This is a genomic window from Streptomyces sp. NWU339 (assembly GCF_003143855.1).
In the GTDB taxonomy this organism is placed as follows: Bacteria; Actinomycetota; Actinomycetes; order Streptomycetales; family Streptomycetaceae; genus Streptomyces.
In genome coordinates this window covers 115,344-173,014 of record NZ_QFRK01000005.1, presented here as the reverse complement: position 1 = coordinate 173,014, position 57,671 = coordinate 115,344, and the positions used below count along the sequence as shown (strand labels likewise).

The following is a 57,671-nucleotide window of genomic DNA, read 5'->3' as shown; positions in this document are numbered from 1 at the left end:
GGTGGTGAGCCACTCCCAGGGGTACAGCTTGAAGATGCTGCGGATGAACCGGAGGCTCTTGTCCACGAAGCGGCCGGAGAGCCGGTCCCAGCCGATCTCCTCCATGGAGAGCCACTCGGTGTCGAGGCCCGCCTGTTCGGCGGTCTCCTTGAGGTAGGCGACGGTCATGAGGTCCTCGCCGATCTCGTCGGCCGAGGAGTGGGCGAAGTGCAGGGGGCTGCCCGGCGGGAGGAGGGCGGCCTGTTTCCTCCAGGCGTCGACGAGGCGTTCGTGCAGCGAGTTCCACTGGTCGGCGCCGGGGAAGCGCTCCTCCATCCAGAACCACTGCGGCGAGGCCGCCTCCACGAGGGAGGTGGGGGTGTCGGCGTTGTACTCGAGGAGCTTCGCGGGTCCGGTTCCGTCGTAGCGGAGGTCGAAGCGGCCGTAGACGGAGGGGAGTTCGGCGCGCCGGTGCCAGGCCTCGGTGACCGCTTCGACGACCCGCGGGTCGGTGATGCCGAGGTCGGCGAAGCGGTCGGCGGTGACGATGTGGTCGGCGGCCGCGAGGCACATGCGGTGCAGTTCCTCGACGACCTCCTCCAGCGCCTCGACCTCGTCCAGGCCGAAGACGTAGTAGGCGCTCTCGTCCCAGTAGGGCACCCAGGCGTCGTCGGGGACGGGCATCCCCGACGCCCGGGCGGACTCGAGGGCCTGGGGAAGGGTGAGGGGGTAGATGAGCCCTTGTTCCTCGACGGTCTGCTGCCAGCCGGGGCGGGGCTCGATGGTGCGGCGTTCCACGGGCGGGTCCTTCGTTCCTTCGCTCGCCGGGGTGTTCAGCCGCCGCCGCTGCCGGAGGAGCCGAAGCCGCCCCGGTCGACGGCCTCACTCCGGCTGAAGGTGCCGTCGTGGGCCCGGCCGCTGCTGACGTCCGCGTCGTAGTACCAGTCGGCGTCGACCCGCTTCGCCCCGGTGGACGTGCCCTTGCCCACGGAACCGGAGGTCGTGCAGTTCTTGTCGGCGACGATCTTGTAGCCGTTGGGGTAGTCGTAGCTGTTCCGGTCCACGCAGCGGCGGTCCGGATCCGAACTGCACGCGGACAGGGCGGCCGCGAGGAGACCCACGCCACCGAGCATCACCGTGCCGGACCGCAGCCGTCGCCTTGTCTCCGCCATGTCCCCGACTCCCCCTCGTACCGCGTGTACCAGCCGCCGGGTCCCTGCTCCCCGGCTCGCGGCGGACAGCCTAGGCGCCGCCCGCCCGATGTGTCCGCGAGACCCCCGAGGCCGGCCTCACTCCCCCGTTGTTTCACGGCTTTTGACCCCCTGTACGTGCTTGGTGCGACACCGGAAGACTCAGGGAAGGGCCCTGCACAACGCGTCCAGGGCGTGGCCCCGAGCCCACCGTGCCCGGTGGGTTCGGGGCCACGCGTCGCGCCCGGACCGGACCGGGCGTCAGGACAGCCACTTCTTCCAGGTGGACTCGTGGCCGTCCACCCACTTCTCCGCCGCCTCCTGAGGTGTCAGCTTCTGGTCGGCGATCATCAGGGAGACCTCGTTCTGGTCCTCCGTCGACCATTCGAACTTCTTCAGGAAGTCCGCCGCCTCGCCGCCGTCCCTCGCGAAGTCCGCGTTGAGGTACTTCTGCAGCGGGGCGGTCGGGTAGGCGCAGGCGACCTTCGCCGGGTCGGCGTCGCAGCCCTCCTCGTACGGGGGCAGCATCACCTCGGTCATCGGCACCTTCTCGAACAGCCAGTGGGGTGTGTTCCAGTAGGTGAGGAAGGGCTTCTTCTCCTTGGCGAACTGCTTGATCTGGATGAGCAGCGCGGCCTCGGAGCCGGCGAACACCACCTTGAAGTCCAGCTCCAGGTTCTTCACCAGCGCCTTGTCGTGGGTGAGGTAGGCCGGTGAGCCGTCCATCAGCTGGCCCTTGCCGCCGCTCTCCGCGGTGCGGAACCGGTCGGCGTACTTGTTGAGGTCCTTCCAGCTCTTCAGGTCGGGATGCTGCTCGGCGAAGTACGTCGGGATGAACCAGCCGATGTGCCCGGTGACCCCGAGGTCGCCACCGCGCGCGATCGTCTTCTTGTCCTCGACGTACAGCTGTTCCTGCTCGGGGTGGCCCCAGTCCTCCAGGATCGCGTCGACCCGGCCCTGGCTGAGCGCGTCCCAGGCAGGCACCTCGTCGACCTGGACGATGTCGACGCGGTAGCCGAGCTCGTTCTCCAGCAGGTGCTGGGCGACAGCCACGTTGGCCAGGGAACCCACCCAGGACTGCACCGCCAGGTTCACCGTCCGGGCGCCCTTGGCGTTGGCGTACGGCGAGGCCTGCTTGGTCATGTCGGCGGCACCGCAGCCGGTGAGCAGCGCGAGCGCGAAGGCTCCGGCCACCGCGGAGGTCGTACGGCGTCGCACGTCAGGCTCCCTTCTTCGCGCGGCGTTCGGTGGGCTGGGTCACCCGGTCGAGCATCAGGCCCAGGCAGACGATCGCGGCACCGGCGACCAGGCCGGTCGCCAGGTCACCCTGGGCGAGGCCGAAGACGACGTCGTAGCCGAGTGCGCCACCGCCGACCATGCCGCCGATGATGACGACGGCGAGCACCAGGACCACGCCCTGGTTGACGGCGAGGAGCAGCGCCGGGCGGGCCAGCGGGAGCTGGACCTGGCGCAGCTGCTGGGCGCTGGTCGCGCCGAGCGAGCGGGCCGACTCCAAAGCCGCCGGGTCGACCTGGCGCAGCCCTTGCGCGGTGATGCGGACGACGGCCGGCAGCGCGTAGACGACGGCCGCGGCGGCGGCGGGGGCGCGGCCGACGCCGAACAGGGCGACGACCGGGATCAGGTACACGAACTGCGGCATCGTCTGGAACACGTCCAGCACGGGCCGCAGCAGACGGTCGACGCGGTCGCTGCGTGCCGCGGCGATGCCCGTCGCGAAGCCGACGACCAGGGTGACGGCGACGGCCGCGAGGACCTGGGAGAGCGTGTCGAGGGACGGGTTCCACACGCCGAGCACCCCGATGGCGGCCATGGCGAGGACGGCGGTGAGCGCGGTGCGCCAGGTGCCGATCAGCCAGGCCAGGGTGGCGACGACGAGCAGCACCGACCACCAGGGCAGCCACTGCAGTCCGTCGCGGATCGGGTCGAGGACCCAGGTGGTGAAGCGTGCGGCCCAGTCGGCGGTGCCGCCGACGACGGGGACGCCCGAGTACAGGTGGTCGGTCATCCAGCCGACGGCCCGGTTGACCGGCTCGACGATGGACACGACCCATCCGTCGGGCCACTCCAGGCGTGCCGTCAGCCGTCCGGCGACGGCCACGACCGCGGCGCCGGCCACGACGTACAGCCAGTGCGTGCGGGGCCTGGGCGCCTGGCCGAGGTTCGCCCCGGCCGCCCCGGTCACTCGGTCGAGGACGACGGCGAGCAGCACGATCGGGATGCCGGCGGCGAGGGCCGCGCCCACGTCGACGGAGGCCAGCGCCTGGTAGACGCGGTCGCCGAGACCGCCCGCGCCGATCACCGAGGCGATGACGGCCATGGACAGCGCCATCATGATCGTCTGGTTGAGCCCCAGGAGGAGTTCCTTGCGGGCCAGCGGGATGCGGGCGGTCAGCAGACGCTGGCGGGAGGTGGTGCCGAGCGACTCGACCGCCTCCAGCACCTCCTTGTCGGCGCCCCGCAGACCGAGCGCGGTCAGCCGGGCCATGGGCGGCGCGGCGTAGACGACCGTGGCGAGGACGGCGGCCGGGACGCCGATGCCGAAGATCAGCACGACCGGCAGGAGGTAGGCGAAGGCGGGGAGCACCTGCATGGTGTCCAGGACCGGGCGCAGGACGCGGTCCATCCGGTCGGAGAGCCCGGCGGCGAGCCCGAGCAGCGCGCCGACGACGACGGACGCGGTGACCGCGACCACCATCAGGGCGAGCGTCTGCATGGTGGGCACCCACATGCCGAGCAGTCCGCAGGCGAGGAACGCGACGGCGGTGCCGAGTGCGAGGCGGATGCCCGCGACGCGCCAGGCGACGAGTCCGGCGAGGGCGGTCACCCCCGCCCATCCGACGGCGAGGAGGGCGAGGTAGACGGCCCGTACGGTGACGACGACGACGTTGCTGACGTGGCCGAAGAAGTACAGGAAGAGGGGGTGGGAGTCCCGGTTGTCGATGATCCAGTCACTGGCCCCGGCCAGCGGTCCGGAGACGTCCACGGTCAGCGCCTCGGGCCAGCTGCCGCCGGCCCAGCGCGCGACGGCGAACGGGACGAGGGCCGCGGCTGCCACGGTGAGCAGCAGGAGCTTGCGCACGGCGAGGTGTCCGAGCAGACCGGACCGGCCGGTCCGGGGGGCGACTGCGGTGACGGTCACCATCAGACGGCCTCCTCGGGCAGCTCCGTCCCGGCGGGCTGCTCCGTTCCCGCGATCACCGACAGCAGCGCGTCGGAGTCGACGATGCCCAGGCAACGGCCCTCGTCGAGGACCCGGGCCGGACCGCCCCCGCGGGCGACGGCCTCGATGGCCTCCGACACCGTGGCGTCCGGACGGACGGCGGGGCCGCCGCCGGCCGCTTCCGCCGAGGAGGCGGGGCGCATGGCCGTACGGACGGTGAGGACCTGTTCGCGCGGGACGTCCCGGACGAAGTCACGGACGTAGTCGTCGGCGGGCGAGCCCACGATCTCCTCGGGGGTGCCCAGCTGGACCACCTGTCCGTCGCGCATGAGGGCGATGCGGTCGCCCAGCTTCAGGGCCTCGCCGAGGTCGTGGGTGATGAAGACCATCGTGCGGCCCTCCTCGCGGTGCAGCCGGACCACCTCCTCCTGCATGTCGCGCCGGATGAGGGGGTCGAGCGCGCTGAACGGCTCGTCGAACAGCAGCACCTCGGGGTCGACGACGAGGGCGCGGGCGAGCCCGACGCGCTGGCGCTGGCCGCCGGAGAGCTGGGAGGGTCTGCGCTGCTCCATGCCCGCCAGGCCGACCTTGGCGACGACCTCGGCGGCCTTCTCGCGCCGCTGTGCCTTACCCATGCCCTGGATCTCCAGGCCGTAGGCCACGTTGTCGAGGACGGTGCGGTGCGGCAGCAGCCCGAAGTGCTGGAAGACCATGGCGGCGCGGTGCCGGCGCAGTTCGCGCAGCCGTGCCTTGTCCATGGCGCGGACGTCCTCGCCGTCGATGGCGATGGTGCCCGCGGTCGGCTCGATCAGCCGGGTCAGACAGCGCACCAGTGTGGACTTGCCGGAGCCGGACAGGCCCATGACGACGAAGACCTCGCCCTTACGGACGTCGAAGCCGACGTCCCGGACGGCGGCCGTGCACCCGGTGCGGGCGCGCAGTTCGGCCGGGTCGAGCGCGGCGAGTTCGGGGTCGCCGGGCACACGATCGGCCTTCGGGCCGAAGACCTTCCACAGTCCGTCGACGGAGAAGACGGGTGAGCCGGCCCCTGGATCGGCGGGCGCTGCGGCAGCGGTGGTGGTACTCATCACGCATCGCTCCCGATCAGGTCGACGGCCCGCTCGCCGACCATCAGCACGCCGATCATCGGGTTCACGGCGGTCATGGTCGGGAAGACGGAGGCGTCGGCGATCCGGATGCCCTGCAGGCCGCGAATCCTCAACTCGGGGTCGACGACGGCTGTTTCGTCGTCCGCCGCCCCCATCTTGCAGGTGCCCGCCGGGTGGTAGACGGTGTGGGCGACCTTGCGGGCGTACTCGCTGAGCTCCTCGTCACCCGTGATGTCCGGGCCGGGGGCCACCTCGCGCTTGAGCCAGCGGGCCAGCGGCTCGGTCTTCGCGATCTCGCGGGCGATGCGGATGCCGTCGACGAGGGTACGGCCGTCGTAGTCGTCCTCGTCGGTGAAGTAGCGGAAGTCCAGCGCGGGCTTGACCTCGGGGTCGGCGCTGGTCAGGTAGAGCCTGCCGCGGCTCTTCGGCTTGGGGATGTTCGGGGTCATGGAGACGCCGAACTCCGGCCGCTGGTAGCCCAGTCGCTCCGGATTGTCCGTGAACGGGATCTGGTAGAAGTGGAACATCAGGTCGGGACCCGCGTGTTCGGGGTCGCGGCGCACGAACAGGCCCGCGTCGGAGTCCATCGCGGAGTTGTCCGGGATGGGGCCGTCGGTCTCCCAGACGATCACCGACTCGGGGTGGTCGAGCAGGTTCTCGCCGACCCCGGGGAGGTCGTGCGCCACGGGTATGCCGAGCGCCTCCAGGTCGGCCTTCGGACCGATGCCGGAGTGCAGCAGCAGCCGGGGCGAGTCGACCGCGCCGGCGCACAGCAGGACTTCGTTGCGGGCCCGTACGAGGATCTCCTCGCCGTCCTTGGTGCGGACGTGGACCCCCTCGGCGCGCGTGCCGTTCAGCTCCAGCCGGTACGCCCAGGTCTCCAGCATGATCGTCAGGTTGGGGCGTTCGTCCATCACCGGGTGCAGATACGCGACCGACGCCGAGGAGCGCTTGTTGTTCTCCGGGTGGTAAGCGAGGTCGAAGAAGCCGACGCCGTCGTCGAACGGCTTCTTGTTGAAGCCCTCGACCCGCGGCACGCCCAGCGCGCCCTGGGCGGCGTCGACGAAGTCACGGGCGATGGCGTTCCGGTCCTTCTCGTCGACCGGGACGATGTTGTTCTTGAGCCGGGCGTAGTACGCCTCCATCTGCACCGCGCCCCAGCCCTTGGCACCGGCCTGCTCCCACTCGTCCCAGTCGGACGGGAGCGGCTTGAAGGCGATCAGGGTGTTGTGCGAGGAGCATCCGCCGAGGACCCGGGCCCGGCTGTGCCGGATGTGCGAATTACCGCGTGGCTGCTCGGTGGTGGGGTAGTCGTAGTCCAGCTCGCCACCGAGCAGGCCCATCCAGCGGCGCAGGGTCAGCACGTCGTCGCGGCCGACGTCGCTGGGGCCGCCCTCGATGACCGCGACGGTGACGTCCGGGTTCTCGGTCAGCCGGGAGGCGATGACGGACCCTGCGGTACCGCCGCCGATGACAACGTAGTCGTACGTGCGTTCGTGGGTGTGATCCGGCATGGAGGTTGCTCCTACGGGGACTCGAAGACGGGACAGGGGGACAAAGGGTGCCGAGCGATGTCGGCGGGCCTCGGGCGGAGCCCTGGCCGGGGGTGTCGTTCGAAGCGGTACGGCATCACGCGGTGCGTGCGGCCCGGGCCGCACGCACCGCGTTCACTCCGGGTGCCGCTCTGCGGTGGCGGCTCAGCCCGCGAACCAACGCACCGGCTTCGGCGCGAGGTTCTGGTAGACGTGCTTGGTCTCGCGGTACTCGGCGAGGCCGGCCGGGCCGAGTTCGCGGCCCACTCCGCTCTTGCCGAAGCCGCCCCACTCCGCCTGCGGGAGGTAGGGGTGGAAGTCGTTGATCCACACGGTGCCGTGGCGCAGCCGCCCGGCCACCCGCCGGGCGCGGCCCGCGTCGGCGGTCCAGACGGCGCCGGCCAGCCCGTACTCGGTGTCGTTGGCGAGGGCGACGGCCTCGTCCTCGGTGCGGAAGGTCTCGACGGTGAGGACCGGTCCGAACACCTCCTCGCGCACGACCCGCATCTCGCGGTGGCAGTGGTCGAGGACGGTCGGCTCGTAGAAGTAGCCGGCCTCGGGCCGGTCGGCGGACGGCTCCGGCCGCTTGCCGCCGGAGCGCAGCACCGCCCCCTCCTTCAGCGCGGAGGCGACATACGCCTCGATCTTGTCGCGCTGCTGTTCGGAGACCAGCGGTCCGCACTCGACGCCGTCCGCGGTGCCCCGGCCGAGCCTGATCTTCTCGGCGCGGCGGGCGAGTTCGTCGACGAAGCGGTCGCGGACCGACTCCTCGACGATGAGCCGGGCGCCCGCCGAGCAGACCTGGCCGCTGTGGATGAAGGCCGCGTTGAGGGCCTGGTCGACGGCGGTGTCGAAGCCGTCCCTGGTGGCGCAGGCGTCGGCGAAGACCACGTTGGGGTTCTTGCCGCCGAGTTCGAGGGCTACCTTCTTCACGCTCGGCGCGGCGGCCTGGGCGACCTTGGTGCCGCTGACCAGTCCGCCGGTGAAGGAGACCAGGTCGACGTCGGGGTGCTCGGCCAGCCGGGCGCCGACGGTGTGACCGGGCCCGGTGACGATGTTGGCGACCCCGGTGGGCAGCCCCGCCTCGATCAGCAGGTCGATGAGCGCCACGGTGGTCAGCGGGGTGATCTCGCTGGGCTTGACGACGAAGGTGTTGCCGGCCGCGAGGGCGGGGGCGATCTTCCAACTGGCCTGGAGCAGCGGATAGTTCCAGGGCGTGATCATCGCGCAGACACCGACGGGCTCATGCACGACGACGCTGTGGACGTCAGGGGAGCCCGCGTCGACGACCCGGCCGGGGGCCTCCCCGGCGACCAGGTCGGCGAAGTAGCGGAAGGCATCGGCGACACAGTCGATGTCGACGCGCCCCTCCTCGACGGTCTTGCCCGCGTCCCGGCTCTCCAGCAGGCCGAGCGCCTCCCTGTCCCGGACGAGGAGACCGGCGACGCGGCGCAGCAGCGCGGCCCGCTCGGCGACGGGGGTGTGCGGCCACGGGCCCTCGTCGAACGCCCGCCGGGCGGCGGCCACCGCCAGGTCGGCGTCCTTCTCGTCGCCCTCCGCGACCACGGCGAACGGCAGCGCGTCCGCGGGGTCGAGGATCTCGCGGGTGGCTCCCGAGAGGGCTGCTCGCCACTCGCCTCCCGCGTGGATCGAGGTACGCACCTGGAGCTCTGTACTGTCCGCCATGATCGCCTGCTGCCTTCCGTTCCTGTTCAGCGCCCATGAGTGACACAGGTCCAGTGACCAGGTCGAGTCACACGGGCGTCACCCACGGAACGGGAGGGCGCCTTCCCACAAGACCCGAATGCATGCGCGATTCATGCCCGGAGGTGTGCTACGTCACGGAAGATGCGGCCGAAAGGGTGGAAACCCATGCGCCCGCGACGCGAAAGGGCCCCGTACCGGTGGAGACCGGTACGGGGCCCTTGGCCAGGAGCCCGTCGGACGGATCCGACGGATCGGATGGAGTCGGCGGAGCCGACGGGATCAGATGAGGCCGAGGCCGCGGACCGCCTCCCGCTCCTCCTCGAGCTCCTTGACGGAGGCGTCGATGCGGGCGCGGGAGAAGTCGTTGATCTCCAGGCCCTGGACGATCTCGTACTTACCGTCCTTCACGGTGACCGGGAAGGAGGAGATCAGACCCTCGGGGACGCCGTAGGAGCCGTCCGACGGGATGCCCATGGAGACCCAGTCGCCGTCCGCGGTGCCGTTGACCCAGGTGTGGACGTGGTCGATGGCCGCGTTGGCGGCGGAGGCGGCCGACGAGGCGCCACGGGCCTCGATGATCGCGGCACCGCGCTTGGCGACGGTCGGGATGAAGTCCTCGGCCAGCCACTTCTCGTCGTTCACGACCTCGGCGGCGTTCTTGCCGGCGACGGTGGCGTGGAAGATGTCCGGGTACTGGGTGGCGGAGTGGTTGCCCCAGATGGTCAGGCGCTTGATGTCGGAGACCGTCGAACCCGTCTTCTTCGCCAGCTGGGTCAGCGCCCGGTTGTGGTCCAGACGGGTCATCGCGGTGAAGCGCTCGGCCGGTACGTCCGGGGCGGCGGCCTGGGCGATGAGCGCGTTGGTGTTGGCCGGGTTGCCCACCACCAGCACCCGGACGTCGTCCGCGGCGTGGGCGTTGATGGCCTGGCCCTGCGGCTTGAAGATGCCGCCGTTGGCCTCCAGGAGGTCACCGCGCTCCATGCCCTTGGTGCGCGGACGGGCACCCACGAGCAGGGCGACGTTGGCGCCGTCGAAGGCCACGTTCGGGTCGTCCGTGATGTCGATGCCCTGCAGGAGCGGGAACGCGCAGTCGTCCAGCTCCATGGCCGTGCCCTCGGCCGCCTTGAGCGCGGGGGTGATCTCCAGCAGGCGCAGCTTGACCGGCACGTCCGCGCCGAGCAGCTGGCCTGAGGCGATGCGGAAGAGCAGGGCGTAACCGATCTGGCCGGCCGCGCCGGTGACGGTGACGTTCACGGGAGTGCGGGTCATGGCGTTCTCCGTATGACAGCTGGCGGTGGGGCGTCCCGGCCCCGGGGTACGGATCCCGCTCCGGCGCGTGACCGGTGCCCGCCACGATGATCGATCACCGGTGCGGACGGGTCATCGTGGCGAGTACCGGTGATCGATCTCTTGGCGTCAAGAGAGATCCAGCGATCAGGCTATCGCGGCATCCACGATCGTGGACGTCCAGGCTCCATGTGGTCAGTCCCACAGAGTGACGAACGTGTACACGAGCGTGCCCGGGGAAGGCGGCCGCCTGTCCGGGAGAGGGGCGGAGGCGGCCGCCGATCGGGGGACCGATCGTGCCGGACTCCCGTGGGGGTGAGGTTCACGTGCCCCGGTTCCGCCGTCCCATGCGCACACCGCGCCACGAACTTCACGGGCGGCTGCACGGCGCGCCCGGCCCGCCGCCTCGGCACCGCCCTACTCCGTGCACCCCTCCTCACCGGAGGCCAGTACCACGCAGGCCTTGGCCTGTGCGGCGCTCTCGACCGCCATCATCGGGGTGTAGGCGACCGTGTCGCCGACCTCGGTGATGCTGTCGCTCTGCTTCGACTTCCCCCCGGCGATCTCGACCTCGTCACCCTGTGCGGCCTGGGTGATACGGCCCCATGCGGCGCCGCAGGTCTTGCTGTAGCGGACCTCGACCGTGGTGGCACCGACGGTCGCCGTCTGCGTGGTGGTCACGAGGTCTCCGCTGCACCCCATGTTCTCCGCGTCCTTGCCGTCGCAGCCGTCGCCGCTGCACTTCACTCCGGCGGGCAGGTCCACGGGTGCGGAGGCGGTGGGCGAGGGGGACTTCCCGGCTTCGCCCTTCTTGCCGTCGTCGCTCCCGATGACGTAGAACGCGGCGGCGATCACCACCAGCACTCCGACGGCGCCCGTGAGGAACATCCCCGTCCGCCGCTTGCCGTCCGGGCCACCGGAGCCGCCACGGCCTCCGCCGCCCCGGGGCGGCGCGGGAGGGGCGGCGCCGCGGCGGCCCGACGGGGCGGGCCCGGCGTACCCGGCCATGCCCCAGGAGTTCGCCCCGGAGGCGTCACGGACGTCCGAGGCGGTCGGCTGCGGCGGCACGGCCGGTGAGACGCCGGCCGGCCCGGCGACGCCCGGCCGGACCGGAGCACCGCCGCCTTTGCGGCCCCTGCCGCCCCCGCCGTTCGACGGCGGTCCGGCGAGCTCGCTCAGCGCGGAGCGCGCCTGCGAGATCCTGATCGCCTCCATCGTCATGTCGTGCCGCATCTCCGAGCGGCTCCAGGCCCGCTCGGCCAGCTCCCACATGGTGGTCAGGTGCACCGGATTGGTTCCGGTGACCTCGGCCAGGGCCACGATCGCGCCCTTGGGCGCGAGCAGCCGGCCGTTCAGATAACGCTCCCAGGACGTCTTGCTGTAGCCCGTGCGGTCGGAGACCGACGCGACGCTCAGGCCGCTGCGGTCCACGACGCGCCTGAGCTGGCTCGTGAACTCCCTGATCTGCGGATCGAGTTCATCCGGCAAGGCCTTCCAACGAGGCATTGCTTCCCCCCTCTTCCCCCGGTCGTACTGGTATGTCCCTCGCGCGTGGTGGCCCTCTGCCGAGTCGCCGTTCCGGCTACCCACATGGATGCCGCCAGTCAGGATCTCAGTTCCCGGGGTGGGGGCGCACAGGAGCGTCAGGGCCGCGGGCATGCGCCGTCGCGCGCTCGCTCGCTCGTGGCCCAGTCTCCCACCGGCAGCCCCCTCGACCGAACAGAACCGGGCACAACGCGGGAGGGCGGCGCGGATTGCCCGGGATCATCAGGATTGCCACGCCGGTCCCGCCGGTCCCGCCGGTCGTCCGAAGTGCCCGCCCTGCCGTGAACGGCGGCCCGTCCTCACCCCCGTGAAAGGACGGGCCGCCGCCGGAAACAACCTTCCTGCACGCCGAACCCCCTGTTCAACGGCTGTCCGGGCGCTGTGGCACGGAAGTGACCGTTCCGCTACGTCTCCCGGATTCCCCGGATCATCCCGGGACAGGCCCCGCTAACCGCTGACCGTGAAGTGCAGCAGGTCCTCCAGGAACGGGATCTTCAGCTTGGGATCCGGCTGCACCATCAGCGCCAGCAGCACGATCGCCAGCCCCAGCACGCCGTACGTGACGATGTCCGTGAAGCGGGAGCGCACGGCGAGCATGCCGACACCCGGCAGCGCCCAGCGGAGCACACCGCCCGCCAGCAGCGCCACGCCGATCAGCAGCGTGCCGATCCGGAACAGGTCGAACACGGTCAGCAGCAGGCCGAGCCCGGCCGTGAGCAGCACGGCGAGGATCGGCCACTGCCGGGCGGGCGCGGGGGCGTCACCGGCGGCGGCCCGGCCGCCGCCCTCCGGGCGGGCGGTGTCCCTGGTGAACCGCGGGAAGCGGCGGGTGGTGCGCCGCGGCTTCCCCTCGGCGTCGGGCGCGCTGACGGGGTCGGGGGCCTCGGCGAGGTCGGGGGCCTCGGCGTTCTCGGCCCGCGCCGAGGCCGACTCCTGCGCCTGAGGCTGCTCCGGCGCCGACCCGGGGGCCTGCCCCTCACGGGCGTCGCTGTCAGCCGACACTGCGCTCTGCCGCCTCCACCACGTTGACCAGCAGCTGGGCCCGGGTCATCGGGCCGACACCGCCGGGGTTCGGGGAGACCCAGCCGGCCACCTCGGCCACGTCCGGGTGAACGTCACCCACGATCTTGCCCTCGGCGTTGCGGGAGACCCCGACGTCCAGGACGGCCGCACCGGGCTTGACGTCCTCCGCGCGGACGAGATGGGCGGAGCCGGCGGCGGCGACGATGATGTCCGCGCGCTTCAGGTGCGCCGACAGGTCGCGGGTGCCGGTGTGGCACTGGGTCACGGTGGCGTTCTCGCTGCGCCGGGTCAGCAGCAGCGGCATCGGACGGCCGATGGTCACTCCGCGGCCGACGACCACGACCTCGGCGCCCTTGATCTCCACGCCGTAGCGGCGCAGCAGGGTGAGGACGCCGTTGGGGGTGCAGGGCAGCGGGGCCGGCTCGTTCAGGACGAGGCGGCCGAGGTTCATCGGGTGGAGGCCGTCGGCGTCCTTGTCCGGGTCCATGAGTTCGAGGATGCGGTTCTCGTCGATGCCCTTGGGCAGCGGCAGCTGGACGATGTATCCGGTGCAGGCCGGGTCCTCGTTCAGGTCGCGGACGACCGCCTCGATCTCCTCCTGCGTGGCCGTGTCGGGCAGCTCCCGCTGGATGGAGGCGATGCCGACCTGGGCGCAGTCGCGGTGCTTGCCGGCGACGTACTTCTGGCTGCCGGGATCGTCGCCGACGAGGATCGTGCCGAGGCCGGGCGCGACGCCCTTCTCCTTCAGCGCCGCCACGCGGGCGGTCAGATCGGACTTGATCGCTGCTGCGGTGGCCTTGCCATCGAGAATCTGGGCGGTCATGGACCCATCCTCGCGGATGACCGGGTCCCTGTTCCAATCCGCGCGCGTTCGACCCGTGCTCCGGACGCGTTCCGCCTGTGCTCCGGACGCGTTCCGGACGTGCTCCGGCCGCGTCCCCGGCTCGTCCCGGGCGACCGCGAGGTTCGCGATCCCATATTTCACCTTCAGTCCACCCTCGGACCGGCCATGTTTCACCCGTATCCGGCCAAGATCAGCAATGTTGCACTTGCACAACACATACCGACTGCGGCTGGACAATCGGCAGATCGGTCAAGAACGATGAACGGCACGGTGCCGCGGGCAAGAACCGGGGGGACGGACCGCGTCTGCAGAACTTCCTCCGAACCGCGCCCCGCGTCGTCCCCGCACCCGCAGCGAAAAACGGAGGAAGAAGCGCCATGAGTTTCGGCGACCCGAACAACCCCTACGGACAGCCGCAGCAGCAGCCCGGCCAGCCCGGCTACGGCTACCCCCAGCAGCCCCAGCAGGGGTACGGCTATCCGGCGGCGCCGCCGGTGGGTGCCTACCCCGGTGCCCCGGTGCCGACGTCCATGCCGGGAACGGTGAGCACGGCACGTGTGCTGCTGTGGGTCATTGTGGGCCTGCAGCTCATCGGCGTGGCGCTGTTCGCGATCAGTGCCGTGGGCGTGGAGGCCGCGAAGAGCGACCCGGCGCTGAGTGAGGAGCCCGCGTTCGAGCAGCTCGCCGACTACTCGTCCGGCCTGCTCTGGGGTCTGACCCTGTTCGCGCTGGTGTGGGGCGTGTTCGCGCTCGTGCTGGCCGTCAAGTTCGGCAAGGGCGGCAACGGTGTCCGCATCACCGCGCTGATCTTCGGCATCATCACCGCCATCCTCGGCATCTACCCCTTCGTCTTCGTGGGCCTGATCCACACGGTGCTGGCGATCCTGATCGCCGTGTTCGTCGGCAACGCCGCGGGCAGCGCCTGGTTCAACCGCCCGCGCTACTGAGGGCGACCGCCCCGAGCACACCGCCGCCGAGGGCCGTGTCTCCCCGAACGGGTGGGACACGGCCCTCGGCGCGTCCGGAGCGAGCGGATCCGGAAACTGCGAAAGCAGCAGGAGGCCGTCTCCGGCCCGGGCCGGCGCGCCCGTGGTGTCCCCGAGGTCGGCCGGTACGGGGTGGACAAGCAGGGGGTTCGCCCGCCCGGTCGCCCGTGTGAGCGGCCGGGCGGACGGTCCGTCAGTGGAAGAAGTGCCGCGTCCCGGTGAAGTACATCGTGACGCCGGCCTTCTTCGCCGCCTCGACGACCTGCTCGTCACGGACCGAACCGCCCGGCTGGACCACGGCCTTGACGCCCGCCTCGGTGAGGATCTCCAGGCCGTCCGGGAAGGGGAAGAAGGCGTCCGAGGCGGCATAGGCGCCCTGGGCGCGCTCGGAGCCGGCCCGTTCCACCGCCAGCTTCGCGGAGTCGACGCGGTTGACCTGGCCCATGCCTACGCCGACCGAGGCGCCGTCCTTGGCGAGCAGGATCGCGTTGGACTTCACGGCCCGGCAGGCCCGCCACGCGAAGGCCAGCTCGGCCAGCTCCGCCTCGGAGAGGGCCTCGCCGCTGGCCAGCGTCCAGGTGGCCGGGTCGTCGCCCTCGGCCTGGAGGCGATCGGTGACCTGGAGCAGGGCTCCGCCGTCGATCGGCTTCACCTCGACGGGGGCGGCCGGCGCCTCGGGGGCGCGCAGCACGCGGATGTTCTTCTTCTTGGTGAGGGCTTCGAGGGCGCCGTCCTCGTAGTCCGGCGCGACGATGACCTCGGTGAAGATCTCCGCGACCTGCTCGGCCATCTCCTTGGACACCGGCCGGTTGACGGCGATCACGCCGCCGAACGCGGATAGCGGGTCACAGGCGTGCGCCTTGCGGTGCGCCTCGGCGACGTCCGCGCCGGTCGCGATGCCGCACGGGTTGGCGTGCTTGATGATCGCGACGGCCGGCCCGGCGTGGTCGTACGCGGCACGCAGCGCGGCGTCGGTGTCCGTGTAGTTGTTGTACGACATCTCCTTGCCGTGCAGCTGCTCGGCCTCGGCGAGGCCGCCTGTGCCGGAGACGTACAAAGCGGCGGGCTGGTGCGGGTTCTCGCCGTAGCGCAGGGTGTTCTTGCGCTCCCAGGTGGCGCCGAGGAAGTCGGGGAACTCCGACTCGTCGACGGGGGCGTAGTCGGAGGCGAACCAGGAGGCGACCGCCACGTCGTACGCGGCCGTGTGCCGGAACGCCTCCGCGGCCAGACGTTTGCGGGTGGCAAGGTCGAAGCCGCCGTCGCGGACGGCGGACAGGACGTCGGCGTACCGGGCGGGGTCGGTCACCACGGCGACGGACGGGTGGTTCTTGGCGGCGGCGCGGACCATGGAGGGGCCGCCGATGTCGATCTGCTCCACGCACTCGTCGGGCGTCGCGCCCGAGGCGACGGTCTCGCGGAACGGGTAGAGGTTGACCACGACCAGGTCGAACGGCTGCACGCCCAGCTCGCCGAGCTGCTGCCGGTGGCTGTCGAGGCGCAGGTCGGCGAGGATGCCGGCGTGCACCTTCGGGTGCAGGGTCTTGACCCGGCCGTCCAGGCACTCGGGGAAGCCGGTCAGCTCCTCGACCTTGGTGACGGGGACGCCTGCGGCGGAGATGCGGCCGGCCGTGGACCCGGTGGAGACGAGTTCGACGCCCGCCTCGTGCAGGCCACGGGCGAGCTCCTCGAGCCCGGTCTTGTCGTAGACGCTGACGAGCGCCCGTCGGATGGCCCGCTTGTTGCTCTCGGCGGTCACTGGATAACTACCTTTCGTCCCTCGATGCGATAGCCGTTGCGGGCGAGCCGCCCCACGACCTCGACGAGCAGCCTTCGCTCGACTTCCTTGATGCGCTCGTGCAGGGCGCTCTCGTCGTCCTCGTCCCGGACCTCCACCACGCCCTGCGCGATGATCGGCCCGGTGTCGACACCGTCGTCGACGAAGTGGACGGTGCAGCCGGTGACCCTGGCGCCGTACGCGAGCGCGTCCCGTACGCCGTGGGCTCCGGGAAAACTGGGCAGCAGGGCGGGGTGGGTGTTGACGAACCGCCCGCCGAAGCGCGCGAGGAACTCCTTGCCCACGATCTTCATGAACCCGGCGGACACCACGAGGTCGGGTGCGTGGGCGGCGACCGCCTCGGCGAGCGCCGCGTCCCACTCCTGGCGGTCGGCGAAGTCCTTGACCCGGCACACGAAGGTCGGCAGCCCGGCGCGCTCGGCGCGGGCGAGCCCCTCGACGCCCTCACGGTCGGCGCCGACGGCCACGATCTCGGCTCCGTACGCCTCGGTGCCGGTGGCGGCGATCTCGTCGAGGAGCGCCTGCAGGTTGGTGCCGGATCCGGAGACCAGCACGACGAGGCGCCTGGGGCGCTCGGCCACGGGCTTGGCGGCCACGGTGGGGCCCTTTCTCGGGAGCGCTCGTGCGGCCGGAGGCACTGCGCTTTGTGTATTCGTACGAATGCTTCGCTCCCTCGGATACGGGGAAGCCTACGAAGCGGCCGACCGTCAGCAACGATACCGGCACACTGGGCGGCCCTCACGGGACGGGGGCGTGGCTGGAAGGTAGCGTCTGGGAAGAGCCGGTCCGGGAACGCCTCCTGTGCACCAAGCGTTCACAGGAAGGAGCCCGGGGCCGGAGAACGGACGGAACATTCCGGCTCAGCCGTGGAAGTCGTCCGTGGCCAGCCGTACTTGATCAGTCGCACTTCGTTGAAGTCGCACTTCGTTAAAAAGGGGAAGACGCTCACTTGATGCCGGACCGCAGCCTGCGATTCCTCACGTTCCCCCAGCCGTCGGCACAGGGAGGGGAGCGTGGCGCCGTGCTGCTGCGGGAGCGCCCCTCCTCGCCGCCCGAGACGCCCCGGGGCGAGGGCAGCGACGGCGAGCGGCGCCGTGGCTCCGAGGAGAACAACCCGTTCGCGCCGCCCCCGGAGGGGACCCCCGAGCAGCCCTGGCAGCCCCGGCACCCGTCCGGCGACGAGGGCGGTGACGGTGGCGGCCGGGGAGACGGCGGCCGCTCTCCGTGGGGCGGGCGGTGGAGTGACCGGCAACCCGGCCGTTCCTCGGGCGGCTTCGGCGATCGCCCGCGCAGCCCGGAGGGACAGGGCGGCGGAAACGGCGGGCCCCAGGGCCCCGGGCCGCGCTGGGACCCGACGGACCCGGTCCAGCGCCGGGCGCGTTACTCCCTGCTGTCCGGCATGTGGGCCTTCTTCTTCGCCCTGTTCAGCTGGCCCTACGTCGCACTGCTGCTGGGCGCGCTCGCCCTGTACTGGGCGATCAGCGCCCTGCGCGCCAAACCCCGCGCGGCCTCCGACCCCGACTCCCCGGCACCGGCGCAGAAGGGCCGTCCGCAGACCACGGCCGCGGTGAGCGGACTGGTCACGGCCTCCCTGGCACTCGCCCTGGTCGCCGCCAACTTCACGGCACAGCTGGTGTACCGGGACTACTACACCTGTACGCATGACGCCCTCACCCAGGAGGCCAGGCAGTCCTGCAACACCCTCCTGCCCGACGAACTCCGGAACTTCCTCGGGACGGCCGACTGAGAGACCTGCCGACAGCCGCTCCCGCATCCCGAGCCGCCCCTCACACCGCGGGGGGCGGCTCGGGTGTGTTCGGGGGCTCGGGGGCGCGGGGCGCGGGGGGAACCGCGGGAGCGCCGGGAGCCGGGAGAGCACCGGGTCCGGCCGGGGCGGGACCCGCGGGCAGGAAGTCGTAGGGGCTGGAGGCGCCCGGGGGCCGTCGCGCGCCCGTGGTGCGCGCCTCGCCCTCCGGGGGCCGCCTGCGCGGCCTGCCGATCCTCGGCACCCACGCCTGCGTCCCTGCCCCTGGTCCCGCCCCCGCCGGTGCCCGTTCCACCGGTTCGTCCCGAGGCGTGCGGCACCGCCGTGCCCGTACCGCCAGGGCCGTCGCCGTGGCAACCGGTCCGATCCACACCAGCGTCGCGCCTCCCGTCTGCCACCACACCGGCCCGAAGCGGGAGAGCGCCACGACCCCCATCGGCCCGCCCGCCAGCGCGGCGGACAGCGCCAGCAGGGTCGCGCACAACACCGCCGCCGCCCCGGCGGCGCCGGCCATCCGGCTCCGCGACCAGGCCGCGTCCGGCGCCCGCCCCGACCGTCGGCCCTCCCGTTCCGCCGGCGCCGGATGTCCGGTCGCCGTGGCGCCCTTCCCGACGAACCACCCCGTCACCACACCGGCCGCCAACGGCACCGCCCCGGCCGCCCAGTTCACCGGCGTCCCCGGCCCCGCGTCCGGCACCGCCGCCAGCAGGGGGAAGGCGGGCAGCAGCGGGGCCGGGGTGGAGGCGAACGGGGTCACGGCGGTGCCGGCCCCGAGGAGGAACCCGGGGCCGAGCGCGTAGGCCGCCGCCCACACCGCCGCGTTCGGCAGCAGCACGACGCCGAGCAGCAGCACCGCGGCCCGCCCCGACCATCCCTCCGTCAACCGCAGGAAGGCCGCCTGGGTTTCCCCGCCGTGCCACACCAGCGACACCGTCAGCAGCAGTGCCCCGCCGCCGACGAGCACCGCGGCCCCGGCCGTCGCCGCGCGTGCCGCGACCCCGAGGCGTCCGTCCGGGCCGAGGAGCAGATGACGCACCCCCCTCGGCAGCAGTGCCCCCACGGTCCGTTCCAGCGGCCCACTGGGGCAGCCGTACGCCCGCCACACCCCCGCCCCCGCGGCCAGCACGGCGACCAGCGGAACGCACACGCCGGCCGACGCCCACGCGGGCCGCAGCTCACCACCCGCGGCATAGAGCGCGGCGGGCACACCGACGGCCAGGTAGCCGAGGACGACGCCCGCCCATGCGGTCGGGCCGTCGACGAGCGGAGCCTCGTCCGAGGCGTCCCCGTCCGTGGCGTCGCGGGCCGCCCGGTGCAGCAGCCACACCGGGACCGTGAGCAGCAGCAGCGGCGGAACGCCCAGGGGCGCCGGCACACCGGAGAGCGTGTCGGTGCGGATCAGCTCGGTGCCGTGCGCCAGCAGCCACAGCGCCGCCGCGATGTGCAGCGCGCCGTCAGGTCCGCTGTCGGGGTAGGGCGAGCTGATCCACAGCAGGATCACGAGCGTGGCGAACGCGGCGAGTCCGAGTCCCGCGGCGAGAGCACCACCGAGGAGACCGGAGGTCAGTCCGGGCGGGCGGTCACGCATCCGGGTGAGCAGCAGGGCCGGCGTCAATCGGCGGGCAGTCGTCTGGATCACACCCGTCATGCTCCCAACGACACGCGCTTTCCCGTCGTAACGGGTGAAGCACCGCTGTGTCGCTCAATATAACTTTATGTACCTTCTCGCACGAAGAGGCGTCCTGTGACACGGAGCCCTGCCACCCCCCTCCCCTCGCCCGAGGAACGGCGACGCCTGCGTGAATCCCGCTCGCTGACGCAGGCTCAGCTCGCGAAGCGGATCGGCGTCAGCCGAGAGACGGTGCGTGCGTGGGAGTCCGGTCGCAGCACACCGCGCGGCCGGAAGCGGGAGATGTACGCGAAACTGCTGACGGCCACGACGGCACCCGCGCCCACGGGGCGGCCCAGGCGGTCCGAGCGGCCTGGGCGGCCCCTCGAACACCCTGATCGCTCCGCGTACTCCGAATACTCCGAGGCGGCACTCGCCCCGTCCGGCCAAGAGGGCGGCGATCCCTCCGCCCTGACACCCGCTCAGGCCTTCGACGCCCTGTACTCCTTCTGCGCCCCGGCGCTCGTACGGCAGGCGTATCTGCTGTCCGGCCGCCGCGGACTGGCGCGCGAATCGGTCGAGCGGGCCTTCCAACTGGCCTGGGACCGCTGGCCCGAAGTGGCCCGCGACCGCGACCCGGCCGGTTGGGTGCGTGCGGCGGCGTACGAGTGGGCGCTGTCCCCGTGGCACCGGTTCCGGCCCTGCCACCGGCGCCCGGAACCGCCGCCCGCGGAGCCGTCCGACCGGGAGTTGCTGGACGTCCTGCTGCACCTGCCACCGCCGTACCGCCGTACGCTCGTGCTCTACGACGGTGTCGGCCTCGGCCTGCCGGAGACCGCGGCGGAGACGGAGGCCAGCACGCGGGCGGCCGCGAGCCGGCTGCTGCACGCGCACGAGATCGTCGCGGCCCGACTGCCGGAGTTGTCGGACCCGCGGGTGCTGCACGAACGGCTGGCCGAGCTGGCCTCCTCCGAGCACCTGCGGTCCGCCAAGCCGCCGGAGGTGCGGGGCGGCGGCGAGCGCAGGGCCCGGTTCCGGACCCGGGCCGTCATCGCCTTCACGGTCGCCCTGATCGGCGCCACCGCGTTCACCCTGGCCACGGCGCCCACCCGCTACGACCCACCGCTGCCGCCCGGGGAGATCGTCCAGGGGGTGCCGCCGCAGATGGCCCCGGGCCCCCTTTCGGACACGGAACGGAAGCTGCGGAACAAGCTCCGGAAGGAGCTGCAGCACGGCCCGCAACGACTGGCACCGCAGCCGCGGTGACCGGTCGGCATGGCGACGGGTGGCGCGGCCGGAAACGACGGTGGGCCCGTCCCCCCTGAGGGAACGGGCCCACCCGTGTTCTGCGGTGGCTCAGCCCGCGAGGAGCTCGCGCGCCAGCTTGGCCGTCTCGGTCGGCGTCTTGCCCACCTTGACGCCCGCGGCCTCGAGGGCCTCCTTCTTCGCCTGGGCGGTGCCGGACGAACCGGAGACGATGGCGCCGGCGTGGCCCATGGTCTTGCCCTCGGGCGCGGTGAAGCCCGCGACGTAGCCGACGACCGGCTTCGTCACGTTCTCCGCGATGTAGGCCGCGGCCCGCTCCTCGGCGTCGCCGCCGATCTCACCGATCATCACGATCAGGTCGGTGTCGGGGTCGGCCTCGAACGCGGCCAGCGCGTCGATGTGCGTCGTGCCGATGACCGGGTCGCCACCGATGCCGACGGCCGAGGAGAAGCCGATGTCCCGCAGCTCGTACATCATCTGGTACGTCAGCGTGCCGGACTTCGAGACCAGGCCGATCCGGCCCGGCTTGGTGATGTCGCCCGGGATGATGCCGGCGTTCGACTGACCGGGGCTGATCAGGCCCGGGCAGTTGGGGCCGATGATCCGGGTCTTGTCGCCCTTCTCCACGGCGTACGCGTAGAACGCGGCCGAGTCGTGGACGGCGATGCCCTCGGTGATGACGACCGCGAGCGGGATCTCGGCGTCGATCGCCTCGACGACGGCGGACTTCGCGAAGGCCGGCGGTACGAAGAGGACGGATACGTTCGCGCCCGTCTTCTCCATCGCCTCGGCGACCGTGCCGAAGACCGGGATGTCGTTGCCGTCGATGTCGACGGAGGTGCCGGCCTTGCGCGGGTTCACACCGCCGACGATGTTCGTGCCGTCGGCCAGCATGAGCTTGGTGTGCTTCATGCCCGTGGCACCGGTCATGCCCTGGACGATGACCTTGGAGTCCTTGTTGAGGAAGATAGCCATGGCTGTGGTGTCCCTCGTCCCTTACTTCGCGGCCGCGAGCTCGGCGGCCTTGTCGGCCGCGCCGTCCATGGTGTCCACGCGCTGCACCAGCGGGTGGTTGGCGTCGGAGAGGATCTTGCGACCCAGTTCGGCGTTGTTGCCGTCCAGCCGTACGACCAGCGGCTTGGTGACTTCCTCGCCCCGGTCCGCGAGCAGCTGCAGCGCCTGCACGATGCCGTTGGCGACCTCGTCACAGGCGGTGATGCCACCGAAGACGTTGACGAAAACGGACTTGACGTCCGGGTCGCCGAGGATGATCTCCAGGCCGTTCGCCATGACGGCGGCGGAGGCGCCGCCACCGATGTCGAGGAAGTTGGCGGGCTTGACGCCACCGTGCGCCTCACCGGCGTAGGCGACGACGTCCAGGGTGCTCATCACGAGCCCCGCACCGTTGCCGATGATGCCGACCTCGCCGTCGAGCTTGACGTAGTTGAGGTTCTTCTCCTTGGCGGCGGCCTCGAGCGGGTTGGCCGCGGCCTTGTCGTGGAGCGCCTCGTGGTCGGGGTGACGGAACTCGGCGTTGTCGTCCAGGGTGACCTTGCCGTCGAGGGCGAGGACGTCACCGGAGGCGACCTTGGCCAGCGGGTTGACCTCGACGAGGAGCGCGTCCTCGGCGATGAAGGTCTTCCACAGGGTGACGAGGACGTCGGCGACCTTGTCGGCCACCTCGGCCGGGAAGTTCGCGGCCTCGACGATCTCGCGCGCCTTATCGGGGGTCACACCCTCGTTGGCGTCCACCGGCGTCTTGGCGACGGCCTCCGGACGGGTGGCCGCCACCTCCTCGATGTCCATGCCGCCCTCGACGGACGCGATGGAGAGGAACGTGCGGTTGGCACGGTCGAGGAGGAAGGAGACGTAGTACTCCTCGACGATCTCCGGAGCGGTCTCGGCGATCATCACCTTGTGGACCGTGTGGCCCTTGATGTCCATCCCGAGAATGTCCGTCGCACGGGCGACGGCCTCGTCCGGAGTGGCCGCCAGCTTCACGCCGCCGGCCTTGCCGCGTCCACCGACCTTCACCTGGGCCTTGACGACGGACTTGCCGCCCAGACGCTCGGTGATCTCGCGCGCCGCCTCAGGCGTGTCGATGACTTCACCGGCCAGCACCGGTACATCGTGCTTGGCGAAGAGGTCCCTCGCCTGGTACTCGAACAGGTCCACGCGCTTCCGTCCCTATCAGTGATTCGCGATTCGTTGGATGCGTGGGCGTGCCGCGAAGGGCAACGTGACTACGTCCGCAGTGTCACAGAGGGAGCGCACACGGTGTCCGAGCGCGCGGCATGTCCGTCTCGCAGGTTAGCCCCGGTTGCAAGGTGTCTCTAAATCGCGGGTCACACATGAGCGGTGATACCTGTCACATGATGCCGCAAACAGTGACACAGCGTGCCATCGATGTGGGGCCTCACCGGGCTGGGGTTGACCCGGTGAGGCCCGCCGTGCACCCGGAGCGGGAACGAGGTCCCTGCCCTCCGGGGTGCGGGGCGGCCGGCCCCCACCCCAATGGGGGCCGATCACCCCCTCCACGGGGTTGCGGCCGGACCAGCCGATGGCGTTCGGCCGTCCGGTTCCGGATACCCCCGTGAAGCTTTTCTTACTCGTGAGTCAGGTGCCGTACGCACGGGGTGTACGGGGTGTACGGGACGTGCGGATGCAGGGCACCCGTACGGGCGTGGGGGGGTGTGGGGTGCGCTCACGCCCGGGCATCCGGGTGAGGGCCCGCGCAGATGCGCGGGCTGCTCGCGGGAGCTCCGCCTAGGCGGGAGAGACCGGGACGTCCCGGTACCGGTCCCGGAGCTCGGCCGCCTCGGTGGACGCGGTGGCGCCGGGTACGAGCCGGACGCGGAGACGGTGACCCGGGGTGACGGCGTGCGCGTCGCCGTGGCGCGGTGTGGTGTGGTCCGCCGCGGAGCGGTGGCCCGTCGTGCCGTCCGGGCTCCCGCCGGGGGCGTGGGGCGTCGGGGCCGGGTCGGTGGGCGGTGCGGGGGGTGTGGCGCGGTGCTCGGTGTCGTCGTACGGCAGTGGGTCGACGGCGAGGCCTGTGCCGGTGCCTCCGGCGTCCGGGCCGTGCGTGGCGGTCTCCGGGACTTCGGGCCGCGTGGTGGGTCCGGAGGCGTCGGTCGCCGGTGGCGCGGGGGCTTCCGACTGAGTGAACGGCGCCGGGAGGGTGCCCGGCGTGTCCGGTGCGCCCTGCACGTTCGGTGCGTCCGGCGGCACGGCGGGCAGTCGCGGGAGCCGGGGCTCCACCGGGACCTCGGGCAGCCCCGGGGGCTCCGGAAGGGGCGCGGGCCGCGTCAGACCGGGCAAGGTCGGCAGGGCGGGAGCCTGCGGGCGTGAAGGCGGAGACGGTACCGGGAGCACCTTCGCGGGCACCTCGGTCAGGTCGGCGGCAACCCCACCCAGCCGATCGGCGACCGGGGTCACGACCCGCTCACCCACCGACCCCGAAACCGACACCACCGCACCGGCGACCGGAGAAGCGAAGGGGGTGCTCACCGGGCCGCCGCCGTCCGCCGCCTGGGCCCGCTCCCCGCACAGCACGCCGAGCACGAGCACCGCGCCCACCAGGAACGCCAGGTGCAGCGCACGCCTGCCGGCCGCCGTGCGCATCGCGCGCAGAGCGGCACCGGGCAGGAGGGCTGACCAGGTCAAGGGAGGAAGGTTTCTCGTGGACGGCGGTACATGAAGGAAACTCGATGCCTCAGGCGTCGAGCGTCGTCGATCCTCGCACGCGGCTCCCGAGAGTGCGCAAGTCCTCCCTCACCGATGGGGCGTCATGTCCGCCTTTGCCGAACCGAGTCGGACGACGACGGATCGGCAAATCGCCCCTGCCTCTCCCTTTCTTCCCTCTTCCCTCCTCACACCGGCTCCGGTATCGGCAGCGGCCGCTTCTCGATCGCCGCGGCCATCACCTCCGGGAACAGGTCGGGCGTGCAGGCGAACGCCGGCGCGCCCAGCGCGGCGAGGGCCGCCGCGTGCTCCCGGTCGTAGGCGGGCGCCCCCTCGTCGGACAGCGCCAGCAGCGTCACGAACTGCACCCCCGATGCCTTCATCGCCGCGACCCGCTTGAGCATCTCGTCGCGGATGCCCCCCTCGTAGAGGTCGCTGATCAGTACGATCACCGTCTCCGCGGGCCGGGTGATCTGCGACTGGCAGTACGCCAGCGCCCGGTTGATGTCCGTCCCCCCGCCGAGCCGGGTACCGAAGATCACGTCGACGGGGTCGTCGAGTTGGTCCGTGAGGTCGACCACCGCCGTGTCGAACACGACGAGCCGCGTGTCGACGGACCGCATGGACGCGAGCACCGCCCCGAACACCGAGGCGTAGACGACGGACGCCGCCATCGACCCGGACTGGTCGACACAGAGGACGACCTCCTTCTTCACGGACTGCGCGGCACGCCCGTAGCCGATGAGCCGCTCGGGCACGACCGTCCGGTACTCGGGGAGGTAGTGCTTGAGGTTGGCCGCGATCGTGCGGTTCCAGTCGATGTCGTGGTGGCGGGGCCGGCTGACGCGGGCGCTCCGGTCGAGGGCGCCGGTGAGGGTGGCCCGGGTGCGGGTGGCGAGCCGCTTCTCCAGTTCGTCGACCACCTTGCGGACGACGGCCCGTGCCGTCTCCTTCGTCGTGTCGGGCATCGCCTTGTTGAGTGACATCAGCGTGCCCACGAGATGGACGTCGGCCTCGACCGCCTCCAGCATCTCCGGTTCCAGCAGGAGGGTGGCGAGCCCCAGCCGGTCGATGGCGTCGCGCTGCATGACCTGGACGACGGAGGAGGGGAAGTAGGTCCGGATGTCCCCGAGCCAGCGCGCCACCGACGGCGCGGACGCCCCCAGCCCAGCCGAACGCTCCCGCTCCGTCTGCGGCTTGTCCCCCTTGCCGTAGAGCGCGGTGAGCGCTCCGTCCATGGCGGCGTCCTGACCGGACAGCGCGCGTCCGGTGCCGTCCGCCGCGTCCCCGCCGAGCACCAGCCGCCACCGTCGCAGCCGTTCCTGCGCCGGGTCCGTCACCGCTGCCGTCATACGTCCCCCTCCGTCCCTTGCTCCTTCGTCCGGTGGCCGGGTGGCCGTCATCGCGCCGCTCCCACCAGGCCGACGCCCGTGCCCTCGCCGTCCCCGCCATCCCCGGCCGCCTCCTCCGCTCCCGGTCCCAGCCCCAGCAGCAGCCGCACCACGGGCAGGACCGCGTCCGCCCGGCCGGTGTCGAGGCCGGCCGCGAAGCCGGGTGTCCCCCAACCGGCGCTCTCCGCACCGTCCCGCGCCCCCGGCCCACGCCGGACCAGCTCGCCGAGCGTGCGCCGCACCCCGGGCTCGTACGCCGAGAAGGTCCGCCGCAGCAGCGGAAGTACGTCCGTGAACGCCTCCGCCGGCACCCCCGTCAGCCACGCGTCGACCAGTCCGAGGAGCCGCTCGTCGTGGACGAGGAGCAGCCCGCCCCCCGAGCCGCCGACGAATCCCTCGATCCACGCCGCCGCGTCCGCCGGGGACGTACCCGGTGACGACAGCACCAGCCCCATCTGCCGGGCCGTCTCGTCCTGCGCCAACTCCCCGTCGTCCAGCAGCAGGCGGACGGACCGCCCCCGTACGACACCGGGCACGGTGTCCCGCGTCGCCAGCTTCCGCAGTGCCGACGTCCAGCGGGCGCGCAGGTTCCCGTGGCCCGGCGCGGGAACGTCGCCGAGGAGCCCCACCGCCCCGTGCACGGCGTCGAGATGGCGCCGCATCTCGTCGGCGGCGTCCGCGTCCAGTCCGGCGCAGGCCGGGGGCAGGCCGACCAGGACCCGCTCCGCCAGTCCGGCGGCGACCTCGGCCAGCGCCGCGGTGCCGGTGCCGCGCACATCGCCGTAGCGCAGCGAGCGGACCAGGGCGGGCAGGGCCTGGGCGAGATGGCCGACGTCCGTGTCGAGGGCCGCGCGGTCGGCGAGCATCCGCGTCACCGTGGGCAGCGCGTCGGGCAGTTCGGCCAGGAGGCAGTGCTCGGCGAGCCCGGTGACGGCGGCGAGGTCCCGCGCCGCGACGGCGTCCGCCTCGGCCCTGGCGGTCGCGGCGGCGAGTACGGTCGTCCCCCATATCCCGGCCTCGGCGACCCGCACGGACAGCTCCGGCTCCCAGCACAGCCGCCATGTCTCCCGGAACGTGCCCATGCTCCCGTACGAGGCCGCCAGTTCCCCCCAGCCGATGCCGAGCAACCGCAGCCGGTGCAGCAGCCTGCTGCGCTGCCCGTCGGTCTCCTTGCGCAGGTCGAGTTCCAGTTCCCGTTCCGCGGCCTCGGGTTTCAGCCGCAGTCGGCGCTGTGTCCGGGTGAGGTCCCGTTGCAGGGGCACCGCGGGGGCCGTCGCCGGCACCTCCCCGAGCACGTCACCGACGATCAGCCGGTCGTGCACCAGGGCCAGCGGCACGTCGGAGCCCTCGCACATCACCGCCCGCACCGCGTCCGTCGTCTCGCCCAGTCCGGGCAGGGGCCGGCCGCGCATCGCGGCGAGTGTCTCCGCCAGCCGTACCGCCTCGATGACGTGGGCGGAGGACACGATCCGGTCCTCGGCGCGCAGCAGCCCCGCCACCTTCGTCATCCACCGCTCGACCGGCCGGTCCTCCAAGCCGAACAGATGCCCGTACCAGCCGGGCGAGTCGATGCCCGCGCCGTATCCGCTGAACCGGGACAGCCTGCGGTTCGTCCACGGCACCCACGTCATGTCCGTCTTGACCTTCGGCAGGCCTCTGAGCAGGGCCCGGTCGGCGGTGACGGCGGCCCTCCGCCGCAACGCGGGCACGTGCCAGGCCCCGCAGACGACGGCCACGCCGCCCCCGGACTCCCGCTGCGCCGACCGGATCTGGAGCCGCATGTACGCCTCGCGCACGAGATCCCGGTCGTGTCCCCCGCTGCCGTACACCTCCCGCAGCGCCGTCATGGCCTCCTCCAGCGCGGTGAACGGGGCGAGCGCGTCGCCCTCCTCCCCCACTCCGCGGTGCTCGACGACGTCCTCCCACCACCGCTCGGCGTCGTCGTACCCGGCGGCCTCGGCCAGCACCCGGAGCGGATCGATCCGTACATCGGTCTGCTGCCCGGTGTCCGCCTGCTCTCCGTCATTCGCCTCGCTCCTGCCCCAGGCCAGGGTGTGGGTGGCCGGCAGGTCGATGAAGCGGGCCGGGGCGCCGTGCTCCAGCGCCCAGTGGATGGCGACCCACTCCGGGGAGAACGCGGCGAGCGGCCAGAACGCCGAGCGGCCGGGCTCGTCCACCGCATGGGCGAGCAGGGCGACCGGCGGACGCATGTCGTCGTCCGCGGCGAGCGGGATCAGGTCGTTCGCCTCGGGCGGACCCTCGATCAGGACGACTCCCGGACGGGCCTCCTCCAGGGCCGCCCGCACCGCCCGCGCCGACCCCGGTCCGTGGTGCCGTACTCCGAGCAGCAGCGGTCCCGCTCCCCGGTCACCGCCGGGCTGTTCCACCTCGCTCACGCGCCTGCCTCCCTGCAGGCCCGGTAGAAGTCCTTCCAGCCGTCGCGTTCGCGGACGACGGTCTCCAGGTACTCCTGCCAGACGACGCGGTCCGCCGCCGGGTCACGGACGACCGCGCCGAGCATGCCCGCCGCCACGTCCCCGGCCCGCAGCACGCCGTCCCCGAAGTGGGCCGCCAGCGCCAGCCCGCCCGTGACCACGGAGATCGCCTCGGCGGTCGACAGGGTGCCGCTGGGCGACTTCAGTTTCGTCCGGCCGTCGGCGGTGACCCCGTCGCGCAGCTCGCGGAAGACGGTGACGACACGGCGGATCTCGTCGATGCCGTCGGGCGCGGTCGGCAGGTCGAGGGAGCGGCCGATCTGGTCCACCCGGCGCGAGACGATGTCGACCTCCGCCTCGGGGGTCTCGGGCAGCGGCAGCACCACGGTGTTGAACCGGCGGCGCAGGGCGCTGGACAGGTCGTTGACCCCCCGGTCACGGTCGTTGGCGGTGGCGATCAGGTTGAAGCCGCGGACCGCCTGCACCTCCTGGCCCAGTTCCGGTATCGGCAGCGTCTTCTCCGACAGGATCGTGATCAGCGTGTCCTGCACATCGGCCGGGATCCGGGTCAGTTCCTCGACGCGGACCGTCGTCCCCTCCGTCATCGCGCGCATGACGGGGCTGGGCACGAGGGCGTCGCGGCTGGGGCCGTGGGCTAGCAGCCGGGCGTAGTTCCAGCCGTAGCGGATGGCCTCCTCGGGCGTGCCGGCGGTGCCCTGGACCAGCAGGGTGGAGTCGCCGCTGACCGCCGCGGCCAGGTGCTCGGACACCCAGGTCTTCGCGGTGCCGGGCACGCCGAGCAGAAGCAGGGCGCGATCGGTGGCCAGGGTGGTGACGGCGACCTCGACGATGCGGCGCGGGCCGACGTACTTCGGTGTGATCACGGTGCCGTCCGGCAGTGTGCCGCCGAGCAGATAGGTGGCGACGGCCCACGGGGACAGCTTCCAGCGGGCCGGCCGCGGACGGTCGTCCTGCGCGGCCAGCGCGGTGAGTTCGGCGGCGAAGGCGTCCTCGGCATGCGCCCGCAGCACCTCGGTCGCGGGCGCGGGCGGGGTGGCCCCCGCGCCCCCGTCCACGGGCGCGGAGCCGTTCCGGCTCGGGTCGACGGGTGTCGGTTCGACAGACGTCGGTTCGACAGGCACAGACATGGCTGAGTCCCCCTCCAGCTCGGCCGGTTCGGATCTGGTACCCACCGTGCACCACACCACTGACAATCGCTGTGACCTGGGCAAACGCTCATGCAAGGCCGATTGTCAGTGGGGGGATCTACCTTCGACGACATGACTCAGCAGGGGGTGCGCTGGACCGCGGACCAGGTGCTGGCCTTGGCGCCTGACGTCGCGTCGCGCACAGCGGGAAGCAGACTCGGCGCGGCCGGTCCGTGGTCCGAGGCCGGCAGTTCGGGCGAGGGGGTGGTGTGGGGGCTGTGCGAGGGCAGCGGCAGCAGGCCGTACCGGACGGTGGTCGACATCGCGGACGCCTCCGGGCCCGCGTACAAGTGCAGTTGCCTGAGTCGCAAGTTCCCGTGCAAGCACGCCCTGGGCCTGCTGCTGCTCTGGGCGGGCGACGAGGGGGCGGTGCCGCGGGCGGAGGTGCCGGAGTGGGCCGGGCAGTGGATCACGGGCAGGCGCGGGCGCGCGGAACGGAACGGGACCGCGGCCCCGTCGGGTCCCCCGTCCGGACCCGTCGATCCGGAGGCGGCCCGGCGCAGGGCGGAGCGCCGGGCCGAGCGGGTCACCGCGGGTGCGTCGGAGCTGGAGCAGCGGCTGACGGATCTGCTCCGCGGCGGACTGGCCACGGCGGAGCGGTCCGGGTACGGCCTGTGGGAGGAGACGGCGGCCCGCATGATCGACGCACAGGCGCAGGGACTGGCCACCAGGGTCCGGGAGTTGGGGGCGATTCCGGGCACGGGCCCGGGGTGGCCGGTGCGACTGCTGGAGGAGTGCGCACTGCTCCACCTCCTCGATCAGGGCTGGCTGCGCCGTGATCGGCTGCCGGAGGGGCTGGCCGCGACCGTCCGCTCCCGCATCGGTCTGCCGACCTCGGCGGAGGGCCCGCCGGTGCGGGACCGCTGGCTGGTCCTCGCCCAGTACGACTCGGCGGACGCGCGCCTGACGACCCGCCGGATCTGGCTGTACGGCACGGACTCGCGGCGCACCGCGCTGCTCCTCTCCTACGGGGCCGCGGGGCGCGCTCCGGAACTCGCGCTGCCGGTGGGGCTGGCCCTGGACGCGGAGTTGTCCGCCTACCCGGGCACCGGGCAGTCGCGGGCGGCGCTCGGTGAGCGGTTCGCGGCGCCCGCCCCCACGGCCGAGCGGCCCCCCGGGACGACGACGGCCCGGGCCACCGCCCGTTACGGCGACGCGCTGCGCGACGACCCCTGGCTGGACTCCGTTCCGGTGACCCTGGACCGGGTGATACCCGCCCCGGACGGCGACTCCTGGCAGCTCGCGGACGCCGACGAGGACGCCGCCCTGCCGCTCACCGCGGCCGCGTGTTCCCGTCCCGGCCTGTGGCGTCTCGTCGCCCTCTCGGGCGGTGCGCCGGTCACGGTCTTCGGCGAGTGCGGCCACCGGGGATTCACCCCGCTGGCGGCCTGGCCGGAGGGGCCCGGCGAGGTGGTGCCGCTGTGCTGAGCAGCCCGCACTTCGCCGACCCCACCCGCCTCCGGCCGCTTCCGGGCGCCCGACGGAAAGGAAGCTCATGAGCAGGACCTCCGTACCGGCCGCGTCGGCGCCGCACTCTGCGGACCCGTCCCTCTCGGGCGCCTGGGAGGACCTCGTCACCACGGCGCTGCTGGGGACGGACCGGCGTACTCCGGCCGGCGCCGCGCCCGGCGCGGACGCCCCGAAGGCGCTGCTGGACGCGGCGGCCGTGGCGACCGTGCGGCGCCGCGCCGGACTGCGCCCCGCCGGGGCGGCGGAGCGTCCGCGACCGGCGCCCCGGGACCCGCGCCCCGCGCTGCCACCCGCCGCCGCCCGCAGGCTCACGATGCTGCTGTCCGACCGCCCCGGCACCTCCGGCGGCGGCCGCCGGGGCACGGCACCGGACCTGATGGAGCTGCTGCCCCAGTGGCTGGCGGCGGCGAACGCCCACGGCTTCGCGGCGCCCGCCCCGGCACTGCCCGCGCTGCTCGACGCCGCGCGGGGGCGTACGGACCTGCGGCCGGCGGTCCTGCGGTTCGCGGGGCCGCGCGCTCTGTGGCTGGCCCGCCTCAACCCGGAGTGGCGGTTCGCCCTGCGCTCGACGCCGGGAGGGGGCGTGTCACTGCCGGGGACCATGAACGCCGTGAACCCCGAGGTTCCCGAGGACCCCGAGAACACGGATTCGTCCCTGCGGCTCTGGCAGGAGGGCCTCTTCGCGGAACGGGTCGCCCTGCTCGCCACCCTCCGTTCCCGTCGGCCCGCCGCCGCACGCGAACTCCTCGCGACGACCTGGGCGACGGAGCGGGCCGAGGACCGGCTGATGTTCCTCGACTCGTTGCGCACCCGTCTCGCCCCGGACGACGAGCCGTTCCTGGAGCTGGCGCTCGCCGACCGCAGTCGCAACGTACGGGCGACCGCCGCCGAGCTGCTGTCGGCGCTGCCCGGTTCGGCCCTCGCGGAGCGTATGGCGGTCCGGGCCGGGGTGTGCGTGGCCGTGGACCACACCCGGGACACGCCCACCCTCACCGTCGAGGCGCCGCACGAGTGCGACGCGGACATGGAGCGCGACGGGGTGACGGCCAAGGCTCCCGCGGGCCGGGGCGAACGGTCGTGGTGGCTGGGGCAGCTGGTGGAGGCGGCCCCCCTGGGCACCTGGTCGCGACGGCTCGGCGGACGTTCCCCCCGGCAGATCGTGGCCCTCCCCGTGGCGGACGACTGGCGGAGCGAACTGCACGCGGCATGGTGCCGCGCGGCGGTGCGCCAGCGGGACGCGGAGTGGTCGCGGGCACTGCTCGGCGAGCCCGCCGCGGTGGAGGCGGGCGGCCCGGGAGCCGTGTCCCTGGCCGAACGGGCCAAGCTGCTCGGCACGCTGGACGCGGCCGAACGAGCCGAATGGGTGGCGGGGTTCATCGGGACACACGGGCTGCCGGACGCGTTCCAGCTGCTCGGCGTGTGCGCGGTGCCGTGGGCACCACCGCTCGGCCGGGCCGTGGTGGACGCGCTCAACATCGCCCGGGACGCGGGGAGTTATCCCTGGAGTTTCAGCGGTGTCATGGGCCTGGCCGAGCGCTGCCTCGATCCCTCGGAGGCGGGCCACCTCGATGCGCTCCTGGCCGTACCGGACGAGCCGGAGGACGCCTCGCCGGGCTCCGGTGGCTACTGGTCGGAGGCGTTCCAGCGACTGGTCACCACGCTGCGACTGCGCGCCGCGATGCTGGCGGAGCTGACCCCGGCGCCACCCGGCCACCCCTGACTCCCCGGCTCCCCGACCACCGCGCACCGCCCTCGCGGATGAACCCGGGGCCGACCGCGCCGACCGTGGCCGGTCCGGCCGCGTGGTCCGCATCGGAGTCGCGGAGCCCGCACCGTCGGTTCCGAGCCGGGGCCCGCGCGGTCGACGGGGACCGCCCGGGCCGGGGTCTACGCCCCCGCGGGATGCCGCACGGTCGCGCGCACCCAGTCCACGATCGACGCCGTCGTCGCGCCCGGGGTGAAGATCTCCGCGACGCCCTTCTCCTTCAGCGGAGCGATGTCCGCCTCGGGGATGATCCCCCCGCCGAAGACCAGGATGTCCGCCGCGTCCCGCTCCTTGAGCAGTTCGATCACCGCCGCGAAGAGCGTGTTGTGCGCGCCGGAGAGGATGGACAGACCGATCGCGTCGGCGTCCTCCTGGATCGCGGTGTCGACGACTTGCTCGGGAGTCTGGTGGAGCCCGGTGTAGATGACCTCCATACCGGCGTCGCGCAGGGCCCGCGCGATCACCTTGGCCCCACGATCGTGGCCGTCGAGCCCCGGCTTGGCCACCACTACGCGGATCGGGCCAGCTGCCACACCCATTACTGCCTCCTGAAGCGACTACATCCATCCGTACCGAGCAATACCGCACATACAAGGCATGCCGCACCCGTCACGTGCCGCCCGCCTCCGCCGCCCACCGAATGCGCCGCCAAGGCACGGGCGCCCCGGCCCGTACCGGACCGGAGAAGTGAACGAACGTTATCCCCCAGCATCTCGTAACCGGCAGTTTCACGGTGCGGACCGAGGGGGAAATCACACAGAGGGACATGTTCATCGCGCACCGTCCCGGTGCCTCACGAGCCGGGTACTGCTGCCCGTGCGACACGCGGACAACAGTGGGAACATGCGTATAAGGGATTCGCAACGAGGTCGTCCCACCGCCGCGGCCAGCCAAAGCTCCTGACGGGCGCGGCGTCGACCGCTTTTCGTAGCGAACCCCATGAGGGCACATGGGGGACAGAGCTGTCCTTCGCGTGCCGACAGGAGGTCGGCCATGAAGGTCACGGAGGCAGTACTCCCCTTTCTGCCGCTCTGCCGGCGCCTGGTGCCGAGCCGGCTGGCAGGTCTCTCCACCGCCCTGCTGAAGGCCACCGCCCTGGAGCTCGCCATCCTGGTGGGCCACATGCTCCTCTATCCCGCCGGCATCGTGCAGGAGCGGCGGGACACGACGCCTGAGCTCCCCCCGCCGGACGGCACCGCGAAGCTGCCGACGGAGTGCCGACCCCCGGTCGTGCTGCTGCACGGCTTCATCGACAACCGCTCGGTGTTCCTGCTGCTGCGCCGCAGTCTCGCCCAGCACGGCAGGCAACAGGTCGAGTCGCTCAACTACTCTCCGCTGACCTGCGACATCCGCGTCGCGGCCGAACTGCTGGGCCGACACATAGAAGAAGTGTGCGAGCGCACCGGCAGCAGCCGCGTCGACATCGTCGGGCACAGCCTCGGAGGGCTGATAGCGCGGTACTACGCGCAGCGCCTGGGCGGTGACGCCCGCGTACGGACCCTCGTCACGCTCGGCACCCCGCATTCCGGCACGCGCGTCGCGCCGCTGGCCAACGCGCACCCCATCGTGCGCCAGATGCGTCCCGGTTCACCGGTGGTCGAGGAGCTCGCCCGCCCCGCGCCCGGCTGCCGCACCCGCTTCGTCGCCTTCTGGAGCGACCTCGACCACATCATGGACCCGCTGGAATCGGCCTGCATCCAGCACCGGGACCTGGTCGCGCAGAACGTGCGGGTGGGCGGCGTCGGCCACCTCGCCCTGCCCGTGCACCCCGCCGTGGCGACCGGCATACGGGAGGCCCTCGATGCGGCGCACCCCGGAGAGCCGTCCACCGGCCATGCGGGCGGCCTGACGGTGGCGTGACGGGAGGGCGGCGACACGCCCGAAGCGCATGCCCCTCGACCATCACGACGGCAGCACTTTCCCACCCGAACAACAGCCGCTCCACCCGGCCGACTTGGCGACGTGAACGCATACAAATCTCGAACAGACTTCGAACACAAAGCCAAGACCGTGAATACCCGCCGCCAAAACGCAACCGAATGCCCGTTTCCTGCGCGCGCGAAACCTGCGGAAGATTGTCGCGCCCGCGTACCGCCGGGTACAGTCGCCGCACTGCTCTGCCAGCCCCTGTTGTCGAGGCGAAAGAGAAGTTGGTGAACGACCGTCACCCGTCGGGGACAATGGCCCCGCCCCCGGCTTCCGACGCCGTCTCGGCGCACTACGCGTCCTACGGCACCCAGGAAGCCCAGTACGGAGACTTCACCACGTACAGCGGCTACGACACCAACGGTTTCGACTCCACGGGTTCGGGAACCGGCACCCCGGCCACCGCGGCCTTCACCACCGACCCTCTCTTCGGCAACCTCTCGGGAAGCGGTCACGACCCGGCTTCGTACGCCACCGGGGACTGGTCCGCGGGCGGCCATGACACCGCGCACTACGACGCGTACCCGGCCCAGCAACAGGTCACCTACGACACGGGCGGCTACGACCCGACCGCCTGGACCACCGGGCAGCAGCAGATGCCGACGGTCCCGCCGCAGGCCACGGCACCCGAAGCGAGCGGCCAGTGGGACGACGGCGCCTGGATCCAGCCCGACCAGGCCCGGAGCACCGCCGATCCGACCCAGCAGTGGCACTGGGGCACCCAGACCTTCGACACCGGCGCCTACGACGCCACGCAGTGGAACTCCGAAGGCAGTACGGCCACACAGGTCACGGCCACACAGGTCTCCGATTCCTACGAGACCCCCTCCTACGAGCATCAGGCCGTACCGTTCGACCAGCAGGCCACCGCCACGTTCGAGCGGCACCCGGACCTGCGGTCCTCCACCGCCGACCCCTCTCCGGCCTTCGATTCCCAGGAATCCGATCAGGAGCTCCACGAGGCCGGCTACGAGGTCTCCTACGAGCCCGCGCACGACACACCGGACGACGCCGGTGAGCCGCCCACGACGGCCCCGCTGCTCGACGAGCAGGAGGAGCCCACCCCGTTGCCCGCGCCGCGCGCGGCGTCACACGGCGGGTCCCGTTCCCGCCGCCGCACGCCCGCCAAGCGCTCCGCGCTGCTGACGGTGGCCGTTCCCTCGGCGTGCGTGATGGGTGTCGCCGGCATCGCGGCGGCCTCGGTCGGCGATCTGGCCGAGGACGGCGGCGGCCCGGAGACCAGGACGACCGCGGCGGACCCGCCGCCGGTGCAGCCCGCCACCGTCAACAACGAACTCAACACCCAGCTCGAGAGCCTCTCCGCCGGGGCCAACGACTTCGCCGACCGGGCCAGTCGCACCCAGGAACGCATCGACCTGAAGGCCCAGCAGGAGGCCGACCGCAAGGCGGCGGCGGAGGAGGCGGCCCGCAAGGAGCGGCTGCGCCCGAAGTTCGCGCTTCCCGTCGCGCAGCACGGCCTCAGCGCCTACTACGGCCAGTCCGGCATCAACTGGATGTCCGTGCACAGCGGAATCGACTTCCCCGTCTCGTACGGCGCGACGGTGATGGCCGCGACCGACGGCACGGTCCGCACCCAGTACAACAGCGCCTACGGCAACATGATGATCGTGACCGCGATGGACGGCACGGAGACGTGGTACTGCCACCTCTCCAGCTACCAGGTCCCCTCCGGCACGGCGGTGAAGGCCGGCCAGCCGATCGCGTTCTCCGGGAACTCGGGCAACTCCACCGGCCCGCACCTCCACTTCGAGGTCCGCCCGAGCGGCGGCTCGGCGATCGACCCGCTGGCGTGGTTCCGCAGCCACGGCCTCGACCCGACGTAGACCACCCCCGCCGCCCGGCGACAGCGGGGGCTCACCGCCCGGCTCCGGTGCCGGGCGCTCCCGGCACCCGGCACCCGGTTACAGCTTCTCGACCGGCGCGTACCGCAGCAGCAGTCGCTTCGGCTTGGTGTCCCCGAAGTCGATCGTCGCCTCGGCGTTGCCCCCCGTGCCCTTCACCGCGACGACGGTGCCGAGCCCGAACTGGTCGTGCGTGACACGGTCCCCGACCGCCAGCGACACCACCGGCTTCTCGGCGGCCCGGCGCGTGGCGAAGCCGGACGCGCCCGACGCCGCCGAGCGGGAGCGGGACGACGACAGCGAGGCCGCCACCCCGGACACCGGGCCGGAGGACACCGGGGAACTCGCACCCGTCCGCTTCCACTCCAGATGGGCGGCCGGGATCTCCTCCAGGAAACGCGAGGGCGGGTTGTACGAGGGCTGCCCCCAGGCGCTGCGCAGCGTCGACCGGGTGAGGTACAGCCGCTCACGCGCGCGCGTGATGCCGACGTACGCCAGGCGCCGCTCCTCCTCCAGCTCCTTGGTCTGGCCGAGGGCGCGCATGTGCGGGAAGACGCCGTCCTCCATGCCGGTCAGGAAGACGACGGGGAACTCCAGGCCCTTGGCGGTGTGCAGGGTCATCAGGGTGATGACGCCGGAGCCGTCCTCGTCCTCGTCGGGGATCTGGTCGGAGTCGGCGACCAGGGCGACCTGCTCCAGGAAGTCGGACAGCGCGACCGACTCGCCCTCGCCGCGCTCCTGCTCGAACTCCAGGGCTACGGCGGCGAGTTCCTGGAGGTTCTCGATCCGGGTCTCGTCCTGCGGGTCGGTGGATGCCTGCAACTCGGCGAGGTAGCCGGTGCGTTCGAGGACCGCCTCCAGGACCGTCGCCGGGCCCGCGCCGGACTCGACGATCGTACGGAGGTCCTCCATCAGCGTGTTGAACCGCTTCACCGCGTTGGTGGAGCGCGCGGCCATGCCGTACGCCTCGTCGACGCGCTTCAGCGCCTGCGGGAAACTGATCTTCTCGCGCTGGGAGAGCGCGTCGATCATGGCCTCCGCGCGGTCGCCGATGCCCCGCTTGGGGACGTTGAGGATGCGGCGCAGCGGCACCGAGTCCTCGGGGTTGGCGAGCACCCGCAGGTAGGCCAGGACGTCCCGGACCTCCTTGCGCTCGTAGAAGCGGACGCCTCCGACGACCTTGTAGGGCAGGCCGACCCGGATGAAGATCTCTTCGAAGACACGGGACTGGGCGTTGGTGCGGTAGAAGACGGCGACGTCCCCGGCCTTGGCCTCGCCCGCGTCCGTGAGGCGGTCTATCTCGTCGGAGACGAACTGGGCCTCGTCGTGCTCGGTGTCGGCGACGTATCCGGTGATCTGCGCGCCGGTGCCCGCGTTGGTCCACAGGTTCTTGGGGCGGCGGGACTCGTTGCGCTCGATGACGGCGTTGGCGGCGCTGAGGATCGTCTGCGTGGAGCGGTAGTTCTGCTCGAGCAGGATCGTCGTCGCGTTCGGGTAGTCCTCCTCGAACTGGAGGATGTTGCGGATCGTCGCACCGCGGAAGGCGTAGATCGACTGGTCGGCGTCGCCCACCACGCACAGTTCGGCGGGCGGCAGCTCGTGCGCGCCCGGCTGTCCGTCGGCGGGGGGCTCGGAGGTGCCGACCAGCTCGCGCACGAGTGCGTACTGGGCGTGGTTGGTGTCCTGGTACTCGTCCACGAGGACGTGCCGGAAACGGCGGCGGTAGTGCTCGGCGACGTCCGGGAAGGCGCGCAGCAGGTTGACCGTCGTCATGATCAGGTCGTCGAAGTCGAGCGCGTTGGCCTCGCGCAGCCGCGACTGGTAGAGCGCGTAGGCTTGGGCGAGCGTCTTCTCGAAGCCTCCCCCAGACTCCGTCTGGGAGGTGCCCCCAGCCGCCTGCGCGGCGAAGTCCTCCTCGTCGATCAGCTCGTTCTTCAGATTGCTGATCTTGGCGCTGAAGGACTTGGGCGGATAGCGCTTCGGGTCGAGGTCCAGGTCACGGCAGACCAGGGCCATCAGGCGCTTGGAGTCGGCCGCGTCGTAGATGGAGAACGACGACGTGAAGCCGAGCTTCTTGCTCTCGCGGCGCAGGATGCGCACACAGGCGCTGTGGAACGTCATGACCCACATCGCGTGCGCGCGCGGGCCGACGAGCTGCTCGACCCGCTCCTTCATCTCGCCGGCGGCCTTGTTGGTGAAGGTGATCGCGAGAATCTGGCCCGGGTGGACGCTCCGCGCGGCGAGCAGGTGCGCGATGCGGTGCGTGAGCACCCGGGTCTTGCCGGAGCCGGCGCCGGCCACGATGAGCAGCGGAGAGCCGGAGTGCGCGACGGCGGCGCGCTGGTTCTCGTTCAGCCCCTCCAGGAGGGCGGCGGGGTCCAGCACCGGGCGCGGGGCACCGTCGCGGTAGTGGGTGTCCCGGTCCGGCGGCACGTCGAACTTCCCGCCGAACAGATCGGCCGGAACCTCCTCCGGCACATGATCGTCCTCGGGCGGCGGCGGGGGCTCCTCCGCGGGGCCCCGCTGGGCCTGGAGGTCCGCCAGGAAGCTGTCGTCAAAGAGGCTGCTCATCGCTCTCCGAGTCTAGGCCGCCCCACCGACAAGCCGTGGCCACCCCGAGAACATCGCCCCGCACCGCACCCCCACCCTCCAGCACCGTGGTCTCACCCTGCGTGACGTGACGAAGAAGGTCACGAAAACGTATCGGGCATATCACCCATCAACCTTCACACGAGCCACATGAGTTGGCTACGGTTCGGGCGGGCCGCGCGTTCCCCACCGGCGAACCCCGCCGGGCCGAGCGGTCTCCGCCGAGTCCGTCACCGCCGTCGCGGCAGCCGGTCCCAGGCCCTCCCCGGAGCGATGACGGCCCGGAAGTCCCCCCTGCCGCCGCCCCGCAGGCGGAACGTTGGAAGGAGTCGCCTCCCTTGGCGTCGCACCGCAAGTCGCGCACCCCCGGTACGCGCGTGGCCGGCAAACGGACCCCCGCGCTCGCCACGGCGGCTCTGACCTCCGTCGCCCTGCTGTCCCAGACCGCCGAGGCCGCTCCCTCGGACGACGGCCGGCCGAGTCTGGAGGAGGTCGAGAAGAAGGTCGACGACCTGTACCGCCAGGCGGAGTCGGCGACCGAGAAGTACAACGCGGCCAAGGAGAGGACCACCAAGCAGCGCAAGCGCGTCGACACCCTCCTCGACGACGTGGCCCAGCGCACCCAGACGCTCAACGAGGCGCGGGAGAAACTGGGCTCCTTCGCTGCCGCCCAGTACCGGACCGGCGCGGGCGTCCCGGACACGGCGACCTTCCTGCTCGCGGACTCCCCGCAGGACTTCTTCGACCAGAACCAGCTGATGGACCGGATGACCGGCCGCCAGAAGGAAGCGGTCGACGACTACGTCACCCAGCAGTCCGAGACGATGGAGAAGCGGCAGGAGGCCACCGAGAGCCTCGAGGCGCTCACCGAGTCGCAGAACGACCTGAAGGCCGCGAAGGCCACCGTCCAGAAGAAGCTCAGCACCGCGCGCGAGCTGCTGTCGAAGCTGGACGCCGAGGAGAAGGCGCGGCTCGCGGCGGCCGAGGAGAAGAAGCAGGAAGAGGCCGCCCGCAAGGCCGCCGAGCTCGCCCGGCAGCAGGCGGAACAGCAGAAGGCCGAGGAGGAGGCCCAGCAGGAGAGCAGCGCGTCCGACGTCTCCGGCACGGCCGGCACATCCGGCACATCCGGCTCGACGACCGCCCCGTCGACCCCGCCGTCGACCTCGACGGACTCCTCGTACGCCGCCAAGGCAGAGAAGGCCATCGCCTTCGCCCGCGCGCAGATCGGCAAGCCCTACGTCTGGGGCGCCACCGGTCCCGGCTCCTACGACTGCTCCGGCCTCACCCAGGCCGCCTGGAAGGCCGCCGGCGTCACCCTCCCCCGCACCACCTACGACCAGGTCGACGCCGGAACCACGGTCCCGCTGTCCCAGGCCCAGCCCGGCGACCTCGTCTTCTTCTACGACGACATCACTCATGTGGGCGTCTACGTCGGCAACGGCATGATGATCCACGCGCCGAAGCCCGGCACCTACGTCCGCGAGGAGTCGGTCTTCTACGACGGCGAGTCGTCGATCCACAGCGTGGTCCGCCCGGCCTGACCCAGGCTCCGACCCGCGGTCCGCCCCACGGCCCGGCGCGCTCTCGCGCGCGGCGGGTTCTTCTAACATCGCCCCATGCCCGCCCCTACCCCCTCTCCTTCCCCCTCCCGCGCCTGGTGGGCGCAGCGTTCCCCGGCGGCCGGTTCCGCCGTGATGGCGACCGGCATCGTGTCCGTGGCCCTGCAGCTGGCGGGGTGGGAGACCCTCTCCCTGGTCTTCCTCGTGCTCGCCTGCGCCGCCTGGCTGGGGTTGGCGGCGCAGTTCGTCCTGCGGTTGCTGCGGGAACGGGAGCGGTGGGTGTCGGAGGCGGAGACCCCGGGTTCGCTCACCGCGGTCGCCGCGACGACCGTGCTCGGCACGCGGGTGTCCGCCCTCGGTTACGACGCTCTGGCCGGGGCGCTGCTCGCGCTGGCCACCGTGCTCTGGCCGGCGCTGCTCGTCCTCGTTGTACGGCGCTGGCGGCCACGCATGCCCGGTTCCGTGTTCCTGGCCTGCGTGGCCACGCAGGGGCTCGCCGTCCTGGGCGCCACGCTCGCCGCGGCCGAGTCGGCGGCCTGGCTCGCGCGGGTGGCACTGGTGCTGTTCTGGTTCGGGCTGGTGCTCTACGGGCTCGCCCTGTTCCGCTTCGACCCGCGACAGGTGCTCGAGGGGGCCGGGGACCACTGGGTCGCAGGCGGTGCCATCGCCATCTCGTCGCTCGCCGGGGTCAAGCTGCTCACCGCCGACAGCGCCCGGCTGTACCTGTGGAACGACGACGACCGCGGTGTCCTGCACCTGACGACCGTCACCCTGCTGGTGCTCGACCTGGCCTGGTACGCGGTGCTGCTGGCCGCCGAGGCCGTCCGGCCGCGGCCGGCCTACGACACACGGCGCTGGGCGACCGTGTTCCCCCTCGGCATGACGGCGGCGGCGACGCTCTCCGCGTCCGCCGCCCTCGGTGTCCCCTGGCTCGAAGGCCTGGGGCGGGTACTGCTGTGGGTCACGGTGGCCGTCTGGCTGGCGGTCGCCGTCGGCGCGGCGGCCTCCGCGCGGACCGCGATCACGTCCGGCCCCCTGTCGGCCTTTGTCAGGTCCAGAGCACGGCGATGAAGATGTTCGCCGTGGTCAGCAACCCGACCAGCCCGAACAGGCCCTTGTCCACCTTCTCGTCGTCCCGCTTCACGTAGACCAGGCCGAGGATCACGATCAGCAGGGCCAGCTTGACGCCGATCTTGATGTGGTCGACGGAATGGTTCTGCGCCTCGTTGAGCCCGACCAGGACCACACCGGTGACCAGCATCGTCAGCGCGCCGTGCAGCATCGCGGGCACGAAGCGGGCGGTTCCCTGGCCCATGGCCTTCATCTGGGTGAGGAACCCGCCGAGCAGCGACGCGATGCCGATGATGTGCAGTCCGACAAATATGTGGATGAGTACGTCCATGAGCCGGAGCCTAACCAGCCCCCACCCCACGCCCGACACCGGCCCGACGCGACGGCTACGGCCGTAGGGCTGTGGCCGGCCGTCGACGGCCGCGGGCAAGGGCCAAGGCGCGGGATGCGGGATGCGGGATGCGGGGAGGAACGGGTGGTGGGTTCAACCCACCACCCGTTCCTCACAAACGCCGCTCGGATCCCGACGCCCGTCCCTCGAAGCTCAAGCGCCGGTACGCGCGTACTCACGGAGAGCCGCCTCCGCGTCACGGTGACCGACGCCGACGAGACGCTGCCGACCCCGGCCACAGCCTGCCCGGACGACGAGTCCGGCCGAGGCCTCACCTTGGTGGAAACGCTGGCGGACGACTGGGGTGCGGAGCTACGCGAATCCGGCGGCGGCAAGACGGTCTGGTTCGAGGTGGCACTCACGCGCCGCCGCACAGTGACCGTACGTCCGCCATGCGAAAACGCAGCAGCATGCAGCCCTCCTCCCACCGGCCCCAGCGTGATCCGTCGCAGCGAAGGCTGAGCGCCCGAACCGCGTGAGACCGGACGGGCCGGGTCCCCGGTGCCGTCCTCGCCTCGTGCGCGGCGCCCGCTGCATGCCTCGCCGCCCGACCTCCGACCAGGAATTCACCTGCCGTCAAGATCGTTCAATCGACATGCCACAGCACCAGGACGCCCCTGACGTACGTCCCCTCACCGATGCCGACGTCCCCATCGCGGTCGACACCCTCACCCGGGCCTTCGTGGGCTATCCCTTCACCCGGCACGTGATCGCCGCAGACAACCACGAGACCCGGATCCGGCGCTTCCAAGAACTCTGCCTGACCCGCATCGGGATGGTGTACGGCCGCGTGTGGGTTGCCGACGCGGGCCGCGCCGTCGCTGTCTGGGCCACTCCTGACCAGGACCCCTCGCCCGCCTTCGCCGAGATCGGCCCACTGCTCGGCGATCTCACCGGTGACCGGACGGCCGCCTACGAGTCCGCAGAGCAGGCCGTCGCTCCGTATCGACCGCAGGAGCCGGCGTGGTTCCTCAGCACGGTGGGAGTCACCCCCGGAGCCCAGGGGCGGGGCCTCGGTACCGCGGTGCTGATCCCTGGCATCGAGGAAGCCGAACACGCCGAGTGCCCGACGTTCCTGGAAACTTCCAGCGAGAGGAACGTGACGTTCTACGAGCGCCTCGGTTTCAAGGTCACAGCCGAGGTCCTGCTCCCCGGCTCCGGCCCCCGCACGTGGTGCATGCGCAGGGATCCGCGGTAGGGCTCCGGGGCCCGCAACGCGGGAGAACCCGGAGCCCGGACATCAGGTTCACTGGCGTGCACAGCGCTCGCCATGTGCGGTGCGAGCACGTCACCCTGTTTCCGTCCATCCGTTCTCGACCCGCTCGGCGCTCGGCCTTCAACGGGATTTGCTCAGCCTTCGCTGCGACAGGTCAGGAACGGAGTGATCGCAGCGGCGCCCACCGGACGGTCACACCAGGCGCCGGGCCGTCGCCCAGCGGGTGAGCTCGTGGCGGTTGGAGAGCTGGAGCTTGCGCAGGACCGCCGAGACGTGGGACTCGACCGTCTTCACGGAGATGAAGAGCTGCTTGGCGATCTCCTTGTACGCGTAGCCGCGGGCGATCAGCCGCAGCACTTCGCGTTCGCGCTGGGTGAGGCGGTCGAGGTCCTCGTCGACCGGAGGGGCGTCGGTGGAGGCGAAGGCGTCGAGGACGAAGCCGGCCAGGCGGGGGGAGAAGACGGCGTCACCCTCCTGGACCCGGAAGATCGAGTCGACCAGGTCGGTCCCGGTGATCGTCTTGGTCACGTATCCGCGGGCGCCGCCCCGGATCACCCCGATCACGTCCTCCGCCGCGTCCGAGACCGAGAGTGCGAGGAAGCGGACCGGCCGCTCGGGGTCGCCCATCATCGGCGCGCAGCGGCGGAGCACTTCCACGCCTCCGCCACCGGGCAGGTGCACGTCGAGGAGGACGACCTCGGGCCGGGTCGCGGTGATGACCGTGACCGCCTGGTCGACGTCGGCGGCCTCGCCGATCACCTCGACGCCGGTCTGTTCAGTCTGTCCGATCTCGGCCTGGACGCCCGTGCGGAACATGCGGTGGTCGTCGACGAGGACGACACGCACATGACGTCCGGCGCCGTCGGCCGGTCCCGCCGTTCCGTTCGTCCCGGTCGGTTCGGTGGGCTCGCTCATGACGTCTTCTCCGCCCTCTCCATCTCCAGCTCGACCTCCGTGCCGCCGTCCGGCACCGCGCGCAGCCGCGCCGTGCCGCCGTTGCGCTCCATGCGGCCGATGATCGATTCTCTGACACCCATGCGGTCGGCGGGTATCGAGTCGAGGTCGAAGCCGGGGCCGCGGTCCCGGACGGACACGAAGACCGTCCTTCCCTCGACTTCGGCGTAGACCTGTACGGCACCCCCCTCGCCACCGTACTTGGCCGCGTTCACCATAGCCTCGCGCGCGGCCTGCATCTGCGGGCGGATCTTCTCGTCCAGCGGGCAGTCGCCGACGACGACGACCTCGATGGGGACCCCGTGCTTGTCCTCCACCTCGGCGGCGTTGCGCCGCACGGCGTCGGCGAGGGTGGTGGGCTCGTCGGCCTCGTCCTTGCCGGTGCCCTCGGGCTTGTAGAGCCAGTTGCGCAGGTCGCGCTCCTGGGCGCGGGCGAGGCGGCGCACCTCCCCCGGGCTCTCGGAGTTGCGCTGGATCAGGGTGAGGGTGTGCAGCACCGAGTCGTGGACGTGGGCGGCGACCTCGGCGCGCTCCTGGGCACGGATGCGCATCAGCCGTTCCTCGGAGAGGTCCTGGGTCATGCGCACGAGGTAGGGGCCGGCGAGGAGTGTGATCCCGACGAGGACCGCGAGGGCCGCCTGGAGCACCGACGCGAGGTGAGTACCGGAGCCCCGCAGGACGAAGATGCCCGACGCCCCCGCCGTGACCAGCAGGACGCCGGCGCCGCCCCGCAGCAGGGTGACCGTACGGCGACGGCTGCCGACCTCGACCCAGCGGGCCCGGCGCGCGTTGTCGGCCTGCCGCCAGACCAGGGCGACGCCCGCGCCGACCAGCACGGTCGGCCAGAGATAGGCCCTGGCGCCGTTGGACAGGTTCACATTGCCGACGAAGCCCAGGGCCACGACGACCATGAGGAGCAGGGCGACGATCTGGCCCTTGTCCGGTCTGCGGGTGACGAGTCTGCGCCGACCGTCCGGTGAGGTCTCGGTCCCGACCAGCGGGGGCGGCTTCTGCTCGTCCACACCGCCGACGCCGAGCGGTACGAAGAACCAGAACGCGGCATACAGCAGCGCGCCGAGGCCGTCGGCCATGAACAGGCCGACGAACATGAGCCGTACCCAGATCACGGGCAGCCCGAGGTGTCCGGCGAGCCCCCGCGCCACACCACCGAGCCAGCGTCCATCACCGCTGCGGTAGAGCTTGCGCGGCGGCCGCGGCTCGACGAGTGACGCTGCTGCGGCTTCCGACATGTCAATGATGGTCACACGGCCCCCGGTTCCGGGGCATCAGGGTCGATCCCGGAGACTCCCCTGATCTCCGGGTCCGGGCCCTCGGACAGTCCCCCGGGCACCCCTCAGGGCCGATATCAGGGTCCGGCCAGGGTCGTCCCGACTGCCGCCACGGCGGCTCGCCCGTCACCATGGACTCATGACAGATCACCAGCACGCCGCGCCGGGCCCGGGGCCCGGCTCCGGCGCGGTCGGAGAGGCCGCTTCCGGCGGGGCCCCGCAGCCGCCCGGCGAGGCGGGCGTGCCCGAGCCTCCGTACCGTTTCCGGCGCGACCGCCGGCACCAGATGATCGGTGGAGTGTGCTCCGGGCTCGGCCGGCAGTGCGACATGGACCCGGTGATCTTCCGCATCACGCTGGCGGTGCTCTCCGCCACCGGCGGCGTCGGCCTCATCTTCTACGGCTTCGCCTGGCTCCTCTTCCCGTACGAGGGCGAGGAGGAGAACGAGATGCGCAGATTGCTGACCGGCCGGGTCGGCGGCCACACGCTGGCGGCGATACTTTTCGCGCTGGTCGGCTGCGGCGTCTTCCTCAGCATGCTGAACAACGGCGGGGTGCTGAGCTTCGCCGTGATGCTCTCCCTGCTGCTCGCCGGTGCCGGGTACTGGTCCCGGCAGCGCGGTGCCCCCAGCCCCGACCCCCTCGCCGCCCAGGCCGCCGCCGACGCCCCGCCGGAGCCCCAGGCGCCGCCGGTTCCCGCCTCCTACTCCTCCTGGTGGCGCGATCCCATAGTCAAGGACGGCACGCACATCGGCGGTACGGGCTACCTGTGGGGCCCGGGGAACTCCCGCGACCTGGACATCGCCTCAGTGGTCGACGTCCGCCTCGACCCCCACGGCTCCGGCCGCGGCGCCGCGCGAGCCCCGCACCCGCGGCCGGTCAAGCCGCGAGGGCCCCGCGGGATCGGCGGCTGGGTCTTCCTGCTCGCCCTGCTCGCAGCCGGTCTGGGCACGGGCCTGACATGGCAGGAGCATCCGCTCGGCACCAGCCTGCAGACGGGTCTCGCGTGTGCGCTCGCCGTATTCGGCATCGGTGTGGCGGTCAGCGCGTTCCTGGGCCGCACCGGGGCGGGGTCGATCATCCTGGCGGTCATCACCGCGGGGCTGCTGGCCGCCTCCACGGCCGTGCCCAAGGACATCGGCACCGAGTGGATGCGCACCAGCTGGGAGCCCGCCTCGGTCGCACAGATACGCCCGGCGTACGACCTGGGCACGGGGAGCGGCACCCTCGATCTGTCCAAGGTGCGGGTGGCCGAGGGGCAGACCGTGTCGACGCGGGCGAACGTCGGCCTGGGCCGCATCCACGTGATCGTGCCCGAGAACGTGACCGTGCGGCTGAACATCCAGGTCGGTCTGGGCGACATCCAGTTGCCGGGCGACCTGCGGAAGGACGTGGACGTGGCACCCGACAAGCGCAAGGAGGCGACCCTGGCTCCGCCCGCGGGCGTCAAGAAGGCGGGCACGCTCGACCTGGACCTCCAGGTCGGCGCCGGACAGGCGGAGGTGAGCCGTGCTACGTCATGAGTTCCAGCCCGGCAGGCTGGTCGCCGGCGCCTTCCTCACTCTCGCCGGCGTGCTCTACGCCGGAGACGCGGGCGGCGCCTGGGACACCCCGTGGTTCGTCGTGTTCCCCGTCGTCGCGGGCGGCCTGTGCCTGGCCGCAGCGGTGGGCAGCGTGACGGGCCTGATACGCCGGAACAGACGGTCCGGCGACCGGGAGAACCACGCGAAGTCACCGACCTGACGAAGGCGGCCGGCGGCCGGCCCGGAACTTTCGCCGCGGGCGGGGGCGGCCCTACCGGTAGTCGCTCACCCGCCGCCGGCGCCCTCGGAGGGCGGCGTCCACGGAGAGCAGGGGGGCACCTGCCAGCACCAGCGGAATCCAGCCCACGAGGTAGGGGAGGTCATTGCCGTAGTAGTACGGTTCGGCGGCCCAGCTCACCGTCAGCCACAGGCTGAGGGAGATCAGCGCGCCGCCGAGGGCGGCCGTCCGGGCGAGCAGACCGATGAGAGTTCCGATGCCGACGGCCAACTCGCCGAAGGCGATGGCGTAACCGAAGGCGACGGGATTCTGCAGGGACATGTCGACCAGCGCGGGAATGGCCGAGGAGTCGCGGACGGCACGCATCATGTCGCCGATCGACCCGGCCCCGGCGTCCTTCATGAACGCGCTGTCGGTGAGTTTGTCCAGTCCGGCGTAGATGAAGGTGACGCCCAGAAAGATCCGCAGAGGCAGGAGTGCGTACCGCGTGGCGGTGTCCCGCCAGTTCCTGCTGCCACCGAATTGAGGGATGTACGTATCCGTGCGCATACCCTGAGTCATCGCCGTCTGTCGCCTCTCGCCGCCGTACCGAGACCCCCTCAACAAACCATACGTATGACAATCAAGACCGGATCAATCCATTACCGCCCTGTTTTTTCGGAACGTCACCTCGGCCACTCGGCTCGGCCACTCGGCCACGCCGACCGGTCCGGCTAGTCCGTCACGTCGATCGTGTACCGGTTCGTCTCCACCCCGGCTGCCGTGACGACCTGTACCTCCACCCGCCCCGGTTCCACCTCCACCGGGACCGGAACGGTCAGCAGGGCGTCCGTCGGGTTGTCGAAACCGCCCCTCACCGGCACCAGCGGCACATGGACGTGCACCGTTCCCACCCGGACCACCATCCGGGCCAGTCGGTCGGCTCCCTGCGCACCCGTCGGAACGAAGCCGGTGCCCCGGATCTCGATGTCGTCGCCGGTCCGGATCGGCGCGTCCAGGTCCCCGGCCTCCCGAGCCCGTACCACCGAAAGGATGACCGGTCGGCCGCCCTCCGCGTACTTGCCCGCGAGATAGGTCGCCGCCGACACCAGCACGACCACCGCGAGCCCCCACGGCAGATCGGGCAACTGGTCCGGCCGCCGCGCCAGTCGCACCGCCGCGAACACCAGCGCGACGGCGCTGATCACGACGTACTGGATGTCGGCGAAGCAGCCCCGTCCCGCGTCGTCGGTCAGCAGATCGGCCGCCCGGGGCCGGTCCGCACGTACCTTCTGCAGCCGCTGCCCCTGCACACGCAGTCCGACCACCCGCCGCACCACCACGGCGATCCCGCACACCACGGCGAGTACGGTCACCACGCCCGCACCGCGGGCCAGTTCCAGTCCCGCGATCAGCGCGTCGCGTTCCCGGTGCTCGGAGGCGACCGCCAGTTGCCCCACCAGGACCAGCACCGCGTACGCCAGGAGCAGCACCCAGGAGGCCGCCACCGCGCGGGAGGTGGAAAGACGGTTGTCCTCCCCGATCACCGGCGCCAGCACCCCACCCCGCGCCCGGTGGAACCACGAAGCGGCGGTCAGCGCGCCGGCCACCACCAGCGCGGCCAGCAACCCGGCCGTGCGCGCGGCGCTCCAGCCCGAGCCGATCGCCGTGAGCGCCTGGCCCAGAAGCAGCAGCACGACCGCCGCCCACACCACGACCGCCGTCCGACGCCACAGGCGCGCCAGCCAGGCCGCGCCCTCGGCCCGGCCGCGCTCGGCCACGAGTTCCGCGGCCTGCGCCAGCTCCTCCGAGACCCACTGGCGGGAGGCGGACGCCGAGTGGGCGACCGCCGCCGGCAGCCCCTGCCCGGCCGCGAACTCCTCCCGCTTCAGCAGGAACGCGGCGACCGCGCGCCGGTGCCCCTCACGCACCCCGTGCGGACAGTCCCCGCAGGCGCAGCCGCCTTCGTGGGCGCCCGCGTCCGCGCCATACCCCGTCCCAGTAGGGTTCGCCTCCTGCACCGCCACGCCCGAAGCCCGCCTTTCCCATGTCCGCGCACACGTTGGAGATCACAATCGGTGCACGCAACTCCCCGGCAACGAATGCGAATTGTGCCCTACGTCCGACCCTCCCCACCCGGCAGGTCCGGTCAGCGAGTGAAGTTCGAGACGTCATGTTGACCCGGCCGTGAGATTCCCCCGTGGCCGACCGTGGCCGACCGCCGTACGCCGCCCGCTGCTCCATCCGGAGGACACCGCCGATACCCGACACAAGGCGTCCGGTATCCGCGCCACACTCGGCCCATGGACACGAATCCCATGCACACGAACTGGGAGGCCTTCACCTCCGCCGAACCCGCTCTCGCGAAGACCGTGGCGGAGCGCTTCGGCGCGCACACCCACCACGTCCTCGCGACCCTGCGCAAGGACGGGTCGCCGCGCACCACCGGCCTGGAGGTGCGCTTCCTGAACGGTGAGCTGTGGCTCGGCATGATGCCGGACTCGCTCAAGGCGCTCGACCTGCGCCGCGACCCGCGCTTCGCGCTCCAGGCGAACCCGGGGACGGGCACGGGCATGGGCGGCGGGGACGTCCGGATCAGCGGGCGCGCGTTCGAGGTCGACGACGCGGACACCAGGAGCAAGTACGCCGAAGAGGTGGAACCGCCGGAGCCGTTCCACCTCTTCCGCACCGAGTTGACGGAGGTCGTACGGACCTACGTGGAGGACGAGACGTATCTCGTCCTCCAGGTCTGGAAGCCCGGTGAGCCGGTGCGCACGCTCAAACGGACGTGAGCCCTCTCCGAACGGGGACCACCCGAACGGGGACTACTCCCACTCGATGGTCCCCGGCGGCTTGGAGGTCACGTCGAGGACGACGCGGTTGACGTCCCGCACCTCGTTGGTGATGCGGGTCGAGATCTTCCCGAGGACGTCGTACGGCAGCCGCGACCAGTCGGCGGTCATCGCGTCCTCGGAGGACACCGGGCGCAGGACGATGGGGTGACCGTAGGTGCGGCCGTCGCCCTGGACACCGACACTGCGGACGTCCGCGAGCAGGACCACGGGGCACTGCCAGATGTCCCGGTCGAGGCCGGCCGCGGTGAGCTCCTCGCGGGCGATGGCGTCGGCCTCGCGCAGCAGGTCGAGCCGCTCCTTGGTCACCTCGCCGACGATGCGGATGCCGAGTCCCGGGCCGGGGAACGGCTGCCGCTGGACGATCTCCTCGGGCAGGCCGAGTTCCTGGCCGACCATCCGGACCTCGTCCTTGAACAGCTGGCGCAGCGGCTCGATCAGCTTGAACTCGAGGTCCTCGGGCAGACCGCCCACGTTGTGGTGGGACTTGATGTTGGCGGTGCCGGTGCCCCCGCCGGACTCGACGACGTCCGGGTAGAGGGTGCCCTGGACCAGGAACTCCACGGCCGGGCCCGCGTCCGCGACGATCTCGGCCTGGGCCTGCTCGAAGACCCGGATGAACTCGCGGCCGATGATCTTCCGCTTCTCCTCGGGGTCCGAGACGCCCTTGAGCGCGGTCAGGAACCGCTCCGACGCGTCCACGACCTTCAGCTGCACGCCGGTCGCGGCGACGAAGTCCTTCTCGACCTGCTCGGTCTCGCCCTTGCGCATCAGGCCGTGGTCGACGTACACGCAGGTCAGCTGCGAACCGATGGCCTTCTGGACGAGGGCCGCGGCGACGGCGGAGTCCACCCCGCCGGACAGACCGCAGATGGCGCGCCGGTCACCGACCTGCTCGCGGATGGCGGCGACCTGATCCTCGATGACGCTGCCGGTGGTCCAGCTCGGGCTCAGGCCCGCGCCCCGGTACAGGAAGTGCTCCAGCACCTGCTGCCCGTGCGTGGAGTGCATCACCTCGGGGTGGTACTGGACGCCGTAGAGCTTCTTGTCGTCGTTCTCGAAGGCGGCGACCGGGACGACCTCCGTGGAGGCCGTGACGACGAAGCCCTCGGGGGCGGCGGAGCAGGCGTCGCCGTGCGACATCCACACGGCCTGTTCGTCCGGGGTGCCCTCGAAGAGGGTGGAGGACGACTTGGAGACGTGCAGGTCCGTACGGCCGTACTCACGCGCGCCGGTGTTGTCCACCTGGCCGCCCAGGGTCCGCGCCATGAGCTGGAAGCCGTAGCACATGCCGAAGACCGGGACGCCGGCCTCGAAGAGCGCGCGGTCGACGGTGGGGGCGCCCTCCTCGTACACCGACGAGGGGCCGCCGGAGAGAATGATCGCCGCCGGGTTCTTGGCAAGGATCTCCGCGACCGGCATGGTGCTCGGCACGATCTCGCTGTAGACCCGCGCCTCGCGGACGCGACGGGCGATGAGCTGGGCGTACTGCGCGCCGAAGTCGACGACCAGGACGGTGTCGGGCGCGTTGGCAGCGGAAGTCGCTGATGACACGAGGTGCCTTCCGGCGGTGGGCGGGTCTGGTGTCTTCCGAGTCTAGCCGGTGGACGTGCGGTCCCCTCCTGGCTCCCGCAGCCGCGCACGGCGGGGGCCCGTCTCACCATGCGACCCGTGTTGGCGGGCCGGGGCGAGCGCGGCATACTGGGACCCATGTTCACGCACGCGGCCTTCTCGGCTTTCCTCTTTACCTATGGCAACCGGCCCACCGGCTGCCATGGTCGTGCTGCTTGAGCAACTGACAAGCGACTTCCCAGGCGCCCCGGGCCGACAAGGTCCGGGGCGCCTGGCGTTTTCGGACCCGGTCGCTCCAGGGCACCCCACCCATCCAGCGAGGAGCCCCGCCATGACCACCACCACCGACATCACGGCCGTCGACAGCACGACCGCCGAGAGGACCGGCGCCCGCACCGTCGAGGCCGCCGACGTGATCGCCGGCGCCCGCGAGCGGATCGACGCGCTCGACGATCGGATCATCGGCCTGGTCCAGGAACGGATGGCCGTGTCGGCCGTCATCCAGCGGGAACGGATCGCCTCCGGCGGCCGACGCGTGAACCTCTCCCGTGAGATGGAGATCCTCAGCCACTACAGGGACGCCCTGGGCAAGTCGGGCACCGCGCTCGCGATGACCCTGCTGGAGCTGAGCCGCGGCAAGATCTGAACCGGCCGGACACCGGGGCCGACCACCGGTGACTGAATCCGCGTTCCAGGCACACACGTACGCATTCCCCCTCACCCGTACGGCGCGTGACCGGAGCCGCGGTCGCGCCGTTGGTCCGGGTGTCCGTGTCAGCCAGGGGCGGGCTCGAAAGAACCACGCGTGGCTCGCCGGAGCGATGAGACGTACGGATCGTGCCGTGCGTCGTGGGACCTCGTTCCGGACAGGTGACCGGACGGCAGGGGACAGCAGCCCGGTCACCCAAGAGAACGGTCGGCCCCGGGGACGCCCGGGGCCGACCGGCGGGCCCCTCCCCCGCGGCCGATTCCCGTGCGGGACGTGGTGTCAGGTGCGGGACACGACGCCGCATTCCTCGGCGGCCCCCTCCAACCCCTGGCTCCGGTCGTACGGATCCCGCGCCTCCCCCGTCGGTACGGAGCCGTCTTCCAGGTCGGCGAGGAACTGCGGACGGATCACTCCGTCGCCGTCCCGGCAGTCGTCGTTGCTGATCTCGCTGTTGATGTCGCCGAGCCAGATGCGTCCGTCGGTCGCCTGGAACCTGGCGGGGTCCACCGCCTCCACCTCGATCACCCGGCGCGCGATCACCCGGGCCACCTCGTCCCCACCCTGGCGGGCGAGCGCGTACACGAAGGTGTAGTCACCCTTGACCACGGCCTTCCCGGCGGTTCCGCGCACAGGCTCGACCGTCAGACGGCCACGAACCCTCACGTCGTCCACCAGTTCGACCTCGTCGGGGTCGAACCGGGTGAACGTCCACACCGGGTCGTTCTTCACCGTGGGCTTGCGCAGCCCCGTGCGCAGCTCGGCGAGGTAGTCCCCCATCAACGGGTCGAGGAGGGCCAGCGCCTCCTTCGGCTCGGCCCCCATGATCACCTCATGGTCGAGGTTCGAGGCGATCAGGAAGTCCCTCGCCCCTTCCAGAGCCGCCTCGACGGAGGCTGCGGAGACTCCGTTGACGGCCTTCGCCTTCCCCTCCGGCAACCGGATCGCCTCCGCTCCCGACTCCCACCGCGCGGCCGGAGATCCGGCGAACGGCCGCTCCCGGGTGGGCATATCGGCGGGGGCCGCGGAGGGGGCGCTCGTGGGGCGGGCGGTCTCGGGGGCCAGCGGTGCGCCGTTCGTCCCGTCCGACGCGTCCGCACCGCCACCGAGATCGCCGGGCAGCCAGGAGAGCGCGCCGGACGGGTTGACGGCGACCACGGCCACCGCTACGGCCACCAGCACGCCGACGACGCTCCAGCCCGTGCGCCGGCGCGTGGTGCGGCCGTTCATCTCCTGCCAGGCGGGCCCGGTGCGCCACCCCTCGGGCTGAGCGGGCGGGGCGGCGGGCTTGTTCCGGCCCCAACGGCGCTTTCCGCCACCGCCGCTCGACCCGGCCTGCGCCTCGTCCATGGCGCGCAGCCGCTCGGTCACCATCCGCGCCCGCGCGGACGGTTCCTTCGGGGCGGAGGCGTGGATGTCGCGCTCACTGTCCGCGAAGAATTTGTCCCACACATCGTCGGGCGGGGTGGAGGACTCCGGTCTCGTGGGCTCTTCGGACGGCTGCTCAGGCACTGAGTGACGCGCTTTCTGTCAAGAGGTGTCGGATTTCGTCAACGCGGATCGAAGGGTGAGCGTACGCCCGAGCCGATCACCCCGTACGAGTGATCCACCTCACATAAACTTTCTGTCAGAGTCAGGACAACCATTCACAGGCTTCGGTGATCAAACCATCAGAACCACGGGCCACACCCCGCGCCCCACCGCGGAGGCCTCCCCCCTGACGCGTACCGCAACCGGCGGTACACCTGACTTACCGAGGTCTTCATGAAGCTCCGCCGCGCCATGGCTGTTGCGGCCGCAACAGCAGTGATCGCCCCGGCTGCGCTCCTCGCGGCTCCGGCCGCGTACGCGACCGATTCGGCCCCGGCAAACGCCGTCTCCTCCGAGTCGAATCCCGAGGAGACCGAGCCGGAGAAGACGAGCGACCCGGCCACCGAGCCGTCCGACCCCGAGACGACCGACGACACGAACCCCCCCGGCGAGACCGAGACCGACGCGCCCGACGAGGAGACGCCGGAGAACACGCCCAGCCCCTCCGTCACCGAGTCGGACCCGGCCCCGAGCCCCTCCACCTCCGCCCCCGAGCCCGAGCCCGAGCCCACGCCCAGCGAGTCGGAGCCGGAGGAGTCCGAGACTCCGGACCCCGAGCCGTCCATCTGCGAGGACACCAAGGTCGATGTCGGCATCTCCGGCCTGCCCGGCAAGATCGCGGCGGGCAGCGGCTGGCACAAGTTCTCGCTGGACGTGGTGAACAACTCCGACTCCACCCTCGAGAACCTCGACTACTTCGCCGGAGCCTCCGCCGAGGCGAACTGGGAGGACCTGTTCACGAGCAAGCAGGTCGAGCTGCAGGTCCAGGACCCGAACAACGAGGCCTGGCACGACCTCAACGAAGAGGGCTACGCGGCCGGTTACATCGGCTACAGCACCGAACTCGAAGCGGGCTACCAGGTCAACATCCCGCTGCGGATCAATGTGAAGCCCTCCGCCCCGGCCGGCGCCGCCTTCTCGCTCGGCGCGACGATCTACGGCGACAGCGACGGCGAGTGCACCGGCTTCGGTGACGTGTCGTACAGGTTCCAGATCGTGGCCGCCGGTACGGACACGGACGGCACCAAGCCGCAGGAAGGCGGCAAGGCCCCCGTCACGAACAAGAAGCCGGCCGCCGACACGCCGAAGGTCACCGGCAGCCTGGCCGAGACCGGTTCCAGCTCCGCGCTTCCGATGGTCGGTCTCCTCGGCGGTGCCGCCGTCGTGGCCGGTGCGGGTGCGGTGTTCGTGGTGCGTCGCCGCCAGGCCGGTGCGGTGGCGTAAGCACGCCGTGAGCAAGGTGGCGTGAACACGCCGCAGATATAGGGAAGAGGACCTGCGCTCGGAGGGGGGCGCAGGTCCTCTTTCCTTCCCCGGATCACTCGGATCACCCGGATCACCCGGCCCGTTCGGACCGCCCGGCTGCCGCGGCTACTTCTTCGGCGGCACCGCCGGCATCCCCAGGAACGGCAGCCTCAGCGCGCCGAACGCGTCCGCCGGGACCGCCGGCGACTTCGGCTCGACCGGCTGGAGCCGCTCATAGGCCGCCCCCTGCTGCGGACGAGGGTCGGGTTCGCCCTTGTTGGGCCAGTACGACATGGCCCGCTCGGCCTGTGCCGTGATCGTCAGGGACGGGTTCACGCCCAGGTTCGCCGAGACCGCCGCCCCGTCCACGACCGAGATGCCGGGGTGACCGTAGAGGCGGTGGTACGGGTCGACCACGCCGGTGTCCCGGGTGGCGCCGATGGGGCAGCCGCCCAGGAAGTGGGCGGTGAGCGGCATGCCCGACAACTCGCCGATGTTGGAACCGGCGAACCCGTTGATCTCGGCCGCCAGGGCGGACGCGCCCTCCGTGGCCGCCTTGATCTGCTTGGGGTTGGCGGCACCGTGGCCCTGCCGCGCGGTGAGCAGCCCGCGGCCCGCCCCGGACGGTTTCAGGTACGTCGTCAGGGAGTTGTCCAACGACTGCATCACCAGGCCGATGATGGTCCGCTCCGACCAGCGCCGGTTGGAGAGCGAACGCATCATCAGCCAGGGGTGCCTCGCCGCGTTGCCCAGCCAGCCCAGCACCCTGGCCGCGCCCGAACCACCGCCCGCGTACGGGACCTGGAGGATCGACAGGCCGCCCATCGAGTTGGAGCCGCGACCGTAACGGACCGGTTCGATATGGGTGTTCTCGTCGGGGTGGATCGACGAGGTGATGGCCACGCCGCGGGTGAAGTCGACCTTGGGTGCCCCTGTCGCCCTGCGGTAGCGGCGGTCATCGGTCTGCGCGCCGACCAGCGCCTCGGAGTTGGTACGGGTCAGCTCGCCCAGCCTGTCCGATATGTGCGGGAGCCGGCCGTCGGCCTTCATCCGGTGCAGCAGTGTCTGGGTGCCGTACGTGCCGGCGGCCAGCACGACGCGGCGGGCCCGGAAGGTCCGCCCGCCGCCCTTGCGGCGGTTGTCGGTGGGGAGCGTGGCGACGGCGAATCCGTTCTGCGAGTCCTCCGTCACCGACACGGCCGTCGTCATGGGGTGGACGACCGCGCCCGCCTTCTCGGCGAGGTGGAGGTAGTTCTCGTTGAGGGTGTTCTTCGCGCCGTGCCGGCAACCGGTCATGCACTCGCCGCATTCGGTACAGGCCCGGCGCGCGGGTCCCGCCCCGCCGAAGTACGGGTCGGCCACCTCCCGCCCCGGCTTCGCCCGCACCGTGCCGTCGGCGTCCTCGCCGTCGCCGAAGAAGACGCCGACCGGGGCCATGTGGAAGGTGTCGCCCACGCCCATCCGCTCGGCCGCCGCCTTCAGGTGCACGTCGGACGGGGTCGTCGTCGGGTTGAGCCGTACGCCCAGCATGCGCCGCGCCTGGTCGTAGTACGGCTTCAGCTCGTCCTGCCAGTCGGTGATGCCGCGCCACTGCGGGTCGTCGAAGAAGGGTTTGGGCGGCACGTAGAGGGTGTTGGCGTAGTTGAGGGAACCGCCGCCGACGCCCGCGCCGGCCAGGACCATCACGTTGCCCAGCAGATGGATGCGCTGGATGCCGTACATGCCGAGCCTGGGTGCCCACAGGTAGTTCCTCAGGTCCCAGGAGTTCTTCGGCAGGGAGTCACGGGTGAAGCGGCGGCCCGCTTCCAGTACGCCGACGCGGTAGCCCTTCTCGGTCAGGCGCAGGGCCGTGACGGAACCGCCGAAGCCCGAGCCGACGACGAGGACGTCGTAGTCGTACACGGCGTCGTACGCGGTGTCATGCACCGTGTCATGCGCCGTGTCGTGCGGCGTTTCGTCCTCGCGTTCGTCGTTCCGTTCCTGGACGGAGTTCTCCTGTGACACGTGCTCTCCTCGTCGAAAGCTGCGGTGCCGGCTTGGCCCGGTCGGGGCAGGGCGGGGCGGGCTAGCGGAAACGGAATGCCTTCATCAGACGCAGGCTCCGGCTCATGAACTCCGCGTACCGCTCGTCGTCCAGGCCGAGGGAGGGAGCCATCGGCAGCAGCCGCTGGTGCGCGACGGTCTGGGCCTCCGTGTACTTGAGGATGCCCTCGGAGCCGTGCCGGCGGCCGAGGCCGGAGTCCTTCATGCCGCCCATCGGCGACTGGACGCTGCCGTAGGCGGGCGCGTACCCCTCGTTGATGTTGACCGTGCCGGTGCGCAGCCGGCCAGCCACCTCGCGG

At 71.8% G+C, this 57,671-nt stretch carries 47 protein-coding genes (2 of these 47 cut by a window edge); 16 read left to right on the top strand and 31 right to left on the bottom strand.

The window, feature by feature from the left end:
- From DIZ27_RS08895 to DIZ27_RS08845, 11 genes are all read right to left on the bottom strand, one after another.
- Positions 1-777, bottom strand: partial view of a glutathionylspermidine synthase family protein gene (locus DIZ27_RS08895; protein ID WP_109377772.1) — the 5' portion only. It extends 447 nt beyond the left edge of the window; 777 of the gene's 1,224 nt are visible here — the first part of the coding sequence; it begins with the start codon at positions 775-777; the stop codon falls past the left edge of the window.
- Positions 778-812: 35 nt separating this feature from the next.
- On the bottom strand, positions 813-1,151 hold the full coding sequence (locus tag DIZ27_RS08890) for a hypothetical protein (protein WP_109377771.1): 339 nt from the start codon (positions 1,149-1,151) through the stop codon (positions 813-815).
- Positions 1,152-1,430: 279 nt separating this feature from the next.
- A complete protein-coding gene (locus DIZ27_RS08885) occupies positions 1,431-2,387 on the bottom strand; it encodes an ABC transporter substrate-binding protein (RefSeq protein ID WP_109377770.1) in 957 nt (318 codons plus the stop codon).
- A 1-nt stretch (position 2,388) separates the two neighbouring features.
- Complete coding sequence (locus DIZ27_RS08880; RefSeq protein WP_109377769.1) at positions 2,389-4,332, bottom strand: proline/glycine betaine ABC transporter permease; 1,944 nt, start codon at positions 4,330-4,332, stop codon at positions 2,389-2,391.
- Positions 4,332-5,438, bottom strand: a complete 1,107-nt coding sequence (locus DIZ27_RS08875) for a glycine betaine/L-proline ABC transporter ATP-binding protein (RefSeq protein ID WP_109377768.1) — start codon at positions 5,436-5,438, stop codon at positions 4,332-4,334. The genes DIZ27_RS08880 and DIZ27_RS08875 overlap by 1 nt, the downstream gene beginning before the upstream one ends.
- A complete protein-coding gene (locus tag DIZ27_RS08870; RefSeq protein ID WP_109377767.1) occupies positions 5,438-6,973 on the bottom strand; it encodes a GMC family oxidoreductase in 1,536 nt (511 codons plus the stop codon). Before DIZ27_RS08870 ends, DIZ27_RS08875 begins: the two co-directional genes overlap by 1 nt.
- 183 nt (positions 6,974-7,156) lie before the next feature.
- Positions 7,157-8,677, bottom strand: coding sequence for an aldehyde dehydrogenase family protein (locus tag DIZ27_RS08865; RefSeq protein ID WP_109377766.1), 1,521 nt, complete (start codon positions 8,675-8,677; stop codon positions 7,157-7,159).
- 300 nt (positions 8,678-8,977) lie between these two features.
- Positions 8,978-9,967 (bottom strand): malate dehydrogenase, encoded by a 990-nt coding sequence (locus DIZ27_RS08860; protein WP_109377765.1) that lies wholly within the window; start codon positions 9,965-9,967, stop codon positions 8,978-8,980.
- Between the two features lie 435 nt (positions 9,968-10,402).
- Positions 10,403-11,491: an XRE family transcriptional regulator gene (locus DIZ27_RS08855; RefSeq protein ID WP_109377764.1), complete on the bottom strand. Its 1,089-nt coding sequence runs from the start codon at positions 11,489-11,491 to the stop codon at positions 10,403-10,405.
- Between the two features lie 486 nt (positions 11,492-11,977).
- Positions 11,978-12,532 (bottom strand): DUF3017 domain-containing protein, encoded by a 555-nt coding sequence (locus DIZ27_RS08850; RefSeq protein ID WP_109377763.1) that lies wholly within the window; start codon positions 12,530-12,532, stop codon positions 11,978-11,980.
- Positions 12,522-13,376 (bottom strand): bifunctional methylenetetrahydrofolate dehydrogenase/methenyltetrahydrofolate cyclohydrolase, encoded by an 855-nt coding sequence (locus DIZ27_RS08845; RefSeq protein WP_109377762.1) that lies wholly within the window; start codon positions 13,374-13,376, stop codon positions 12,522-12,524. Before DIZ27_RS08845 ends, DIZ27_RS08850 begins: the two co-directional genes overlap by 11 nt.
- 398 nt (positions 13,377-13,774) lie before the next feature.
- On the opposite strand from DIZ27_RS08845, the gene DIZ27_RS08840 reads away from it, so the two are divergent.
- Positions 13,775-14,344, top strand: a complete 570-nt coding sequence (locus DIZ27_RS08840; RefSeq protein WP_109377761.1) for a hypothetical protein — start codon at positions 13,775-13,777, stop codon at positions 14,342-14,344.
- Positions 14,345-14,576: 232 nt separating this feature from the next.
- Here DIZ27_RS08840 and purH read toward each other — a convergent pair whose 3' ends face one another.
- Positions 14,577-16,139 (bottom strand): bifunctional phosphoribosylaminoimidazolecarboxamide formyltransferase/IMP cyclohydrolase, encoded by a 1,563-nt coding sequence (gene purH / locus DIZ27_RS08835; RefSeq protein WP_109377760.1) that lies wholly within the window; start codon positions 16,137-16,139, stop codon positions 14,577-14,579.
- Positions 16,136-16,774 carry a phosphoribosylglycinamide formyltransferase gene (gene purN / locus DIZ27_RS08830; protein WP_109377759.1) on the bottom strand — a complete coding sequence of 213 codons (639 nt, stop codon included), beginning with the start codon at positions 16,772-16,774 and terminating at the stop codon, positions 16,136-16,138. The genes purH and purN overlap by 4 nt, the downstream gene beginning before the upstream one ends.
- A 356-nt stretch (positions 16,775-17,130) precedes the next feature.
- Between purN and DIZ27_RS08825 the strand changes: the two genes are divergently transcribed.
- Positions 17,131-17,925, top strand: coding sequence for a hypothetical protein (locus tag DIZ27_RS08825; protein ID WP_109377758.1), 795 nt, complete (start codon positions 17,131-17,133; stop codon positions 17,923-17,925).
- A 40-nt stretch (positions 17,926-17,965) separates the two neighbouring features.
- On the opposite strand, the gene DIZ27_RS08820 is transcribed toward DIZ27_RS08825, so the two are convergent.
- Positions 17,966-19,591: a DUF6350 family protein gene (locus DIZ27_RS08820; RefSeq protein ID WP_219933599.1), complete on the bottom strand. Its 1,626-nt coding sequence runs from the start codon at positions 19,589-19,591 to the stop codon at positions 17,966-17,968.
- A gap of 96 nt (positions 19,592-19,687) precedes the next feature.
- Here DIZ27_RS08820 and DIZ27_RS08815 point away from each other — a divergent pair, with 96 nt between their 5' ends.
- Entirely contained in the window at positions 19,688-20,818 is a 1,131-nt protein-coding gene (locus DIZ27_RS08815; protein ID WP_109377757.1) for a helix-turn-helix domain-containing protein, read from the top strand.
- Between the two features lie 90 nt (positions 20,819-20,908).
- Here the strand turns inward: DIZ27_RS08815 and sucD are convergent, their stop codons facing one another.
- The 6 genes from sucD to DIZ27_RS08785 all read right to left on the bottom strand — a co-directional run bounded on the left by sucD (position 20,909) and on the right by DIZ27_RS08785 (position 29,473).
- On the bottom strand, positions 20,909-21,793 hold the full coding sequence (sucD, locus tag DIZ27_RS08810; RefSeq protein ID WP_109377756.1) for a succinate--CoA ligase subunit alpha: 885 nt from the start codon (positions 21,791-21,793) through the stop codon (positions 20,909-20,911).
- A gap of 21 nt (positions 21,794-21,814) precedes the next feature.
- Entirely contained in the window at positions 21,815-22,993 is a 1,179-nt protein-coding gene (sucC, locus tag DIZ27_RS08805) for an ADP-forming succinate--CoA ligase subunit beta (RefSeq protein WP_109377755.1), read from the bottom strand.
- 591 nt (positions 22,994-23,584) lie between these two features.
- Entirely contained in the window at positions 23,585-24,481 is an 897-nt protein-coding gene (locus DIZ27_RS08800) for a hypothetical protein (protein ID WP_109377754.1), read from the bottom strand.
- Between the two features lie 206 nt (positions 24,482-24,687).
- Positions 24,688-25,851 carry a VWA domain-containing protein gene (locus DIZ27_RS08795; RefSeq protein WP_109377753.1) on the bottom strand — a complete coding sequence of 388 codons (1,164 nt, stop codon included), beginning with the start codon at positions 25,849-25,851 and terminating at the stop codon, positions 24,688-24,690.
- A 47-nt stretch (positions 25,852-25,898) separates the two neighbouring features.
- On the bottom strand, positions 25,899-28,286 hold the full coding sequence (locus DIZ27_RS08790) for a DUF5682 family protein (RefSeq protein ID WP_109377752.1): 2,388 nt from the start codon (positions 28,284-28,286) through the stop codon (positions 25,899-25,901).
- On the bottom strand, positions 28,283-29,473 hold the full coding sequence (locus DIZ27_RS08785; protein ID WP_109377751.1) for an AAA family ATPase: 1,191 nt from the start codon (positions 29,471-29,473) through the stop codon (positions 28,283-28,285). Before DIZ27_RS08785 ends, DIZ27_RS08790 begins: the two co-directional genes overlap by 4 nt.
- A gap of 132 nt (positions 29,474-29,605) precedes the next feature.
- Between DIZ27_RS08785 and DIZ27_RS08780 the strand changes: the two genes are divergently transcribed.
- Positions 29,606-30,961, top strand: a complete 1,356-nt coding sequence (locus tag DIZ27_RS08780; RefSeq protein WP_109377750.1) for an SWIM zinc finger family protein — start codon at positions 29,606-29,608, stop codon at positions 30,959-30,961.
- Positions 30,962-31,028: 67 nt separating this feature from the next.
- Entirely contained in the window at positions 31,029-32,723 is a 1,695-nt protein-coding gene (locus DIZ27_RS08775; protein ID WP_109377749.1) for a DUF5691 domain-containing protein, read from the top strand.
- A gap of 167 nt (positions 32,724-32,890) precedes the next feature.
- Here DIZ27_RS08775 and DIZ27_RS08770 read toward each other — a convergent pair whose 3' ends face one another.
- The gene (locus DIZ27_RS08770; protein WP_109377748.1) at positions 32,891-33,307 is read right to left on the bottom strand and encodes a cobalamin B12-binding domain-containing protein; all 417 of its coding nucleotides are present in this window, start codon (positions 33,305-33,307) and stop codon (positions 32,891-32,893) included.
- 454 nt (positions 33,308-33,761) lie between these two features.
- On the opposite strand from DIZ27_RS08770, the gene DIZ27_RS08765 reads away from it, so the two are divergent.
- Together DIZ27_RS08765 and DIZ27_RS08760 are read left to right on the top strand one after the other, a co-directional pair.
- Complete coding sequence (locus tag DIZ27_RS08765; RefSeq protein WP_109377747.1) at positions 33,762-34,628, top strand: triacylglycerol lipase; 867 nt, start codon at positions 33,762-33,764, stop codon at positions 34,626-34,628.
- Positions 34,629-34,807: 179 nt separating this feature from the next.
- A complete protein-coding gene (locus tag DIZ27_RS08760; protein ID WP_109377746.1) occupies positions 34,808-36,538 on the top strand; it encodes a M23 family metallopeptidase in 1,731 nt (576 codons plus the stop codon).
- A gap of 78 nt (positions 36,539-36,616) precedes the next feature.
- On the opposite strand, the gene pcrA is transcribed toward DIZ27_RS08760, so the two are convergent.
- Entirely contained in the window at positions 36,617-39,127 is a 2,511-nt protein-coding gene (gene pcrA, locus DIZ27_RS08755) for a DNA helicase PcrA (RefSeq protein WP_109377745.1), read from the bottom strand.
- Between the two features lie 356 nt (positions 39,128-39,483).
- On the opposite strand from pcrA, the gene DIZ27_RS08750 reads away from it, so the two are divergent.
- Positions 39,484-40,686, top strand: coding sequence for a C40 family peptidase (locus DIZ27_RS08750; protein ID WP_109377744.1), 1,203 nt, complete (start codon positions 39,484-39,486; stop codon positions 40,684-40,686).
- Between the two features lie 75 nt (positions 40,687-40,761).
- Entirely contained in the window at positions 40,762-41,775 is a 1,014-nt protein-coding gene (locus DIZ27_RS08745) for a tellurite resistance/C4-dicarboxylate transporter family protein (RefSeq protein WP_109377743.1), read from the top strand.
- On the opposite strand, the gene DIZ27_RS08740 is transcribed toward DIZ27_RS08745, so the two are convergent.
- Complete coding sequence (locus tag DIZ27_RS08740; RefSeq protein WP_109377742.1) at positions 41,753-42,106, bottom strand: hypothetical protein; 354 nt, start codon at positions 42,104-42,106, stop codon at positions 41,753-41,755. The two genes, DIZ27_RS08745 and DIZ27_RS08740, sit on opposite strands and share 23 nt — an antisense overlap.
- A gap of 261 nt (positions 42,107-42,367) precedes the next feature.
- Here DIZ27_RS08740 and DIZ27_RS45110 point away from each other — a divergent pair, with 261 nt between their 5' ends.
- The gene (locus tag DIZ27_RS45110; protein ID WP_146228919.1) at positions 42,368-42,628 is read left to right on the top strand and encodes an ATP-binding protein; all 261 of its coding nucleotides are present in this window, start codon (positions 42,368-42,370) and stop codon (positions 42,626-42,628) included.
- 133 nt (positions 42,629-42,761) lie between these two features.
- Entirely contained in the window at positions 42,762-43,364 is a 603-nt protein-coding gene (locus tag DIZ27_RS08735) for a GNAT family N-acetyltransferase (protein WP_109377741.1), read from the top strand.
- 210 nt (positions 43,365-43,574) lie between these two features.
- Here the strand turns inward: DIZ27_RS08735 and DIZ27_RS08730 are convergent, their stop codons facing one another.
- Positions 43,575-44,297, bottom strand: coding sequence for a response regulator transcription factor (locus DIZ27_RS08730; protein WP_109377740.1), 723 nt, complete (start codon positions 44,295-44,297; stop codon positions 43,575-43,577).
- Entirely contained in the window at positions 44,294-45,586 is a 1,293-nt protein-coding gene (locus tag DIZ27_RS08725) for an ATP-binding protein (protein WP_109377864.1), read from the bottom strand. The genes DIZ27_RS08730 and DIZ27_RS08725 overlap by 4 nt, the downstream gene beginning before the upstream one ends.
- 178 nt (positions 45,587-45,764) lie before the next feature.
- Here DIZ27_RS08725 and DIZ27_RS08720 point away from each other — a divergent pair, with 178 nt between their 5' ends.
- Both DIZ27_RS08720 and DIZ27_RS08715 read left to right on the top strand, forming a co-directional pair.
- Positions 45,765-47,147: a PspC domain-containing protein gene (locus DIZ27_RS08720; protein WP_109377739.1), complete on the top strand. Its 1,383-nt coding sequence runs from the start codon at positions 45,765-45,767 to the stop codon at positions 47,145-47,147.
- On the top strand, positions 47,134-47,367 hold the full coding sequence (locus tag DIZ27_RS08715) for a hypothetical protein (RefSeq protein ID WP_109377738.1): 234 nt from the start codon (positions 47,134-47,136) through the stop codon (positions 47,365-47,367). Before DIZ27_RS08720 ends, DIZ27_RS08715 begins: the two co-directional genes overlap by 14 nt.
- Positions 47,368-47,418: 51 nt before the next feature.
- Here DIZ27_RS08715 and DIZ27_RS08710 read toward each other — a convergent pair whose 3' ends face one another.
- A complete protein-coding gene (locus tag DIZ27_RS08710; protein WP_109377737.1) occupies positions 47,419-47,946 on the bottom strand; it encodes a DoxX family protein in 528 nt (175 codons plus the stop codon).
- 152 nt (positions 47,947-48,098) lie between these two features.
- The gene (locus tag DIZ27_RS08705; RefSeq protein WP_109377736.1) at positions 48,099-49,391 is read right to left on the bottom strand and encodes a hypothetical protein; all 1,293 of its coding nucleotides are present in this window, start codon (positions 49,389-49,391) and stop codon (positions 48,099-48,101) included.
- Between the two features lie 291 nt (positions 49,392-49,682).
- Here DIZ27_RS08705 and DIZ27_RS08700 point away from each other — a divergent pair, with 291 nt between their 5' ends.
- Positions 49,683-50,156: a pyridoxamine 5'-phosphate oxidase family protein gene (locus DIZ27_RS08700; RefSeq protein WP_109377735.1), complete on the top strand. Its 474-nt coding sequence runs from the start codon at positions 49,683-49,685 to the stop codon at positions 50,154-50,156.
- A gap of 33 nt (positions 50,157-50,189) precedes the next feature.
- On the opposite strand, the gene guaA is transcribed toward DIZ27_RS08700, so the two are convergent.
- Positions 50,190-51,770, bottom strand: a complete 1,581-nt coding sequence (gene guaA / locus DIZ27_RS08695; protein ID WP_109377734.1) for a glutamine-hydrolyzing GMP synthase — start codon at positions 51,768-51,770, stop codon at positions 50,190-50,192.
- 349 nt (positions 51,771-52,119) lie between these two features.
- On the opposite strand from guaA, the gene DIZ27_RS08690 reads away from it, so the two are divergent.
- Positions 52,120-52,434, top strand: a complete 315-nt coding sequence (locus tag DIZ27_RS08690; RefSeq protein ID WP_109377733.1) for a chorismate mutase — start codon at positions 52,120-52,122, stop codon at positions 52,432-52,434.
- Positions 52,435-52,776: 342 nt separating this feature from the next.
- Here DIZ27_RS08690 and DIZ27_RS08685 read toward each other — a convergent pair whose 3' ends face one another.
- Positions 52,777-54,006, bottom strand: coding sequence for a hypothetical protein (locus tag DIZ27_RS08685; RefSeq protein ID WP_181383447.1), 1,230 nt, complete (start codon positions 54,004-54,006; stop codon positions 52,777-52,779).
- Between the two features lie 252 nt (positions 54,007-54,258).
- Between DIZ27_RS08685 and DIZ27_RS08680 the strand changes: the two genes are divergently transcribed.
- The gene (locus DIZ27_RS08680; protein WP_146228918.1) at positions 54,259-55,308 is read left to right on the top strand and encodes an LAETG motif-containing sortase-dependent surface protein; all 1,050 of its coding nucleotides are present in this window, start codon (positions 54,259-54,261) and stop codon (positions 55,306-55,308) included.
- A gap of 147 nt (positions 55,309-55,455) precedes the next feature.
- On the opposite strand, the gene DIZ27_RS08675 is transcribed toward DIZ27_RS08680, so the two are convergent.
- Both DIZ27_RS08675 and DIZ27_RS08670 read right to left on the bottom strand, forming a co-directional pair.
- A complete protein-coding gene (locus DIZ27_RS08675) occupies positions 55,456-57,333 on the bottom strand; it encodes a GMC oxidoreductase (protein WP_375231944.1) in 1,878 nt (625 codons plus the stop codon).
- Positions 57,334-57,394: 61 nt separating this feature from the next.
- On the bottom strand, positions 57,395-57,671 hold the end of the coding sequence (locus DIZ27_RS08670) for a succinic semialdehyde dehydrogenase (protein WP_109377730.1). Its footprint extends 1,340 nt past the window's final position; only the last 277 of its 1,617 coding nucleotides appear in the window; the start codon falls outside the window, past its right edge; the stop codon is at positions 57,395-57,397.

What these genes read in the sequence shown, in the direction of transcription:
- DIZ27_RS08865 (WP_109377766.1), bottom strand. Translation starts at nt 8,677, where the DNA reads ATGGCGGACAGTACAGAGCTCCAGGTGCGTACCTCGATCCACGCGGGA.
- DIZ27_RS08820 (WP_219933599.1), bottom strand. Translation starts at nt 19,591, where the DNA reads ATGACGGGTGTGATCCAGACGACTGCCCGCCGATTGACGCCGGCCCTG.
- DIZ27_RS08845 (WP_109377762.1), bottom strand. Translation starts at nt 13,376, where the DNA reads ATGACCGCCCAGATTCTCGATGGCAAGGCCACCGCAGCAGCGATCAAG.
- DIZ27_RS08690 (WP_109377733.1), top strand. Translation starts at nt 52,120, where the DNA reads ATGACCACCACCACCGACATCACGGCCGTCGACAGCACGACCGCCGAG.
- DIZ27_RS08840 (WP_109377761.1), top strand. Translation starts at nt 13,775, where the DNA reads ATGAGTTTCGGCGACCCGAACAACCCCTACGGACAGCCGCAGCAGCAG.
- DIZ27_RS08880 (WP_109377769.1), bottom strand. Translation starts at nt 4,332, where the DNA reads ATGGTGACCGTCACCGCAGTCGCCCCCCGGACCGGCCGGTCCGGTCTG.
- DIZ27_RS08875 (WP_109377768.1), bottom strand. Translation starts at nt 5,438, where the DNA reads ATGAGTACCACCACCGCTGCCGCAGCGCCCGCCGATCCAGGGGCCGGC.
- DIZ27_RS08725 (WP_109377864.1), bottom strand. Translation starts at nt 45,586, where the DNA reads ATGTCGGAAGCCGCAGCAGCGTCACTCGTCGAGCCGCGGCCGCCGCGC.
- DIZ27_RS08730 (WP_109377740.1), bottom strand. Translation starts at nt 44,297, where the DNA reads ATGAGCGAGCCCACCGAACCGACCGGGACGAACGGAACGGCGGGACCG.
- DIZ27_RS08765 (WP_109377747.1), top strand. Translation starts at nt 33,762, where the DNA reads ATGAAGGTCACGGAGGCAGTACTCCCCTTTCTGCCGCTCTGCCGGCGC.
- DIZ27_RS08745 (WP_109377743.1), top strand. Translation starts at nt 40,762, where the DNA reads ATGCCCGCCCCTACCCCCTCTCCTTCCCCCTCCCGCGCCTGGTGGGCG.
- DIZ27_RS08825 (WP_109377758.1), top strand. Translation starts at nt 17,131, where the DNA reads ATGCCGGACCGCAGCCTGCGATTCCTCACGTTCCCCCAGCCGTCGGCA.
- sucD (WP_109377756.1), bottom strand. Translation starts at nt 21,793, where the DNA reads ATGGCTATCTTCCTCAACAAGGACTCCAAGGTCATCGTCCAGGGCATG.
- DIZ27_RS08855 (WP_109377764.1), bottom strand. Translation starts at nt 11,491, where the DNA reads ATGCCTCGTTGGAAGGCCTTGCCGGATGAACTCGATCCGCAGATCAGG.
- DIZ27_RS08785 (WP_109377751.1), bottom strand. Translation starts at nt 29,473, where the DNA reads ATGTCTGTGCCTGTCGAACCGACGTCTGTCGAACCGACACCCGTCGAC.
- DIZ27_RS08740 (WP_109377742.1), bottom strand. Translation starts at nt 42,106, where the DNA reads ATGGACGTACTCATCCACATATTTGTCGGACTGCACATCATCGGCATC.
- DIZ27_RS08860 (WP_109377765.1), bottom strand. Translation starts at nt 9,967, where the DNA reads ATGACCCGCACTCCCGTGAACGTCACCGTCACCGGCGCGGCCGGCCAG.
- DIZ27_RS08710 (WP_109377737.1), bottom strand. Translation starts at nt 47,946, where the DNA reads ATGACTCAGGGTATGCGCACGGATACGTACATCCCTCAATTCGGTGGC.
- DIZ27_RS08720 (WP_109377739.1), top strand. Translation starts at nt 45,765, where the DNA reads ATGACAGATCACCAGCACGCCGCGCCGGGCCCGGGGCCCGGCTCCGGC.
- pcrA (WP_109377745.1), bottom strand. Translation starts at nt 39,127, where the DNA reads ATGAGCAGCCTCTTTGACGACAGCTTCCTGGCGGACCTCCAGGCCCAG.
- DIZ27_RS08700 (WP_109377735.1), top strand. Translation starts at nt 49,683, where the DNA reads ATGCACACGAACTGGGAGGCCTTCACCTCCGCCGAACCCGCTCTCGCG.
- DIZ27_RS08890 (WP_109377771.1), bottom strand. Translation starts at nt 1,151, where the DNA reads ATGGCGGAGACAAGGCGACGGCTGCGGTCCGGCACGGTGATGCTCGGT.
- DIZ27_RS08870 (WP_109377767.1), bottom strand. Translation starts at nt 6,973, where the DNA reads ATGCCGGATCACACCCACGAACGCACGTACGACTACGTTGTCATCGGC.
- DIZ27_RS08735 (WP_109377741.1), top strand. Translation starts at nt 42,762, where the DNA reads ATGCCACAGCACCAGGACGCCCCTGACGTACGTCCCCTCACCGATGCC.
- DIZ27_RS08680 (WP_146228918.1), top strand. Translation starts at nt 54,259, where the DNA reads ATGAAGCTCCGCCGCGCCATGGCTGTTGCGGCCGCAACAGCAGTGATC.
- DIZ27_RS08780 (WP_109377750.1), top strand. Translation starts at nt 29,606, where the DNA reads ATGACTCAGCAGGGGGTGCGCTGGACCGCGGACCAGGTGCTGGCCTTG.
- DIZ27_RS08795 (WP_109377753.1), bottom strand. Translation starts at nt 25,851, where the DNA reads ATGACGGCAGCGGTGACGGACCCGGCGCAGGAACGGCTGCGACGGTGG.
- DIZ27_RS08775 (WP_109377749.1), top strand. Translation starts at nt 31,029, where the DNA reads ATGAGCAGGACCTCCGTACCGGCCGCGTCGGCGCCGCACTCTGCGGAC.
- DIZ27_RS08770 (WP_109377748.1), bottom strand. Translation starts at nt 33,307, where the DNA reads ATGGGTGTGGCAGCTGGCCCGATCCGCGTAGTGGTGGCCAAGCCGGGG.
- DIZ27_RS08760 (WP_109377746.1), top strand. Translation starts at nt 34,808, where the DNA reads ATGCCCGTTTCCTGCGCGCGCGAAACCTGCGGAAGATTGTCGCGCCCG.